Here is a 57,671-nt window from a genome sequence, read left to right as displayed (position 1 = left end):
TGTTTTTGATTTAATTTGCACCCCTGAAAAATCTCATTGACAAGCATCAGATAAAGGAAAAGATTTTTCTAAAATTTTAATTATATTATCAATAGCTAACATGGTAAATTTATTCTTCTAAAGTTAATTTATACTTTCTAGCTATTTCATTAGCGTACTCAATTGTTACATAATGATATTTATTTTTTTATTTGCTAAGTTCTATTAACTCTTTCAACATTTTTAAATAATTTAAAGATAATAATATTGTACCACGTATTAATTATTGTATATACTTTTATAAATATTGAAAAAAATAATTATGTTATTAACTATCTCTAATTAGAAAATTTATAAAAAACTACTAAGATAAATTTTAAAAATGAAAAATTAAGAAATTAATTAAACAAAAGCAAAATGAAACCACTACTAATAACATTAAGTGTTTTAACACTTGCCACAACAACAGCAAATTTAAATCATATTTTACATACAAGTTTACAAAAAAAATAATATTAAAAGTATTATTAAAACTAAAACATAACAACCTACTATTTAACTTGATAAATATGGAAAAAATAAACAACTAACTGAAAAAAATTATAAATTATCAAGTTTATAGCGGCTTGCCCCTTGCTACTTCGTAGCACACCCCTAAGTGGGGTTTACACCCCACCACGGTGCCATCAACCAAGGTTCTGGTTGGCACCCACCATTAATATACGTTTATCTATAAAACTATTCAAAAATAAAACATCGCTAAAAACAGCAAATATGAATTAATTAAAGATATATTATAAAATTATGACTATTTTTAACTATTTTGGAAAAAATAAATTTTATAAAGGCAAATTTAATTCTTTTAAAGGTATATACTCAAAAAAATAACGACAATTACTATTTATTATATAGTTTAAAGTATCTTTATATTCTGGTTTCTTAAATCACTCACTCAATAAATATCAATATTCTACTTTACAATTTAATATTGACAAAAGTTTTTGTCATTGTTTTCTTTTAAAATCACAAGTTTGCAATTTTTCATCAACACTTCCAACAACATTTTGCGTTTTAATTTCAATAATAAAAAAAGTATTATTTTTATATACAAAAATACTATCATCTGGTAACAATTTTTTTGTCAAAAAAAGATTTCAATCTAAATTATGATACTTTTTTAAATAAACATAAATTGCATGTTTTTTAAAAATATTAGCGACATGTTTTCCTTTATAAAGTACTTCAAAAGCATCATTTTTATTTTTATTATGAACTCCAAACATATTTTTAATTTCATAATTTTCTTGTTTTTTAAAAAATGAACATAATTCTTTTTCGCCTTCAAAAGCAAGACCAGTTTTCGTATTTGCTCCACCAATTCCTTTTTTAACCATTATTATCCAATCTTTTTTTTGCTAAATTAAAATATTCAATATTATTCTCTATACCTATAAAATTTCTATTATACAATTTACACACCACCCCTGTTGTTCCACTACCCATAAATGGATCTAAAACAATATCATTTTCATTAGTACAAGCAATAATAATTCTTTTTAAAAGATCTAATGGTTTTTGTGAAGGATGTTTACCATAAAGTTTCTCATTTGGTTTAGGAGTAGATATTCCCCAAACACTACGCATTTGTTTATTTTCATTTTTAAAATTATCTTCTTCTCATTTAGAATACTTCATATCCTTATAATTAAAAATATGCTTAGATTTACTATTTTTTTTTGCCCATATTAATGTTTCATGACTAGCAGTAAAATTTCTACATCCAATATTAGGTGTACAATTAGGTTTATATCAAGAGATATCATTAATTATATGAAAATTTAATTCTTGTAAAATAAAACCACAAATATAAACTGAATGATAAGTACCACTAACTATTAAAGTACCATTTGATTTTAAAACTCTTTGACATTCCTTAATTCATTTTAAATGAAAATTATAATTTTCAATAAATCCCTTACTTTTATCTCATTCACCTTTATTTACAGAAATTCTTTTACCAGAATTAACACTATATCCATTATTTGATAAAAAATAAGGCGGATCAATAAAAATAAAATCAATTGATTGATTCTCTAACTTTGACATTTCAATAAAACTATCTCCCAAAATAAGATTTAATTTATTATCAATTTTATTCAAATTTAAATTATTTATTTTAAATGAACTTTCTTTATTATCTTTAACACTTTTTATTTTTTCTTTTACAATTTCCATTTATTAACACACCTAACTATTTTTTCACAATAATTTAAATAAGCCTATAAAAATTTTATTTTAAAATTAATGACTATCAATATTTTGTAAAACTTTTTCTATTTCATTTTTTGATAAATTAGACTTAGATAAAATACTTTTAGACTTACCAACTGGATTTTCCTTTTTTAAATTAGAATTTTCTTTTTGAATTCAAATAAATTCATAATTTAATATTTTATTTCCTTTTTTTTGTTTTTTTAACTCTTGCATTAAATTAGTTTTATTATTAATTTCATTAATTGCTGGGTTTATAGTTCTTCTTTCAAAATCAGCACGATTAAAATTACCCCTATAAGTATAAGCATCAACAGAAAGTCCTAATAACTCTTTTAAATCTCTCGTTGTAATATATCTTTGATTTTGATTTTTACTCTCATTAGTCCAACTACATAATCACTTATATAAGGACAAACTATATTTTGATTTTAATTTTAAAGCACTATCTAAATTTATTTTTGTATAATTTTTAACCAACTGTTCTAAATAAGGCATAAAGTTAGGATTTAAACTAACTTCAAAATAAGGTTCTTTCGGTTTTCAATAAGAAGAATAAACCACTACCCCCATTAATTCTCCACCTTGCTCATCTTTAATTTCAAAAAAAGTTTTATTAATCAAAGCACGAACCAATCTACGATAACGATTATATCTATCTTGACTCTCTAATTCTAATTTATTAAAAAACTCTAATTTGTTTAATTTAAAAACTGTTGGATTATTTCCATAAGGATTAATTTGACCAAAAATCAAATGTAAAACTTTTTGTTCTTCTAAACTAAATTTATAATAACTTCGTGCAAGTTTATTTGCATAATATACAGTTAAATCATTATATTGATTTTTAAGATTAGTGTTCATAAATAACCTCCGTATATTCTATTAATTAAACTTTAACATAAATTTAATTAGAAGTGAAAATAATTATATTTTTTAAAATAACTCATACTTCACCATTGGTCTAACTCATGCTATAAACGAATATATAATGAATATAAATATATGTTTATAATATTAAATAATTATATTGTGAAAAACATAAAAAAATAAAAATGATTAATAAATAATTAATCACTTTCATAAACTCCATAATCGGAATTAGAAATATAAACTTTATTTTTTTGATCTATAATTATTGTATTATTACTTATGAAAAGTTGATTATTAATAATATGAATACTTTTATCATTTGATAACATTTTATAAACACTACTACTAGTATCAATAATATAAATATTATTATTCTTATCCAAAGTAAAATCAGAAATGGGGGCATTATTAATAGTTTTAATTTTATTGCAAATACCTTCTCCTGCTAAACATTTATAAACTTCACATTTATCATTTGTTTTCGTTATTCCCATATAAATATTATTATTATTACTATCTAATAGTAACTTACCAAAAAGAACATTATTAATAATTTTAATTTTATTGCAAGTATCTCCTCCTGCTAAACATTTATAAACTTCAATATCTTCTCCACGAACATAATTAACATTTATACTTAAAAGAAAAATATTATTATTTTTATCAATTACAATTGATGAAATTGGTTTTGGAACCTTTGTTATTTCATGAAAATCAGTTTCATTTGCTAAACATTTATATATTCTACCACTACTAGAACCAGTATAAATATTATTATTTTTGTCAATAAAATACTTCAAATAGTTTCAACAAAAATATTTGATTTTCCTATATTAAAATCAAATATTTCTTGAAAAGTATCTTCTCCTGCTAAACATTTATAAATTTTACTACTAACTATTACATGCAATAATATTAGTACTTGTTGTTAGAGTTAAAACTGTCATGGTAAAAATACTTAATAATTTTTTCATAATTTTAATACCCCACAATCTTTCAATTATTACTTAAAAATCATTATAAAATATTTTTAATTACTAGTTTTAAACTATTATAAATAACATTCAAATAAAATAAACCTTAATTAATTAAGATATATATTAAAACATATTTTGTTGAATTACATAAAAAAATTTACTAAAATAATAACTGAAAATGCTACACCTTAATAGATTTAATATTGAAGAAATTGTGCAAATTAGATTTTACCAAAAACAAAATGGTGAAATTATAGGTGTTAAAATACCAAAGATAATTGAAAAACTACCTAATAAATTCTCAGCAAAAATAACAAGTACAAAAGATATATTTGCTGCTACAAAATCATTTAATCAAGAATTTCCATAATGAAATGTATCTAAATAAAAGAACACTATGAATTTAGCGTTGGTTCAGGAATTGATAATTGTAATAAATTACCAAATTTTTAACTTTAAATATCAATTTTAATTCATAAAATTAATACTATTTTATGAATTAAAATAATTATTATCACTATATTTACCCTTTATAAAACTCTTTAATATGTTTAGATTTAGATGGATGTTTTAATTTCCTAATTGCTTTGGCTTCAATTTGTCTAATTCTTTCTCTTGTTACAATAAATTCTTTACCAACTTCTTCTAAAGTTTTTGGAGAGTCATATTTAGTAATATGACGATGAACAACTTTATCACATAGTAATTCTGTTTTATCTAAACTAGTGTCATAGTGTAGTTGTAAATTATTAACTACTGTTTTTAATTCATTAATTTCTTTTTCATCTTCACAAAGTTCTAATAATCTTCTTAATTTTGTTGGCAAAATGCCAAAACGCATTCTAATAACTTTCTCTTCTCGTTTTGTTAATACTTCAGCAAAGACACGATCTAATTGTTCTCTTAATCAATGTCGTTCAGCGTATTCATCAGGAGATAACATATTTTTATCTTTAATAAAATCGCCAAAATGGGTATCATCTTCTTCACCAATTGGTTTTTCTAAAGATACTGGTTCAATAGCTAGTTTTTTAATTTCACGAACACGATCAGCTGTCATATTTTGACCCATTTTATTAGCAATTTCTTCATGAGTAGGATCACGACCTAATTCTTGTGTTAGGTTTCTTTCAATTCTTGTTAATTTATTAATTCTTTCAATCATATGAACAGGAACTCGAACCATTTTACCTTGATCAGCTAAACTTCGAGTAATTGATTGTCTAATTCATCAAGTGGCATATGTTGAAAACTTAAAACCACGACGATAATCAAATTTATCAACCGCCTTAATTAAACCAATATTACCTTCTTCAATTAAATCAGCAAAGTCTAAACCACGATTTAAATGTTTTCTAGCAACAGAAACTACTAATTTTAAATTCGATTTAATTAATTGTTCACGACCATATGTTTTTTCTTCTATATCTTTTGATTCTAACATTTTAGCATATTTAATTTCTTCAACTTGACTTAAAATTTGACTTGTTCCTAAAATATTAAAATAAGATTTAATGCCATCTTTTCTTCTAGTGTCATTAGAAATACCCATTGTATTTTTAAAATTTAAATCACTGACTAAAATATCAATATCTAAATCTTCAGGTAATTGCTCATCATCAATATCAATTAAACTAGCAGCATCATCAACTTCATCCATTAAAATATCAGTGAAAATTACGCCCTCTTTTTCTAACCGATCAAAAATTTCTTCAATAGCATCATCATCTAATTTTAAATGTGCTAATTCTTTAATAACATCTTCTTGTTTTAATTCTTTTGTTTGATTTTTTTCTAATTTTGCAATTAAATTATGTTCTATTTCTTCTAAAGTTAAAATTTTTTTTACTTTATTTTTTTGTTGTACAGCAGCCATATTTTTCACCTTATCCTTAATTTTCTTTATACTTATTTTTGTTTGATCTTAGTTTTCAACATTGATATTTCTTTTAAGAAAACTATTTTTTTTTCAAGTTTTTTTTCAGATTTTAACTTATCATTTATTATTTTTATTTGATAGTCAACAAGTTGATTATTTATAATTCTTAAATAATCAGCAATAATTTGTGGTTTTAAATCAAATTTTTTATTTTTATACTTATCAATAAGCTTTTGTAAAATTTTTAATAATGAATTACCTTGCAATTCTTCTAAAATTAAAGTAAAATCAATTTTTTCAATTTCATTATCTTGATATTTTTGACTAATTAAAAAATATAAATTCATGAAATCTTGATTAGGAAAAATAAATTTTTCCTTTTCTAAAAATAAATAAACATCTTTTGACAACATTACTAAAAAAAACAATTCTTCTTGTGCCTCAAGAAAAATATTTTTTACTTCTATTTTTGTTTCACTTTTATTAGAAATTATTAAATTACTATTTTTTTCACGATTTAAAATTTCACTTAAATCATCAATAGCCAAATTAGTTATTTTTGCTAACATATTTAAATAAAATTTTTTAGTAACAACATCATTGATTTTTGTTCATATTGGAATTAAAGATTTTAAAAATTCATTAAGTTCATAACTATCTTTTTGAATATCATACTTAGTTAATGATAAATTAATTGCAAACTGAAAAGGATGAATAGTTTTTTTAAAAATGTCATGAAATTGCTGTAGAAATTTATTTATTAGTTCATCAGGATCATATTTAGTATCATTATTAATGATTTGCACCTTAAAATCATTTGCTAATAATGTATTGGCAATTTTTAAAGTTGCAATTTTTCCAGGTAAATCACCATCTAAAAAAATAACAACGTTATTAGTAACTTTTTTTAAAAGGAAAATATGCTCTTTTGTTAAATTTGTTCCCATTAAAGCAACAACATTTTTAATATTTTGATTATGTAAAGCAATAACATCCATAAACCCCTCAGTTAAGTAAATGGTATCATTTTTTTTAATATATTTTTTAACATTATTAAAATTATATAAAATTTTGCTTTTCTTAAAAAAACTTGTTTCTGGACTATTAATATATTTATAACTTTTATCTTCACTATTGTAATTTCTTGCTGAAAAACCAACGCAATCTTCTTCTTCATCCTTAATAGCAAATATAATTCGATTTGAAAAAGCAGTGTGAAGTTGATCTTTATTGTTAATTTTTGCAAGACCCAATTTCACAAGTTCAATATCATCTTTATAACCTTGCGCATGAAGATAGTCTATTAACTCATTATTACTAGGTGCATAACCAATATTAAAATCTTTAATATTTTCAGCAGTAATATTACGATTGTGCAAATATTTCTTTGCCTCTTGACCAATATCAGTTAGTAATTGATAACTAAAAAAAGTCATTGCCATATTATTTAAAATTTTTAATGGATTTTTTTTACGCTCAATATTAAGTTCAGATAAATTAATATTAAAATCTTTTAAATCTAAATTAACATTATCAGCTGCTTCTCTAAGAGCATTAATAAAGTTAATATTTTTATATTTTTGTAAAAAAATAAAAACGTTTCCTTGTTCACCACAAGAAAAACATTTATAAATCTGTTTTTCTTGTGAAATTGATAATGAAGGAGTAGAATCTTCATGAAAAGGACAAACAGCTCAAAAATTATTACCTTTACGGATTAAATTTAAATATTTACCGATAACTTCGATAATATTAATTTTTGCTTTAACTTCATTAATTTTTTTATTAAACTCGATATCCATATTTATCACACAATTCTAACAAGTAATGTCTAATTTATCATATAAATATTTTTTAAGTTGATCAATTTTAACTATAACTTGCTTGGTAGTATCACGATCTCTAATAGTAACAGTACCCTTAGTTTTTGTATCATAATCAATTGTCACACAATACATAGTTCCAATACCATCTTGATAACGATAAGACTTACCAACGCTAGATGATGCTTCATAGATTACTCTTAATTGCGTTTTATTTAACATTTCAAAAATTTCATATGCTTTATCACCTAATTTTGTCTTATTTAAAGATAAAACAGCCACTTGATAAGGACAAATGTTTTTATTTAATTTTAATACTAATCGTGCTTTACCATCTTTTAAAATTTCTTTAGTAAATGCTTCACAAATTAGCGCTAATAAAAGTCTTTCAACACCAATTGATGGTTCAATGACTGCAGGAATAACCATTCGTTTTATTGTGACATTAGGATCTTGAACTGCAAAATTTACACCAGAAGTTTCACTATGTTTTAATAAATCATAAGTACCACGATTAGATATACCACAGAGTTCACTCATACCAAAAGGAAAATTATATTCAATATCAGTAGTTGCCAGTGCATAATGTGCTAACTGGTTTTGGTCATGATTTTTAAATTTTATATTTTTTGAATTTAGTAAACCTATTAACGAAAGAAATTGCTTACATTGATCAACTCAATAATTAAATCAAGTATTATCATCTTTATCTTTTGGGACAAAGAAAAATTCTAATTCCATTTGTTCAAATTCTCTAGTACGAAAAATAAAATTACTAGGAGTTATTTCATTTCTAAAACTCTTACCAATTTGACCGATACCAAAAGGTACTTTTTTATTGCAACTATTTTTTACATTATTAAAGTTGATAAATATCCCTTGTGCAGTTTCAGGTCTTAAATAAATTTTATTTTTTTCTTCTTTTAATACCCCTTGATATGTTTCAAACATTAATTGAAATTGTCTAATTTTAGTTCAATCTTCACTATTACACTTAATACATTTAATATGATTTTCATTAATATATATTTCTAATTTTTCATTAGTTCAATTGTCACACTCAATATTTGGAAAATAATAATTAATTAAATTATCAACTCGAAACCGAGATTTACATTGTTTACAATCAATTAATGGATCACTAAAATTACTTAAATGACCTGAAGCTTCTCAAACTTTAGATTTCATAATAATTGAACTATCTAAACCAACATTATATGGATTTTTTTCAACAAAAAAAACTCATCATCTTTTTTTGATATTGTTTTTAAGTAACACACCTAGTGGTCCATAATCCCAACTATTAGCAAGTCCCGAATAAATTTCTGATCCTTGAAAAATAAAACCATTTTCTTTTAAATGAGTAATTATTTCCTTCATTGATTTATCATTAATAATTTTATTAATCATTGCCCCTCCATCAATCATAAATATTTTATACTCTTCAACGATACATAACAGAAGTTTCTAAAAGAATAATCTTGTTAATAATAAGTTGATAGATACGTTTTGTCAACCTATTATCAGTGTTATCTTTAAAAAGAAAAAAGTGAATAAATTTATAAATAATTAATTTATATTTTATATTAATCTTTTTAATTATAGCATTTTTAGATAATCAATAACACGTTATCATCAATTAAAAATTAATAATCACTCATTAACAAAATAAAATGAAACAATTATATAAATATTAATTTATTATTATATTTATAACAGTGATTTTCTAAAATATTAATAATTTTATTAATTTCTACTGGTGCAACTTCTCATTTATTAATATCTTGATAATTCAATAAATGAAGTTGATATAACTTTTTAAATAAAATAATATCAAAACTATTAATGTATAATTCTAAAGAACAATTTTTACAAACAATACCACCTAAATCATATTTAACTAAATACAAGTTAATTATTTGATTACAATTAATACAGCTAGTAAAATTAAATTGAATTCCCTGAAATATTAAACTATGAAATAAGAAAAAAACATAAATTTTTTTAAAATTAGAATTTATTATTAACTGTTCATATAAATTAAATAAAAAACTAAAAATTCTTTTATCATTATAATTATCTTTTTCTAAATAATTAATCATTATCTTATTAAAACTTCTAATTAAATAATAACTCTTTTTATTTAAAACATTAAAACTCTTTACTTTTTGATATGGAACACATCAATTTTTATTAAAAATAAAAATTCAACAGTCTAAAATATTATATTTATTTAATTTAGTTTTTATTTCTGACAAAGAAACTATTTTAATTCCATATTTTGATGTTAAGATAGTAACATTATTACTTGTTTTAATGTAGTTAATATTTAAAATTAAACCTGTGTCAATATTAAACATATTTTAACTATATCCTAATTCTTTTAATCTTCTAGGATTATTTCTCCAATCTGGTATTACTTTGACAAAAGTTTTTAAGATAATATGTGAATCAAAAATACTTTCTAAATCTGCTCTAGCCCTTATACCAATTTCTTTAATCATACTACCTCCCTTACCAATAATAATTCCTTTTTGTGATTCTCGTTCAACAACAATAACAGCATTAATATTAGTAATATTAGTATTTGGATTATAATTGATATTTTCAATTAATACTGCTACACTATAAGGAATTTCTTCTTCTGTCAAATTTAATATTTTTTCACGAATAATCTCCTTAATTAAAATATTATCTGCACCATCATCATTATTTTCTAGAAAATAATTTTTTTCACCGATTGGTAAATACTCATATAATTTCTTCAATAATATATCTAAATTGATTGCTTTGACAGCAGAAATGGGAATGATTTCTTTGAAGGGTAATAAATCTTTTCACTCATTAATTTTATCGACTAGTTTTTCTTTTGTAACTAAATCAACCTTAGTTAATAATAGTAAAATAGCTGTACCTATTCTTTCAGATAATAATTTAATAATATATTTATCACCAGTTCCAATGTATTCATTACATGGTGCTAGTAAACAAATAATATTAGTTTCTTTAGTTGCACGATTAGCATTTCGATTCATCATTCGTCCAAGTTGATTATTATGCTTATGAATGCCAGGAGTATCAAAAAAAATAATTTGCATATCATCACTATTATAAATACCTTGAATTTGATTTCTAGTTGTTTGTGGTTTATTAGAAACAATTGCTTTTTTTTCTTGAAGAATAGTATTTAATAAAGTTGATTTTCCAACATTACTTCTACCAATAAAACTAACAAAACCAGATTTAAAATTATTAATCATCATTTAATTTCCTTTCAATGAATTTGGCTTAAAAGCTAAAGGTAATAAGTTTTTTACTAATACTTTACGAATAATTTTAGGATCATTATTGTCATTTTTACTACTAATATAAACAGGACATGTTTCGGGCATAGTTTCAATCATAAATTGACGACACAGGCCACATGGACTTCCAATTGTTTTACTATCGGTAATTAAAAATAAACTAACAATATCTTCTTTGGTATAACCTTGAGCAAAAACTTGTGATAATGCTACTCTTTCAGCACAAATAGATACTGCATAAGCAGCATTTTCAATATTTACTCCCAATATTTCTTTATTATTCTTTAAAGTTACTAATGCAGCAACTCTAAATAAAGAATAAGGGGCATAAGCATTTTTTTGTAATGATTTTGCCTTTTTTAATAAATCTAATAAATCTAGGTCATTTTTCATTATATCACTCCTTATTTTCTAGTAATGCCGAGAGAATTTAAGATATCATCTTGTAAATCAAACATAACTTTTTCCTCAATACTATTTTGATGATCATATCCTAAAGTATGAAGTAAACCGTGAATAAAAAGAAATGATAATTCTCTCATTAAACTATGTTGATATGTTTGTGCTTGTGCTACTGCTTTCGGATAACAAATATAAATATCACCTAAATCTCTAATATCAATATTAATGGTTGGAAAATCATCATTATTTCCAAATGATAATACATCAGGAACATAATCTTTATGACGATACAATTTATTCAATTTAAGACTAGTTTGTTCGTCATTGAAGATAACAGCAATACATCAGTTATTGTCTTGCTTTAATTTGGTAGCTACTGCATTTAAAATTTTTTCTGATAAAATATTAAAATTTTTAATATCATAGTTATCATCATTGTAAATATTTACAATATTAATTTTTGCTAACATTGATCTCCCTAACTTCTTTTTGTTTAAATTATATCAATATTTACATTTATGTTGTAATATTATTTCAAATAAATGTTAATAAACTTTCTTTACCAATAATTATCACCACTATTTGATTCAAATATGTATTAGCATTAATATTTTGATCAATTAAAAGTTGATTATTATTTCATTTTGGAAAAAAAATCGTTAAATAACATTTATCAATAGTGAAAAAAATAGTAATTTGATTATAAGAATTAAACTTTAAAAACTCTTCTCTTTTTAAATCTAATGCATAAACAAAATATCCTTTATTTTCATATCTTGTATCACTAATAAAAATGGTTTGACCATTAACAGAATAAACACGTGGAATTTTAAATATATTTAAAGTTAATAACAATAATATAAAAAGAAAAATAGAACTAGTTCCTAATAAATAATTATTTTTTTTGAATAAACTCATTATTTATCACTACCTATTATATTTTTATAATTATCTAAATTAATGACATTTTTAAATAATTTTAATAGTGTTAAATCATGACCTGCATAAATAATAATTGCTTTTTGACAATAATCTAATAATAAAGTTATTAACCTTATTTTTAAATTATTGTTAATATTACTTAAAATTTCATCCAATAAAATTACTTTTCAATCATAAAAAAATAAACTTAAAAAAATAATTACTTGTCTTTGTCCTTGACTAAGATTACTACCATACTCTTGACAATAATAAAATGGTGTTAAATCTAAATTAATTAAAATATCATCAAATCTTAAACTTTGAAAATTTATTAATTTTTCTTCTATACTATTAAATGATAAAATATTTTCTAAAACTGTTCCTTCATGAATGATAGAATTTGAATTTATATAAACACAAATTTTTTGTCAAGAATAATATGTAATGCTATCTAAATTAATTTCATTATTAATTAAAATTTTACCTTTTAAAGGTAAATATTTTTTTGCTATTAATAATAGTAACGATGTTTTACCAATACCAGAAGTGCCAATAATAATATTATTTTCTTTAAATGTTAAGTTTAAATCATTAAAAATCACTTTATTAGTTAATTTAAAATGACAGTTTTTAATTACCATTTGATTAATTAACTTTAAAAAAGATTTTTCTTTACTCTGATATTGTAATTTAATACTAATAAAATTATTGAATTTATGAAATGATTTAATAAAAACTGGAAAAAAAATAAGAACATTACCAATGTTTTGAAAAAATGAATTAATATAAATACTAATACTAGTAATAAATATTAATTGTGATAAATTAATTTTACTATTAAAAATTAATATTAATGATAAATATATAGTAATAAAACTAATAATATTTTTAACAAAAGCTATTAATGAACTATTATTAATAATTAAATTATTTAATCGTCAATAGTTAGTAACATGAGTATTAAATTTTTTAATTAATATCTTTTTAAGGTGATCTTGTAAATTACGAAAATAAGCATCTTCGAAACTTTTTTGACTTAAAATTACCTGTTGATGTAAATCTAATTTAGAAACTAATTCTTTTTTTACTAATGGTTTTTTTCATAACATTATTATAAAATTAATTAATAATGTTATAAAGCCATTTAATAAGTTTACTAATCAAATTAGAAAATGAATTTTAATTAAAACTATACTAACAATAATAGCAGTAATAAAATTAATAATTATTTCTAAACTATTGTGGCAAAACATAGTTGAGATATTACTAATATCTTGATATATTTGTAAAAAAACACTGTCGTTATATTTTTGTAATTGCATTGGTCTACTGGTAAATCATTTTTTGTGAAATAAATCCACTAAAAAATTATTAAAATTAAAGTAAAATTTTTGACATATTTTATTTAAAATAAATTCTATTAAAATTTTTATTAAATTAATAAAAAAGAAACTTAATAATAAAATGATTGCTAATTGTAAACTATTATTTAAAATAACTTGCTTAATAAAATGTTTATAAAATACTTGAGCCATAAAAAAAGTAGTAACCAACAATAAATTATTAATTATAATAACTAATGAATAATATATATAATTTGGAACTAAAAATGGTGAAAAACTCTTAATTCGATTGGCAGTTTTTTTATTATTAATAATATTAATATTATTTATTATATTAGTTGAAATAACAATATTTGTAAAAACAGTTGTAAAATCTTCAATATTGCTTCAACTCACTTCAATATTTTCGGGGTTTGCAACTAGTCATTTATTTTTTTTCTTCTTGTAAATAATTACAAAATGAAATCCTACATTAGAATTATATATTTGAATAATTAATGGTTTAGTAATTACTAATGATTTTAATCACTTAAAATTAATATTATAACTTTCTAATAATAAATTATACTTAATAGCTAATTGTTTTAACTCTAAAACACTAATTCCCAATCTCGTTAAGATTACTTCTTTTTTTAATTCATTAATTAATAATTTTTTCTTAAAATAAAATCTATATATCATAGCAAGACATGCCAAACCACAATCATTTTCTGTTTCTTGCTGTACAAAAGGATATTTCATAAAAAATCACCGCCAATAATAATTAACGATGATTACCATTTTTTCCTCTTTATTACTTGCGATGTTTTTTCTTTTTGGCAGCGGCACTTTGTTTTTCGCGTTTTTCATCACGTGCAGAAAGAAAATGTTTATGTCTCTTTTCTGCTCTTTTAGTTTCTTGAGCTTTTTTACTAAAACCTTTTAAAAGACGTTGAAACTCCTGTTCATTACTTGCTCGTTCTTCGCTTTCCTTGTTGTCTGATGATAGTGACTTTTTCACTGAATGCATTCATGTCAGCTCCTATTTTTATTTTACTTTAACAATTATATTAGCAAATTAAAAAATTATCAATATTTTTTGTATAATATTAAATTTTTATTTTAAAAAAACTAAAAATAAAGTTATCTTTACAAAAAATTAAACTTACTAAGCTCAATTTAGTATTGTGAAATAATTTTATCATATTTTAATAATTGCTGCTTTTTAATAAAGAAAATATTTTGTTTGCTTTATTAGATAAAAAACAAATCAATAATTTATTAGTAAACATTAAATAGTTTAATTTCCCAAAATAATTTATTTTGGGAAATTTTCACTCGATAACTAATAAAAGTAACTACTATTGATTTATATTTTACAAATAAAAAGATTAATCGATAATTATATAATTTAAACTAAAATATTCTCATCTAATCTTATAGTTTTAAGGAATTTAATAAAAAGTAAAATATTCATACTTTCAAAAGATTAACACAGGGGTATATTAGGTGCTGATACTGATTTATTTTGTGATATTAGACTTGGTGAACTATTGTTATCAAGATTATTAACTGAAGAAAATAAAAACTTATCATTATGATTTGTTTTATACTCATTAATTTTACATGATAAATCAGTAATATTATTATATATATTTATTAAATCCTTTCTTTTTTCAGTAATTAATTTTTTGTGAAATTTTCCAGAAATATAGTCTTCATTAATTTTTCTAATTTCTTTGCTTTCTCACATTCCACATGTAAAAAATTTAAGCGGTCAATGTCATCATTTTCTTGCATTTTTAATTAATTCTGATAAATTAACTTTAACAATTAAATCAATACGAATATCTTTTGTGAAAATTTCTATTTTTTTGTTTCTAATTTCATTTAGTTTCTTTTGAAATTCTACTTCTTTCTTAGTAATTTTTGCTAATTGTGATGCTTTTTTTTCTTGTTCTAACATTTGAATTTTTTCATTAAAAATATTTTTTAATTTTATTGCTATTTCTTTTATTTTTTCTTCAAATATTGGTTCTAATATTGTAATATCTTTTTCATTATTTATTAAAGAAATTAATGAATTATTATCTGAATCTGATTCAATTTTATCTGATTCAACTTTTAAAGAAGTTACAGAGATAGAATTTGAATTTAAAGTAATTAAATTAGATTTTGAACCTGAAAACGATAATTCATCTTCTTTAGTTAGTTTAACTTTACTTAAATCATAATCAGCAATAGTTTTTAAATTTGCTTTAAATCTTCAATCATCTTTCTGATGGTTTAAAAAATTAAGGGCTGTTGTAAATAAAGAAAGTATCGGGTTAATTTCTTTATTGTTATATTTATTATTAAGTCGACATGCTTTATCATATTTTTCAAGATCCTTTTTAAGATTAGCAATATCACTAAATGCTTTTACTGCTTTTATTTTTTCAATAATTATTTTAAAATAAGGAATTCCTTGCTTACCATTTTCATCCATATATCTTTTTCTCGCAGTTTCAAGTTTTTCAAATAATTCTGATGCAAATGTTATTTGATATTTTTTTTCCATTTTTAATTTCTCCTTTGTTAAAAATAAAAAAAACCATTTATTTTATAATTAAAATAAAGGTTTAAAAACTTATATTAAGTTTGTAGATTTATTATACTCTCTTTTAAAACTTTTATTTAATATATTTTTTAAAATCTTTATCAAGATAATAATAATAATTTATATACTAAATATAATAACCAGTAGCAAATTTTTAACTTTTATTAACTTAATATTTTTTAAATTTATTTCGATAAAAAAATTAAGCAATGACCTTTTTTAATGGTTAATTTAGCTATTTCTTGTTGATTAAATTCATTACTAATTGCTTGTGTACTATTACTAGTAACAATAATATCTTGATTTGGATAAAATTTACAACCACTAAAATTATAAATTACTTCTTCACCATCTAAACTAAAAAAAGAAATATACTTATATGTTAGTTGTCAATCCGAAAAAATATATTCTGTTTTTGCTTGTAATAAAAAACAATAATTATTATTACCTAATAAAATTGGATTAAAAGATTGATACTTTTTTAATAAATTAATACTTGTCAATAACATATCTCAACGTCAACCATCTGCTACTATTACAATTTGTTGAAAATCAATATTTTTATTAATAGCAATAATTATTGCTAGTTCACTATCAATAAAATCTTTTTCTTTAGTAAAAGTAATAATATCAAAATCATTATGTTGACTTTGTTTATTAATAAATTTTAACTGTTGTTTAGTAATGGTATCATGATCACCACAAACAAAATTAATTGGTTTTTTATGTGCTAATAATGATAAAATACCAGATTCAACACCAACAAAAATTGGATTAATAAATTGATTTCAATTAATATCATAATCACGACAAACAATTACTAGTTGTTTAATATTACTATTTTTCATAATTTGTTAACATCGCAACTTGATTTTTTATTGAATTACCACTATTTAATAAATAACTGCCTGCCACTAAATAATTAGCACCAGCACTTATACAATCACTTGCTGTTAAATTATTAATACCACCATCAATCGCAATTGTTAGATGAGGAAAACTATTATCAATATGTTTTACTAAATTCTTAATTTTTTCAATAGTAGAGTTTAAAAAAATTTGTCCTCCAGCGCCTGGTGGCACACTCATAATCAAAATTGTATCAAGATGTTCTAACAAATGATAAATTTTTGTAATTGGTGTATTAGGATTAATGGCAATTCCTTTTTTAAAACCAGGATTTTTTCATTCTAAAAATTGTTTTAAATGTTCTGGTGTTAATGCTTCATAATGCAAAGTAATGGTTTTAACTTGTGGTAAAATGATAAATGGTTTTAAATAGTCATATACTTTTTTGGTTGTAATTTTTACCATCATATGACAATCAACATTGATATTAGCATTAAATCGACATACATCACTTAATATTTTAGCGCCAAAACTTAAATTATCAACAAAATGATGATCCATAACATCAAAATGAATTCAATTAATTCCTGCTTTTTGTAAATTTAATAAATCATCTTTTAAAGACAAAAAGTTAGCAGTTAAAATACTAGCAGCAATTGTTACTTCTTTTTTCATTAATTACCATCCTTTATTTTAAATTATTAATTTTATTGAACTCTATTAAAATTTTACAATAATCTTCATAAAAAAAACGAGAAATTATTTTATTTTCAACAGCCTTTTTAACTGCACACTCTGGTTCTTGTTGATGTAAACATGTCCGAAATTTACATTTTTGTCAAAAATTAGTAAAACTAGGAAAATTAGTAGCAATGTCAACACTTTTTAATCCTTGTAATTGAAATACTGAAAATCCTGGTGTATCAGCAATAATACCACCATGTAAAAAATAAAGACGAGTTTTAGTAGTAGTATGCTTACCACGATTTAAACTTGTTGAAATATTTTGTGTTGTTAATTGTAAATTATTATCTAAACTATTTAATGTTGAACTCTTTCCCACTCCTGAAGTTCCAGTTAATAATGATAATTTATTTGCAAAAAATTTTTTTAATTCAGTAATACCATCTTTTTTAAGATTTGAAATAAAAATTATTGGTAACTTTAAATCTTGATATGCTTTAACTTTCATTCAAACTTCATTATTCTTAGTTACCAAATCAATTTTTGTAAATACTAAAATTATTTTTAAATGATAAAAATTAAAAATAGTTAATAATTTATTTAGTAGAAAACTACTAAGAAAAGGTTTAACAAGAGAACTAACAATTAATACTTGATCAACATTGGCAATGCTTGGTCGATATAATTCATTAATTCGTGGTAAGATTGATTCAACTAAGGGATTTTTATTATCTGCACAATTAACTTTGACATAATCACCAACTAAAATTTTCGTTGTTTGAAATTTTAAGGAACCCTTGATTAAACAAGAATAAACTTGGTCTTCAATTCTTACTTCAACAAAGTTATTGGCAACACCAATAACTATTCCTTGCTTAAAATTCATATTTTCCTCCAATTATTATAAAATTAATATGCTAATAATACAAATAATACAAATAACAATTACTATAACTAAAATTAAAAAAAATAAAAATCATTTTTTTAAATAAAATGGTTTTTTTAACTTTTGTGAATTTAAATAATTTTTTCTCAAAAAAAGACTATTATGATTTTTATCTTCTTTTTCTAAACAATAATTTAAATCATTACTTAACTCATTAATTGTCTGATAACGATCTTTAATATCTTTAGCAGTGGCTTTTAAAATAATATTTTCTAAGCTTTGTGGAATATTATTATTAATTTCATGAATTAATGGCATTGGTTCTTTAATATGTTTTGCCGCTAATATTTGTGGATTTTTATGAAAAAAAGGTGGTTTACCTACTAATAATTCATATAAAATAATACCTAAAGCGTAAATATCACTTTGAATTGTCGGCTTTTGAAATTTAACTACTTCTGGAGCAATATACTTCATTGTTCCAACAACTTGATTGGCATGTTTTTTAACTTCATAATCATCAATAACAGCAATTCCAAAATCTAAAACTTTAATGGCACCACTACTAGTTAAAATAATATTTTCTGGTTTTAAATCACGATGAATAATATTTGCAGCATGACAAGCACTAACACCTTTTAAAATTTCTTTCATAATAACTATTACTTCATTGACTGATAATACTGAATAATTACTTAAGTATTCTTTTAATGTTTTACCCTCTAGTAATTCGAATACTAAACATCAATCTTTTTTATCAATAAAAATATCATATACTAAAATAACATTAGGATGCCTAATTCTAGATACTGCCCTAATTTCTTGCAAAAATCGTTCTTTTATTAAATCATCTAATGGCGAAATTGGATTAATTACTTTTAATGCAACTTGTCGATTTAAATATTTATCTTCTGCTTCATAAACTTTAGCCATTCCTCCTGAACCAATAACTTTTAAAATATGATAACGATTATTCAATAGTTTATTTATTTCCATTATTTTCACCATTACTTTTTTTAAACTATATTAATTTACTTCTAATTTATATTGTACACAAAAATAAAAAAAGACTAAAATTTTATTTCTATCAATAGTGCAGTAACATTATCAGTTGAAATATTAAGTAATGCCTGTTTAATTAATAGTTTAACTTTACTATTAATATTTCCATTTTTTTCTAAAATACTTACTATTTCTTCTTCCTCTAAAAAATCATGAACACCATCACTAGTTAATAGAAAATACGATGGAACTACTAATGGTAAATGAAAAATATCAGTTTTTAATGGCTTACTTGGACCAAGAGCACTAGTTAATGCTTTTCAATAAGTATGATTTAAATCAACAGTTACTTGTTTAGTTACATTTTTTTGTAAATATAAATTTAAAATATTATGATCAACTGTTAACTGTTTTAATCGTTGTTTGCTATATTGATAAATACGTGAATCACCGATATTAACTAAATAAACTTTATTATTAGCAATTAAAGTTATTACCATCGTTGTTCCCATATCAATTGCTTGCTCATTAGTTAAACTAAAATTATTCATTTCACTTTGAATAGCATCTATTTTTTCCTGTAATCAAGCATGAATTTGTTTATCGTGTTTTAATTTAGTAAAATCTGTCACTTGAAAAAAATTTTTTAACATCATAATAGCCATATTACTAGCAACTTCACCACATTTATGTCCACCCAAACCATCACAAACAGCACCAATAACTTGTCCTGTATTATTTGTTAAATATAAAACTGCATCTTGGTTATTAGTACGATAATTACCAACATCTGTTTTATAACTAGCATTTATTTTCATAAACTGAACCTCCTTATATTCCTTTTTTTAATTTACAAATATAAAACCCATCAGTATTTTTATGAACACCAAAAAATTGTTTTTCGGTAATAATTGTCATATCTAAATGATCTTTAATAAACTTTTCAATTTGATTTTGATTTTCTTTGATATTGAAAGTACAAGTAACATAAACAAGTACTGCTTCAGGTTTTAATAGTTGATAAGCTCTATTTAATAATTTTGCCTGAGTGGTAATCAAATGATTAATTTCTTCCTTACTTCAGTTGATAAGCTTAACTTCTGGTTTTCTTTTAATTAAACCTCAAGCAGTACTAGGTGCATCAATTAAAATTTTATCAAATTTATTAGGAAATTCTAATGTTGTTGCATCACCATACCGAAGTTCGGTATTAGTTACTCCTAATTTTCTTAAATAAGCATTACCAATTTTTAATCGCTCTTCATTAATATCACAGGCAACTATTTTACCATGATTAGCCATTAAGACTGCCATGTGAGCGGTTTTACTAGCAATTCCAGCACACATATCTAAAACTTCATCATATGGTTGTGGATCTAAAATATGACCAACTAACATACTTGCTTGATCTTGTTTAATAATTTCACCATTTTCATATAACTTTGTATTAAAAATTGATTTTGAACTAATAATACCATCTGGTACTATTTCACTTAAAGAAAAATTAAAAGACTTATAATTTTCATTATTTAATACTTTACTAACAGATGTTTTTAATGTATTAACACGAAAAGTAATTAATGGTGATCTTAAGTTATCTTTAACTAATTCATTAGCAATATTAGCACTAAATTGTGATTTTATTAAATCATATAGTCAAAATGGATAACTATATTTAATTAATTTAATATTTTTTTTACTTTCTTTTTGTAAATTAAACTCTGATCTAAATTGAATAAAACTTAAATCTAATAATTTAGAAATAATAAATGTCAATTTTTTATCAAAAATACTAACCTTTTTTAAGGTATTTTCAATAAAAACTTCTTTATTAGTAATCTCTAAAAAATAAATCTGATATAAAACTATTCATAAAATAATCGTTATTTTAAAAGGAATAGTAACTACTGGTTTTAAAATATTTCACATTTGATTTAAAATATAATCTAAATAAATTTGATTTTTTAAAGTTCCTACTACTATTTTTTCTATTGTTTCTTTTTCTGAAGAAGATAAATTTTTATCTTGCATCATTTCTGCTAATAAAACATTACAATGGCCTTTTTCTAGGATTACTTTTACTAACATCTTATAAACATTATTTTGAATTATCATTATTTAACCCCACAAAAATTTTAAATATACATATATTATAGCTTAAATTATTTTTTTGATTTTGATAAGTATTTTATAATAAATTAATTAAAAAATGCATCACATTGGATGCAGTTTTTATTAAAAAATTTTTAGTAAACTAACTTATATTTTATTAATATTTTTATTTATATTAACTTTACCTTTTCATTTTTTACAATCTTCGCCATATTTATACATATTATTAATTTTAATACTAAGAATAATTCCTGATCATATTGCACAAGGAGTATTAGCACAAATAATAACTAGATCTTTCATTAAAATTGTTGATTCAGAAGCACCATTATATGATAAATGAATAACACCTCATAATAATCATAAACTGTTAGCAGTTGTATAAAGAATAAACGTAAGTAAAGAAATACCATTTGTTTTTTTAGTTTTTATTGTTTTTAGTGATTGTGGCAAAAATGCTATAACAGCAAAAAGTGCAGCAATAACACCAATTATCGTAATAATTCATCATTGAGTATTTGCCATATTATTCCTCCAAAGTTTTAGCATTTTCTTTTAAATTTTTCATATTTTTTACCTTAACATAAATAATACAATTAGTTGCAGTAATTGTTACTGTATATGGAACTATTAAAGTAGTTGCTCAAATTGTGATTCCTGTAGTATCAGCACCTACTGGTCACGTAATTGAAAGTATACCAAATAGTAAAAAAAGAATATTAGCGATATTATAAATAATATAAGTCGATAAAATTATGTGTTTAGTTTCCCTGGTTTTTATTGTTTTTACTGCTTGTGGAATAAACGTTATAATAGATAATATTCCAGCTAAATAACCGATAATTCCAATAAAAATCTGCATATTTATCCTCCATTAATTTTTTAAAATATTTTAGTAATTTTTTTAAATCTAAAAACTATTAAAATATTTATTTTTTGTCTTATTAAGAATAATATTATTTTACTTTTAATAATTAAAAATAGATAGTATTTATTTAAAAAATATTAAAGAAATTTGTAATATAAAAAGAAAAAAAATTGATAAAGTAAAATATTAGTTTTAAATTATACTAAAGATAAAAATATTAAATAAACTCAGCTTTTTATAAAAAACTGAATTTTTTATTGTATATTCATTTTTTCAATTATAGACTTAAATTAAGATTTACTTAGAATACAAAAATAAATAATAAATAATAATTTCTTAATTAAACTATATTCTTATAAAAATTAATTTGTTATAAAATTATGATATTAATAATATTTTTAATAATATCATAATATTTTATAATTATTTTTTTTTATAAATTAACGTACTAATTTAATATTCTTACACCATTTCATATTTTTTTAAAATCCTAAATATTATAAGTATAATACTATGTTCTAAGTAAATCTTAAATTATAGGAATATGTAAAAAAGTATTGGAGTTAAAAATGAAAAAAAATAATTTTATTTATGCTAGATACGATAAAGAAGATAACTGTTTAGGTGTTTATGACACTATGGAAGAAGCAATATGAAAAGTTTACCACATTGATAAAACAAATAAAAAACGCTATTATCAAGCCTATAATAATATTTGCCGTTCTTATCAAAAATATAAAAATAATTTTGGAAATGTTGTTTGTTATGAAGGTTTTTGATTTAAAATAGCATTAAATGAAAATGGCTACTAAAATTAAAAAATAAAATAGTTATGGTATGAAATGGATAAAGAAACTTAATAAAAATATTTTTTAATTTTATAGTTAAATCTGAATAAATTAAAAAATTAACAATTTGACTTATAAATATTTATTTTATTAAATTTATCAGTTATTTTATTATAATTATTAATAAAAATTTAAATCATAATATTTAATATTTTATTGTTTATAAGTTGAAAAAATTTTAAATGTTAGTAAAAAATTAAGTTTTACTAACATTCTTTACATTTTCATTAAAATCAAAATAGCTAATAATTTTAATACTTTTTTCTCAAAATTAATAAAGCTGTTAATACTTCTATTATACTTCATTAAATCATTGATTAGGTACTACTGAAAAACCAATAGTATTATTACCAGTATGTGTTTTTAAAATATTACACAATGGTTCAACTTTATATTTAGTAAATCCTCTATTTTTTACTTTTTTAATAGCCTCATCAATAATATCTTTTCGACATCAGCCATCAATGATATATATTGTTTCTTTAGTAATATCTTTAATTTTAGTAATTAAATCTAACATCTCCTCCATGGCCTTACTTAATGTTCTAACTCTGCCAATATTATCAATTTTTTCTTTACATTTTAAAATTGCTTTAAAACGTAAAAAATTACCAATTCTTGCTTTACTCATTGGTAGTCTACCACCACGAGCTAAAAATTTTAGATCATTTATAGCAAGATAAGACTCATAATTTTTACGAAACTTATTTAAAACTTCTAAAATTTCAGCAATTTTTTTTCCTTGTTTAGCAAGAGTAAAAGCAATTAAAACCAGAAATTTTAAAGGAATTGAAGCAGCACCAGTTTCTAAAATATGAACCCTATTTTTATATTTTTCTTCTTTTTGCAAAACTTGTGAACTTCGATATTGGCCTGATGCACTTTTAGCAATTGGCAAAAATAAAATCTGTTCATATTTACTTAAAGCATTATCTCAATATTGTGCAAGTTTACCACGACTAGTTTGACTGGTTTTTAGAATACAATGTTCGTCAATCATTTTGCTACGAATTGTTTCACTATCAATATCAATGTTATTATCATCATAAGTGGTATCTCCATCAATAATACTAAGGGGAATAATTATTATTTCAGGATATTTTTTCATATCTTCAAGAGTAAAACCAGTTGCTGAATCACTTACAATTCCAATTTTCATTTTGTTTGCTCCTAACCTTTTATACTAATAAATTATAGTAAAATTATAACAAATTTATTTAGTAAATACATGGTTTTATTTTCAAAAATATAAAGTGGTATCAACTTATTAGTATTAATAATAAAAAATGGTCTTAATAATTAAATGTTTAAGACTATTTTTATAATCTTAAGACAAATAAACAATACGATCAGCAATAATCTCAGTATAGTAAAAATCATTAGCTTTATTAGCAAAGGTTTGAATTCTACCTTTAATCCCAATAATAGCATTCTTTTTTAATAATGTTTTTAATTCTTCAGTATTAGCTATTCAAGTTTTAATAGTTACAAAGTCAATTTCAAATTGATTTTGACGATTTTTAAAAGGTCTTTCAATTGCCATTATAAACTTAGTCCATTTTGTAGGAACCTGTTCTCTTGTTGGTATTATTTCTGGTTCATTCATTAATTTACCTACTAATACAACATTATTTATCATTTTAACACCTCCTTTTATTTGATAATTATAAATTTAGTTAATAAATTAAATATAAAATTATTTAATTTACGAATAAAAGATGTTTAATTTTTTTTAAAATTCAATAAATAAAAGTGAAGCAATATCATCATTCTCTTTTACAATAATATAAAAATTCATTAAAATTAATTATTTTAATTAATTATTTATTTTTCTAAATTATTTAGAAAAATAAACAAACAAAACTTATCTTAAATCATACTTATTGTCTTCCATTCTATTTATCAATATTAGGTTTTAACTCTAATATAAATTTAAAAATTTCCCTTATTATACGTTGGTAACTAATATTTATTAATAGTATTATTTTTTTATGGTATATTATTTTTTTTAGATATAAACTTTAATTAAGATTTACCTAAAATAACTTTTACAAAAAACATTAAAACTTATCATTATTAATTTTAAAAAAATTATTTCATTTAAATTAAATATTAGTTTACATCTATTTACTAATTTAAATTTATAACAACTTTAGTAACACACTATAACGTTTTAATTAAAGAACAGCAATTATATACTAAATAAATTTTTTCTTTACTAATTTATTTACAAAATAAAAAACTATTTTTTTATATAAACTAAATTAATTAACAATATTTTACATTTTTTTCTAACCCTACGATATTAATGAATAAAAATGATATTTTGGATAAATCTTAATACTAAAAACAGATTAAATTAAGGAAAGAGATGATTATTAAAAAATGATAAATAACAACAATAAAACGATAGAAGAAAAAACTAATAACAAAAAAAATACTAATAATAAATACAAAATTAAAATTAGACAATTAAATAAGAAAATGAAAGAAACAGCTGATAACTTAAAAGAAATAAGTCAACTTTATGCAAAAGCAGAAAGAGAATCCCTAGAAAGAAGAAGAAGAATTACCAATCTAATAAATAAAGTTGAAGAACTAGAAAAACAAGTAGCAGATCAACAACAAATAGAAAATGAAAATATTAATAAAAAAATTATAATTTCTAAACTAAATTTAGCAATACCTGGCGAAATATATTCTTTAGCAACAGATAAAAAAGGTAATCTTTATCTTGGAACGCGAGATAGTTCTTGACATGGGGCAATTTATAAATGTTTAGCAGGAGAAACAAATTTTAAACTGATATCAGGAACATATGGTGAAATTTGAACAATAACTATCACTAAAAATAATAATATTTATATTGGAACCAGAGAAAGTAGTTCTAAAGGTGCTGTTTATAAATACCTAGAAACGAAAAATACTTTTGAAAAAATAGAAGGAATAACTAAATCTGTCTCTTCTTTAACTTTTGATAACAATAATAATATTTATGCAGGCGTTTGAACTGGTTCATGACAATGACCTAGTGATGGTGAAGTTTATAAATGTTTAGCAGACGAAATAAATTTTAAACCGATGTCAGGAATAAAAGGTGATGTGCTATCATTAGTTTTTAATGAAAGTACAAATTTTTTATATGCTACAACATGAAATGGAAATGGAAAAACTAAAACAAATGATGGTTCACTTTATAAATGTTTAGCAACAAATAATGTCTTTACTTTAGTACAAAAAAATTTACCAGTTATATGACATTTAAAAACTAAAGATAGTGAACCATTTATTGAAGTTGAATATTAATGAAACAAAATAGCAAATGATACAATAAAATAATATATCAAATTTACATTAAAATGTGATTCATATTGAACTAAAATAATTATACCCTAACAAAAAATAATTAAAATGTTTTTTCATTAGGGTTTTAATATTATTATTCTTAAATTTTAAATAATAATCAATAAATAAAAATCTTAAAAAATATTTATTTTTTAAGATTTAAACCTAATATTGCTAATTGTTCAGTTGAAATTTTACTAGGACTATTTGTTAACAAACAAATACCACGATTATTTTTTGGAAAGGCAATAGTATCACGAATTGATTGACTTTTAATTAAAATCATTAATAAACGATCAAGACCAAAAGCAATACCACCATGCGGTGGAACACCATAATTAAAAGCTGATAAGAAAAAATCAAATTTATTGTCAATTTCTGTTGTACTTAAACCTAATAACTTAAAAATTGCTTCTTGTAACTGATAATCATTAATTCTAATGCTACCACCAGCGATTTCAAAACCATTTAATACCAAATCATAAGCATCGGCAATTAGTATTCCTAAATTTTTATTGTTAATTGTCAATATTTGTTCAGGATTTTTTGGACTGGTAAAAGGGTGATGACAAGCTTGTCATTTGTTTTCTTCTCATTCAAACATTGGTCAATCAACAATTCAAAGAAATTCAAATTTTTCAATATTATTCATAAAATCTTTATGATTAGCTTGTTTTGACAAATCATTAATATAAAAATTTCTAATCGCTCCCATAACTTTATTAGCAACCATTTGCTGTTCATAAACAAAAATTAAAAAATTATTATTGTTGTATTTTATTTGTGACATCTTTTCAATTAAAATTAATTCATTAACTTTTGTTTTTGAAACATTATAAATAACTTTTTTCTTAATTAAATCATAAATTATTAATGTTTTTCCTCCATGTTGATTACTAATTTCTACTAGTTTTTTTATTGTTGTTTCATTAATTTTATCATTAACAATAAAACCTTTATAAACAAAAGTATCCTCACTAGCTTTAATATCAATATTTATTAACTTACATGTACAACGTAAATCAGGCTTATCACTGCCATAGCAATCCATTGCTTGATGATAAGTAATTATTGGAAATACTTTTGGAACATCACCAATTTTTAAAGTTTTAAAAAGATTTATTATCATTTTTTCTACTATTTGTTTAATTTCTTTACTAGTAGTAAATGCTAATTCTAAGTCTAATTGTTGAAATTCAGGTTGTCGATCAGCACGAAAATCTTCATCACGAAAACATTTAGCAATTTGATAATATTTATCAATCCCTGATATCATTAGCAGTTGTTTATAAATTTGGGGTGATTGCGGTAAAGCATAAAAATATTTTTTTTGAATACGAGCAGGAACTAAGAAATCACGAGCACCTTCTGGTGTTGATTTTGTTAAGCATGGTGTATCAATTTCTAAAAAATTATTTTCATTTAAAAATGTTCGTAAACAATTAATAACGCGATGTTTAAATTTAATATTATCATTCATGATTGGTCTTCTTAAATCTAAATAACGATATTGTAAGCGTAATTCTTCACTAGCAAGCGTATTATCATTTTTAATGGTAAAAGGTAAATTAATAGCTCTACTTAATATTTCAATTTTTGTTGCTACTATTTCAATCATATCATTAGCATTTTTTGCATCTTTATTTTTTCTTAACACAACTATTCCTATTACTTTTAAAACAGATTCAACTTTAATATTTTTTACTTCTTGATAATGGATATTATCTGGTTTAATAATAACTTGTGTTGTGCCATACATATCGCGTAAATCAATAAAAATACCAAATTTATTAATGCGAATATCTTTAACTCATCCACTAATAACAACTTCTTTGGCAATATCATCTTGCGTTAAGTTACCACATGTATGAGTCCTAAAGAGTTTTTCCATAACTTTCATTCTCCTCTAATAATATATTTTTAAGTTTATTAAATAATTGTTGTTCATTATCAAAAGCTAATTTTGACATTTCTTTTTTCATAAAAGAATAAATACTAGCTTGTTTTTTTTCTTTTAAAAACAAAATATTTTTGGCTAAAGTACGATTAATAATTTGTGATTTATTTTTATCTTGATATAAATTATATTCACCAGCAACATGATAATTTTCTTTACGTAATTGTGTTAATAAATCCGAAGCCATTATTAATCCTAGTTCACTTAAAGCAATAACTTGTAAATCAGCAATTACTGGTTTATTAATATCTTTATTTTCCACTAATAATAACATTAATCTTTCAATACCAATAGCAAAACCAATAGCAGGGATTGCTAAAGGTGAACCTAATTCATTAAATAAATTATCATATCTGCCACCACCAAGTAGTGTATTTTGATTTGCACCAAGTCGTGAATCAATAGTAGTTATTTCAAAAATAATACCATTATAATAATCTAAACCACGAACTAAATGTTCATTAATAATAAAATTAATCTTGTTATTTTTTAAAGCACTGATAATCATTGTAAAGTAAGTTTTCTCATCATTAGTTAAAAAATCACTTATATATGGTATTTTTAATTTTAATTTACTACAATTCTTACAATCAAGGACTCTTAATGGTGAGGTATTAACTCTAATCTGACAATTTTGACATAATTGTTTGCTTTGATTTACTAATTGTTGTTTAAGTGCCATTTGATATTTATTTTTTGTTTCACTAGAACCAAAATAATTTATATTTAAAGTTAAATTTGGTATTGAAAAATTTTTCATCATTTCTAATGCCATCATCATTACTTCAACATCAATTAAAGGATGCTTAATACCAACAGTTTCAATACCAAATTGATTAAATTCACGTTGACGACCTTTTTGTGGTCGTTCATAACGAAACATTGAACCATAATAAAAATATTTTAATGTTTTTTTAGTTTTATATAATTTATTTTCAATTATCGCACGAACAATTCCTGCTGTTCCTTCAGGACGAAGTGCTAATAATCTATTATTTTTATCATGAAATTGATAAATTTCTTTTTGAACAATATCTGTTGTATCTCCTACTGCTCGTAAAAATAATTGAGCATTTTCAAAAATAGGAGTAATAAATTCTTGATAATTATATTTAATTGCACAATTTGTTAAAGATTTAATAATATTGCGATAAATAATGACATCTTCATCATACATATCACGTGTTCCTCTTGCTTTTTGAAATTCCATATTTTTACTCCTTTTTTAAAAAAAACATTCCTATATTTTAGGAACGTTTTTTAACGCGGTACCATCCTAATTCACTTACAAAGTAAATGCACTCAATTATTTTTTACAATTTTAGTTAATTATTAATAATACGAGTCATTTAACGTCATAAAATTAGTTAACCAGTGTTTACACCACCCACACTGTCTCTTAATGCTAGCCTAATTTATTTTTAAATGCTGAAAATATTATACTAAAATATTACATAATTATCCTATTTATTGCAATAATATCAGGAATCTTTTTAATTGATGAAATAATTTGCTGTAAACGTTCAATGTTAGAAACTTTAATTAAAATTTTTAAATTTCCACGATTTTCTTTTAGTTTATTATTAGCATCAATACTTTGAATTTGGGCTTTTAAATAACCTAAAATATTTAAAACATCAGTCATTAATGCTGGTCGATCTAAATATTGAATTTGAATCTTTGAATTATAAAAATGATTATTAGTTGCTATTAAATTTCATTTTGTTTTAATAATACGATCTTTACGTTCTGGTAAAGTGACATTAGGACAAATTAAACGGTGGACTTTAATACCTTGACCTTTAGTAATATAACCTGCAATTGGTTCATCTGGAATAGGTAAGCAACAATGAGCTAATGATGTTTTAGTATTAGGAGCATTTTCAATAATAATTTCATTATTACTATTCAAATTCATTATTGTTTGTTTTTTAGTTTTTAATTCTTGAAAAGTTGCTGAATCACTACATAAAATAGTAGTAACTGCTTGTTCAATGGTATATGTTCCATTAGCAACATCTAAACAAAAATCTTCATAAGTTTTATATTTTAATGATCTAATTCTCGACATAATAATATTACGTTTTGCAATTTTTCAGCGAATGTGATTTTCATTAATATATTCTTCAATTTGTTCTTTAGTTTTTTTTATTTTTTCCTTATTTTCTGAATCTTTAATTTTATTTTCTTGATTAAATTTTTCTTGTTGATTATTTAAATATTTCTTTATCTTATGTTGAGCAAAATTAGTTTTAACAATATTTAATCAATCACGAGAAGGGCGTGCAGTTTTAGCAGTTTTAATTTCAACAATATCGCCTGATTTTAAAACAGTATTAATAGGTGAATAAATACCATTGATTCTTGCCCCTACTGTTGTTTCACCAATTTCAGTATGAACTTTAAAAGCAAAATCTAAAACAGTTGAACCAAATGGTAGAGTTATAACATTACCATTTGGAGTTAATACATAAATTAAATCACTAAAAATATCTTGTTTAATTTCTTTTTCTAAATTATTATTTTTAGCAATATTATCTGCTAATATGTTTTCATCAGCATTTGGGTTTAAATCATTTAAATTTAATATTTCTTGAAAAATATTTAATTTTTCATCAATTTCTGCTTGACGTTTCTTCGGATTTTTATTTTCACCTTCTTTATATCTTCAATGTGAAGCAGCTCCCGCTTCAGCAAAATCTTCCATTTCTTCAGTTCTAATTTGTAATTCATAGATTTCATTATCAAAAACAACAGATGTATGTAAAGATTGATACATATTATTTTTTGGTGTGGCAATATAATCTTTAAATCTACCTGGAACAGGTGTAAAACTTTGATGAATATAACCTAAAATAGCATAGCAACTATCAATAGAATTAGTAACAACTCTAATTGCTAAAATATCATGGATATCGTCAAAATCTTTACCAAAATAATACATTTTACGATAAACAGAATATAAATGTTTACTGCGACCATAAATTCTAAAAATCAAATTTTTATGTTGTGATAATGTTTTACTTAATTCCTTAATAATTTGACTAACTAATTTTTCACGTTTTTCACGATCTAAATTAATAAGATTATCAATTTTTTTATACTCTTTAGGATGTAATACCGCAAAGGAACGATCTTCTAACTCAGATTGTAATTGACGCATACCTAAACGATGAGCAATAGAAGCATAAACTTCTAAAGTTTCTTTAGCAATAATTATTTGTTTTTCAGGAGTTAAAAAGTTAATAGTTCTAATATTATGCAAACGATCTGCCATTTTGATAATAATGACACGAATATCATGAGCTAAACTTAAATACAATTTACGTAAGTAGTTAGCTTTAATTTCGTTTCTTTTCTCTTTAGCAAAATGACTAACTTTTGTTACAGCTAAAACTAAATTTGCAACCTCTAAACCAAACTCTGCTACCAATTCATCAAAAGTTGTTGGTGTATCTTCTAAAATGTCATGCAAAAAACCTGCTTGAATAGAAGCTACATCTAAATGTCATAATACTAAATTATATGCTGTTGATAAGACATGATAAACATAAGGATCACCATTTTTTCGATATTGATCTTTATGTTTTAATAATGCATATTGATAAGCCACTTTAATTTTTAAAATTTGTTTAGAATCTTTGATAAATGTTTTTGCTTCCGCTAATAATTGATTAAAATCTTTACAAGTTAAATTATTCATTAATGATACTTCTTTAATTAAAATTGAATAATTTCTAATAGCGGAATATTACCAAAATGATGTTTATCAGCAAATTCAGAAAGAGAAATTAAAGTAGCAATTGCTACTGTTTGTGCATTACTTTGCTTTATTAAATTAAGACAAGCATTAATCGTACCAGAAGTGGCAATTAAATCATCAATAACTATCACTGTATCTTTTTTGGAAAGTACATTTTGTTGTATTTCTAATGTTGTAGCACCATACTCTAAATCATAACTTACGTTATAAGTTTTACCTGGTAATTTTCCTTTTTTACGTGCTAAAATCAACTTAATTCCTAATTTATATGCTATAGCAGCACCAAAAACAAAACCTCTTGCTTCGGGAACTAAAATTGCTGTTGCTTTATATTTTTTGATAAAATCAGCAAAAATATTAATAACACTTTGAAATGCTTCTGGATTATTTAATATTGGATTAATATCCTTAAATTGAATACCCTTGATTGGAAAGTCAGGAATATTAATAATAATTTTTTTTAATGATTCTTTTGTCATGGCAACCACCTATTCATTAATACCTTTAATAACATACTCATCTGCTCCAATAAAATGAGTTTTAATTTTATTAATACGTTTTTTATGTCTAATAACTCTTCATTTTTCAAAATAAACTCATATAAAAGGAGCAATAAAATAAGATGATATTAAACTTACTATACAACCTATTAATAATGATAAACTAACTATCCAAAAACTTGGAATAATAAACATAACAATTACTGATGTTATTAACATTGCACCATTAATAACTAATGTTCTTGGTAAAGCTTTTGATATGCTTTTATTTGAAATTTCAATTATTTCTTCGGTAGTAATATCTTGCTTTTGATTATTTTTCATTTCACGAATATTATCAAAAATTGCCATAATACTAATTATTGTTAAAATCATTACTCCTAATAAGATACCGACAATTGAAGTTGAAATTGTAATCTGACAAATACTAATTATAGCAAGTGTCATTAATAAGCTAAAAATAATTGCTAAAATTAAAGGAATAACATATGTTAATTGAAATCTAATAATAATATAAATTAAAATAATAATAAAAGATAAAGCAATTGAAATAATCATATTAATTAATAAATCTAAGCCTGACTTGGCAATAACAGAATCAATTTCACCTCATTGTAAAGTAGAATCTTGTTTTCAATTCTTAGTAATATCACTTAAAAAATTATTAAAACTTTGCTGCATATTTTGAGAATTCATCGTTGTTCCAATGATAATCTTAAATTGATATCGACTACCACCTTGACCACCAACAATTAAAGCAAAATTAATATCTTTAAAATACTTACTAAATTGGTTGCTATTTTCAATTTCATTATTAAGAACATCTTTTGCTGCTTGTGCTGTTTTAACAATCTTATAATCAGCATCACTTGGATCTCCACTAACAATCCCCATTCCAATAAAATCAGTTCGTTGATCAAAACCAGAACCAAAATTTGAACCAATAGCACCATAAACAATACCTGAAGCAAGAATAATAACAGTAGCAGCTGCCATTATTCATTTTGTTAACTTATGAAAATTATTTCATTTTACTTTTTTAGTTATTTTGTTTTTTTTATCATTACTAATATTTTTGTCAGTGATACTACTAATTATCTTTTGTGATGATTGATCATTTGTTTGCTTAGATGAATTAGAAGCATTAATATTTAAAACTGTAGCTTTTTTTCTACTAATATTAGTACCTAAAAGTTGCGGCTTATTCTCTAATCAATTATTGCGCAATACTGTTGCTAATATTAATCTTAATAAAATAATTCCAAAAATAATTACACCAAAAGTAGCAATTGAAGTCATAATAATAAAACCTTTAATAGTACGCGTTCCAAATCAAAAAATAGTTAAATTAACAATTAAAATAATAGCGCTGCAATCTAAAGAAGAAGATAGCGTATTTTTATTTGCTGATTTAAAAGCACTAACTAAAGTTTTAGCCTGTATGTGTTCGCTTTTAAAACGTTCTAATAAGTTAATAATTGTATCTAATAATAGCGCAAAACCAATAATTAATGCAATTACACTTTCAGGAGCAATGATACCATTAATAAAAACAAAACTAATAATAGTAAATATTAAAAATAATGATATTATTGCTAATATAATAATTCCTAAGATCCGATAATAAAAGAGAACAATAGCAGCAAGGACAATTGTCACTAATACAATAACAATAATAACAACTTTTAAAGATCTAGCAGCTAGTGTTGGACTAACGTTAGCATAAGATAACACAGTAAAATTATTTTTTGATAATCCCGATGTTAAAATACTTTTCATTTGTTCAACTGTTTCAAGATTAAAAGTATCTGAATTAATTGCAATAGTATTACCAGTTACCTTGACTTCACCAACTCAATATGGAATATAACGATAATCAATAATATCCTCATGTAAAATATCCGAAACATATGGTAAACGTAGTAAATCTTTGATATATGGTAATCATGCATTCATTGGTGATCCAACAATAGTTGTTGTAGTAGGATCAAAACGATTAGTAGGATCATACGTATTTTTTTCATCACTAGTATCAACAGAAAGACTATGAGCTGCATTTAAATTATCAGAATAAATTCAATTAATACCAAATTGACCATTTTGATTAGGATTTAATAATCGTTCTAAAGTAGCATCTCGCGCTTTAGCTCTAGCTAAAATATCACTACCACTAGGTCCAAGACCTGGCGTATTATTATCTAATAATGAAGTTAATGATGTTTTAATCTTACCAGCAGTATCATTTTTAAGATTATCAATAATTAAAGCAAGTGAGCGAATACCATCCATGCTACTGCGAATATAATCTAATAATTGACCAATATCAGAATAAATATAAAATGTATTATCTTTAGCAGCAGTAAGAGCTTTTAAAACTGATTCATCTTTCACATCAAAAACAAGTTCCGGGCGATGAGTAAGGGTATTATTAATAGCCTTAATGTTAGAAAAAACAGCACTAGTTAATAATCTTTTTTCCCTTTTTGTTCAAGTTGTTGCTTTATCATCTTTTTTTTCTGTTGCTAATAAGTCATTACCATCTTTATCAACAATATAAGCATAACCACGTCGTGATACACTATGAACAAAAGTAGACATATCAACTCCTGCATCTTTACTTAACGCTAAATTATACTTATTATGATTACCACTAGTAACACTTTCGATATCAACATTACTAGTACCTAATGGATCAACTCTATTTTTTAGTAAATTAATAACATCTTTTTCCTTAGCATTACCATCATATTGAACTTGGGTTTGATAGCCACCAGCAAATTCAATACTTAATTTACCATTATCTTCAACATATTTAACACCAAATATTACTGAAATTATTATTGTAGAAACAATAATTATTAAACTAAAAATTCTTAAAAAAAATCCAAAATTTTTATTTTTTCTTGCTCTAACAGAAGTGTTCATATTTCTTCACTCCTAAATTAATTTGTTTGTATAAACTTGTTTATATATTATTTAAGCACTATATAAGAATACCAATATTCGTTATAAATAACAATTGTTTTACAGGAATATCAAAAATAATTATTTTCTGAATAAAATTATATTATTATTAATATCCTCTTTACCAATAATTATTATGTTACGACCTTTAGCTATTTTACTAATTAATCCACAATGCGTTGTTTTATCAATGTCAGGAGCACCAATTAGTAAAATGTGACTTAAAGCAATATTTTGTTACCTTTAATTAAAATTAAAATTCGTTTAATAATATTATCTTGACCAATAAAGTTTTTAAAATTACTAATAACCATATTTTATTTCCTTAATGGCGCAGGCAATAATTTCTTCAATTTCTAAGTTTCAATTAACATTTTTTAGTAAAAAATCATTAATTACTGCTCGATTAAATCCTAATTTTAATAATGTGTTAAACACTAAATCTGATTTAGTGTTATCATTACTTACTAGATTATTTATTACTTTAATTTCACTACTAAAATAATTAATAATATTAGTAGCCATTTTTTGGGTTATACCTTTACATTCTTGTAATACTTTATGGTTTTGTTCACTGATAGCTAATTTAATACTAGCAAGTGAGAAATGATTTAATAATTTTAAAGCAGATTTTGGTCCAACATTACTAACATTAAGTAAATGAATAAAAAAGGTTTTTATTGGTTTTGATACAAATCCAAAAAATTGATTATAAGTTGGTTTTTGATGAACATAAATATAAATTTTAATTTTAATATTTAAAGGCAATGTTCCTAAATTAACACCTTCAATAATATATCCTCGATCATTGCATTCAAAAAGAATTTTATTTTCATAAAATTCTTTAATAACACCTAAAAAATATTCATCCATAACTTAATCCTCCTTTGCTATCCCAACTATTAATTAGTCAAAAAGAAAAAGAAACCTTTTTTATTTTTTAAAATTATGTTCTAATGAAAGCACATCATCATCATTTTCAATTGTTTCTAATAATGTATCAATTAATTTAATTTGTTGTTGATCACTAATAGTAATTAATTGATGAGGAATATTAATAATGTCATTAGTAATAAAATCTTTAATATTATTTTTTGCTAATAAATTAGTTACCACAGTTAATTGTTTCGGATTAACTTCAATATAAATAACATCTTCATGTTTTTCAATATTAAAGATCTCAAAATCAATAATTAATTCTAATATTTCTTCAACTGATAATAAAGTTGAAAATTCAATTATTCCTACTGTTTGAAATAAATATTGAACAGAATTAGTAGTTACTAAATGACCACCCAATTTATTAAAATAACTTCGAATATTACTTGCAGTTCGCTTTTTATTATCAGTTAAACAATGAATAATTATTGCCACATTACTTGGTCCATAACCTTCATAAACTATTGCTTCATAGTTAGTTGTTTCATTTTTATTGCTAGCTTTATTAATAGCACGCGGTTAATATTATCTTTCGGCATATTAATACGTCGTGCTTTTACTAACATTAATTTTAATCGTGGATTACTTTCAACATTAGCACCTCCTAATTTAACAGCAACATAAATTTCTCTTGATAATTTTTGAAAAATTTTACCACGTTTGTTATCTTGAGCATCTTTACGATGTTTAATATTTGCATATTGTGAATGTCCCGCCATATTTTCATTCCTTTATTTTCTCCTTATTCATTTTGGAGCTTGTGGTATAAGTATTCTTTTATGTTCACTATTTTTATGCATCGATTCAATCTTATTAATTACTGATGTTGGAATTATTGATTTATTTCCTAGCAAATATTGATCTAATTGTTGATATTTAAATTGGATTTCCATTTCATCAGTTTGTCCATCTCATAAACTAGCAGTAGGTTTTCTAATAATAATTTCTTCATTAACTTTTAGTAACTTTGCTGCAGCAAAAACATCTTCTTTTAACAAATGAATAATTGGTAATAAATCAACACCACCATCACCATATTTTGTAAAATAACCAATATGTCATTCATCACTATTATCTGTTCCAACAACTAAATAATTATAATTTTGGGCATATGCATAAAGAGTATTCATTCTTAATCTAGCTTTTAAATTTCCTAAAATTAACTTTGATTTTTCTTTATTAATATCATTTCCTAATATTTTTTTAAAATTTAAAAAAATATCGTTTAAATTAACTGTTTTAGCTTTCAATTGATGACTATTAACTAAATTATTAGCATATTCTAAATCAATACTAGGTGAAAAACAAGGCATCATTAATGCTAAGTGATTATTAGGAAAAGCTTTTTTAATTAATAAGGCAACTACTGCTGAATCAACACCACCACTTAATCCAACAATTAAGCCTTTGGCATTTGCTTTTTTTACTTCATTTTGTAAAAAATTAATAATTTCAACTAAATATTGTTCTAAATTCATGACTACTCACTTTCTTTTATTTCTTCTGACATTTCAAAAATATTATTATAATGTCCAGCAATTTTATTATGGGTTTTATCTAAATTTTCAATTACTTTATTAGTTGTATCAAACCCTGTCTTAACCTTTTCTCATCTTTCAACTCAGCGTTCAAAATCATCTTTGAATAAACGTAATTTCTTTGCCATTTTTTCTAAATTTTTATTAAAATCAATGTCTTTACGATTTTTATCAACAGTAAATAAAACAGCCGATAAAGTGGTAGGCGAAGTCATTCAAACGCGCTTTTTAAAAGCATATTCAACAATATCATCACCAAATTGTGCATAAATAAAAGCAAATATTTCTTCAGAAGGAATAAACATTACTGCACTAGAAATCTTATTTTTAATATTAATATATTTAGCAACCTCATCAATGCGTTTACGAATATCATTACGAAAATCTTTTAAATAATTTTCTTTAACTTTGCTATCTTCACTTACTAAATACTTTTGATAGTTATCAAGTGAAAACTTTGAATCAATAGCAATACCTTCTTTTTCAGCATCTGTTTTAACATACGCATCAATAATTTTACCATCAATTGTTTTATATTGACGTTCTCATAATTTTTGATTTGAACCTAACATATTAGTTAAGATTTTTTCTAAAACAAATTCACCAGCACTACCACGTTTTTTAGTATTGATAAAAACTTCTTGTAAACTTTGCACATTATCATTAATTTTGCCCAAAACTGTTGATGATTGTTGTAACTTTGCTAAATCTTTAATAACTTCACTAACTTGCGTTCTAATAACATCGGCAGTTCTTTTATTATCAATATCTGTTACTACTAAAGATTTTTGAAAATTTTCAATATTAGTCATTAAATGAGCTAATTTTACAGTTTTATCACGATCAGAGCCATTTCAATCAGTTTTAAATTCATTTAACTGTTTTTCTAAATTTTCTACTTGTATTTTTAAAATTTCTTTTGATTGAAAAACTTCATCTTGCAAAGATTGAACTTCAATTGGATTATTAGTAACTTGCTGATTTTTTTTAATTTGCATATAAATTAATAAACCACCAATACTACTAATCACTAAAATAACTATTAATAAACTAATTACTATCATTTCCATTACTTTTTACCTTTACCTTTATTTTTTATTCTTCTTCTCAAATCATATCATAATCAAAAATCTTAATATGATCACCTTTTTTTATCCCTTGTTTTCTTAATTGATCATAAACGCCTAAATCTTGCAATTTAATTTTAAATAATAAAATATTATGATAATTATTTAAAGGATTTTTTTGATATATAACTTCAATAGTTTTACCAGTAACAGTTCATTGAATATTGGTAATTTTAGTAATAATAATTTGTAGAATTTCTTCCTTTTTAAGATATTCATAAACAATATGTTGTTCATTTTCATCATCATTAACTCGCTGTAATTGTTCTTTTTTAATAGCATTAGCAATTTCTTTAATTAATACTTGCAAATTTAAACGTTTTTTGGCAGAAATTGCAATTATTGGCAATTTAATCTGTGCTGTTATTTTTTTTAAATTTGCTGCAGCATCTGGCAAATCAATTTTATTAGCAACAATTAAATGTGGTTTTTTTGCTAAATCTTTATTATAGTTTTCTAATTCATTCATAATTAATTGATAATTTAAAAAATGATCTTGAGTCTTATCACTAATATCTATCATATGTATTAAAACTCGACAACGTTCAATATGACGTAAAAATTGCAAACCTAATCCTTTACCCAAACTAGCTCCTGCAATTAACCCTGGTAAATCAGCCATTACAAAATTATGATTTTTATCAACTCTAACAACTCCTAAATGTGGATTAAGAGTCGTAAAGGGATAATCAGCAACTGTTGGTGTTGAAGCAGAAATAGCTCCTAACAATGTTGATTTACCAGCATTAGGTAAACCAACTAATCCCGCATTAGCTAATAATTTTAATTCACAAATTATTTCAAAATGTTGTCCTGGCATTCCCTTTTCACATATTTTAGGTACGCGATTTGTTGCTGAGGCAAAACGAGCATTTCCCCGTCCACCAATGCCCCCAGCAGCAATAATTATTGCTTGTTTATCTTTAACAATATCGCCAAGAATGTTTTGTGTTTTATTATCTCTAATAATAGTTCCTAATGGCACTCTGACATAAGTATTAACTCCTTTACGGCCGTGCATATTTTTAGTACCACCATTTTTACCATTTTCCGCTATTATTTCCTTACTTTTACGTAAATCTAATAATGTATTGATACCTGAATCACCAATAAAAATAATATTACCACCTCTACCACCATCACCTCCAGATGGCCCACCTTTTGCTGCATAAAGCTCACGACGAAAAGCAACAACTCCATCACCACCTTTACCAGCAGTAATTTTTAATTTTGTTATATCTATAAAACGCATTTGCGACTCCTTTTTAAAGTTAATAAGTCTTATTATATATTGTTAAACTTTTTGTGTAAAATATTATTTCATTTTTATCTACTTTAATAGACAGAAGATATTAACTTGCAAAAATAAATATTAATTGTCTTGCTAATATAATGATGGAAAGGCAACAGTTTTTCAGACTATTTTTTAAATTTAAATTCAGCAAAAACTGCTTTATGGAAAAAATTATTGTATATTAACTTTTTGAGATTATAAACTTTAAGTGAAATTTATTTAACATAACTTTTAATTATTTTAACTTACTAAAAAGTTTAATAGAAAAAATATTTTTGATAAATATCACTATTGAAAAATAATTATTTAAATTAACTAAAAAAAATAGTTCACCAAAAAGACAAAATAAAAGAACAGAAAAAAGAAAATTGAGTTAAATAATCATGACTACTGATAATAAATGTCAAGAAAAAAATGAAAAAGTAACTAAAAAACAAGAAAAAAACAATGCGTGATTTAGAAAAACAAAAAACAATATTACTTAAATAATATGTTTGCTAATGAAAAAAATCAAAATTTAGAAAACTCTATTCCAAGTAATAATACTAGTAATGAAAATGATAAAAAAAGATGCGAATGAAGTTATAAAAGCAGTAAAGAAAATAGCACAAGAACATAAAGAAAAAATAAAAGAATTAGAAAAACAATTAACAGAATATTAATAATAATTATAATAAAAATTAAGAAAATTTAACATATTAGAACAAAATTAGAAACAAAATTAAAAGAATTGGATATTAAAAGTAAATTTTTGCAATATTTATTTAACTAACTTTAATTTACAAAATTACTAGTTTAGACAAATTTTCTTTCAAATTTATTATAAAATAATTTAAAAACAGTAAGAAGATTGGCGAAAAATTTTTAGAAAAAACTCGCAAAGTGTTTTTATGTAATCTTAATTTTTTAAATATTTTTACTAATAATATCAACTATTTGTTTAGCTACTTCCACTTTTGAACCAACTAAATGATAACTATTATCTTTAAAATAAAAAGTAATTTCTGTTTCATCCCTAGTCATAACATTAATATTATTAATACAAAAACCATCACAATTTTTACTTTTCAGCTTTTCAATGCCAAATTTTTTATCATCATTATCTTGAGCAGCAAAACCAATTAAAATCTGTTGTTTTTTCTCTTTACCTAAGTATGCCAATACATCAATATTAGTAATTAATGATAAAGATAAACTTTCATTTTCAACTTTAACTATTTTTTTAGGAATATATTCATCTATTTGATAATCATTTAAAGCAGCAGTACATAATACGATATCAGCATCATTAAAATTTTCGTTCATGGCTAATAACATCTTTTGATTAGTATTAGCTTTAATAATAGTTAAATTATTTTGTGACTTAAATTCAAAATCACAATCACCGACAACTAATGTTACTTTAGCATTAGTTTTAAGAAAAGCATTTACTAATGCTTGCCCCATTTTTCCTGAAGAATTACTAGTAATATAACGAATTGGATCAATATAAGTTCTAGTACGACCAGCATCATTAAAATTTTCGTTCATGGCTAATAACATCTTTTGATTAGTATTAGCTTTAATAATAGTTAAATTATTTTGTGACTTAAATTCAAAATCACAATCACCGACAACTAATGTTACTTTAGCATTAGTTTTAAGAAAAGCATTTACTAATGCTTGCCCCATTTTTCCTGAAGAATTACTAGTAATATAACGAATTGGATCAATATAAGTTCTAGTACGACCAGCATTAATTAAAATTTTTTTGTTAGATAAATCAATATTTTTCTTAAAAAAATCTTTAATTATTGCTAATGCGGTGTCTGGACTTTTAACTCGACCATCACCAATCATTTTACAAGCTAAAATTCCCGAGTCTGGAGCAATGATAGTAACATTTTCAAGATTAGATAATTCTACTAAATTTTTTTGAAAACTTTGATTATGATACATATTATGATTCATTGCTGGAAATAATATCTTTTCTGAATTAGAAACTAAAAATACTGATAATGCTAAACTATCAGCGATTGCTAAATTTGCCTTACTAATAAAACTCATAGTTGCTGGATAAACAACAATTAAATTTGTTTTAAGTGCTAAATCAGTATGAACAATTAAGTCTTCTTTACTATAGAATTCTTGTTCAAACATCTTAGAATAGTAAAAAAATTTTTTATTTTCTAAAAAATAGCGAGCACTATTGGTACAAATAACATCAACTTCAAATTCTTTTCTTAATTGTGTTAATAACATTAATGCTTTATTTGCAGCAATGCTACCAGTAATCATTAAAGTAATATGTTTCATTATTTTCTCCTAATATCTTTGATTAAACATAAATAAATAAACCTATTTTCAAAGCGTTATAGCATTGAAAATAGGTTTTTAACAATTAAAATTAATACTTATTTTTTATCAAGTATAACTGAAACACGTGTTTTATTTTTCTTGAAAATAGTATACTTAACAATTCCTGATTTTAAAGCAAACAAAGTATCATCGCCACCACGTCCTACATTTTCTCCAGGGTGAATTTTAGTCCCACGTTGGCGATAAATGATTGTTCCTTCTTTTAAACTTTGACCATCAGCAATCTTGGCCCCTAAGCGTTTAGAATGTGAATCACGACCATTACGTGTTGAGCCCACTCCCTTTTTTGAAGCAAATAATTGTAAATCTAATTTATAATACATACTTACACCTCCTTTATGTTAATGTATTTTGGATATTGTTTCTTAATAGTTTTTAATTGTCAAAGCATTGTTTTTAAAATAATTTGACTATTATTAGTAATATTAATAACTTTTAATTTAACTAACCCAGTAGTACTATTAATTACTTGAATTTGATTAGTTTCAAGTTCATGCAAGGCATTTAGTGCCCCAATAACAATGGCTGAAATTCCTGCACAAACAATATCATTTCCAATTTCTGAAAAATTAGCATGACCAATAATTGTAACTTCTTTAATAGCAGTATTTTGGTAATTATAAGTAACTTTAACCATAATTTAGTTATTACCTTAAATTATTTTTTGTTATTTTTTTCATCATTTTCTTTAATAACTTTAACAGTCATATTTTTATGATCAAAAATAGTCTTGACATTATTTTCGCTAACAACCGTTTTCGAATTATCTGAGTCTGTAGTATTCTCGGTAACATTTGATTTAGATTTAACAGTTTTTGCTTTTGTCTCTGCTTTTTTTGTTTTATTGACTACTGATTTTACTTTATTAATAACAGGAGTTACTACTTCAGCAGTTACTTCTTTTTTTAATTCATCTTTAAACTCTGCTTTTGGTTGTTTAGTTTTATCAACAAGACTTTTACCAGCAAGTAAAATATCAGTAATTAATATTTTTGTATATGGTTGACGGTGTCCATACATTGTTTTTGAATTTTTTTTAGGTTTATATTTAAATACTCTGATTTTTTTTGCTTTGTCTTGCTTAATAATTTCGCCATGAACTTCAGCACCTTTTAAAAAAGGTTTACCAAATTGTTGATCAATCATTAATATTTTATCAAAAATAACTTTATCTTTAGCTTTGCCAACAAGTTTTTCAACAAAAATCTCTTGACCATAGGAAACATTAATTTGTTTTCCTCCTGTTTGAATAACGACAAACATTTTTTCTTATACCTCCAGTTTAGACTCGCCTTATAGGTGGATAAATCACTTGTTAACCTAAAGTAGCGCGGTTGAAACTGCATAAACAGTCTTAAATATTATAAATTATTTTTTATTAAAAACAATACAAAATTAGTAATTAATAAAGTTTTTTACTTGATAATTATGATAAAATTTGTTTTATTTCATCAATTAAAATTAATCTAATATTACATTTTAGATAATTATAATTTTTTCATTAGTTAATGCCATTAAAATTATGATATGATATTGCTTAAACTTAAGGTAAGTTTTTTATTTGTTAAGAAGATAAAAGATATGTCATGCCTAACAATAAAAAATATTCCTAAACAAACATTAATAAGTTAATAATTTGTGTTACCCTAGGAGGTGCTTTTGGAACAATTGAAGATAGTTCATCAGGAGCTCTGCTCTCTGTTAAAGAACTAGTTATTGGAACAATTGCTGGTTGGTGCAATTGGTTATCAAGGTAAAAAACTTTAAAAAATAAAAAAATTGGTATATCAGCAGCTTCTGGTATTAGTAGTATGGCGCTAAATTTAGCATTTAATCCAAACCCAATAGCAATAACTACATTTAAAGTAGGTGGTAATGGCATTATTATTGGTAAAACTAGTAAATTTGTTACTGCTAAAGGTAGTAACTACATCGAAAAAACACCCCACAATATCAAGTATTAAAACATGACTATAATCTTAAAAAGAAAATAAAAATGTTTTAGATGCAACTACCTGAAATGGAAGAGGCAAAAAATAAGATAAATTAAATTTATCATTAATCTTATTTCCAAATTAATATTTTTGCTTATCTTATTACCTAACAACACTGATTATATTTTAATATATGATTTCTTTTGTTTTCTTCTTATCACCAATAATAAAATAATACTTGTTAAAAAAATACCAATTACAGCACCAACAATGGCAATAATAAAACGAATTAGAATTTGTTGTGGACTTAAAAAATATCCCGATAAATAAAAAGCAGATAAAACAAAGGCAAAAGGAATACTATATGTAAATTGATCCAACTGATGTCATTTTAATTTATATGTAAAAAAAGTTATAATAAAAGTCAGTACTATTAAACTTAAACTACAAAGTAACATTAATCAAAAATCTAATTTAAAAGTAAAAGTAAAATCAGTACTTGTTGTAAAAAAAAGAATAATTGTTGGAATTAATACTTGTAATATTAAATAACCAACACTTACTAAGAATTTAGTTCGTGGAAAAATATTCTCCCTTTCACTTTCAAATTTAATTTCTTGATTTTTATTTTTATTATCCATAACTATCCTTTAAGTAATTTATTTTTTTATAATCTTAACATGTTTTTACTAACAATTAAATCAAATTTTATATTTAGTAATGCATCCTCGACAACAAATCTTTAATAAAGACAATAATAAAAAATAATCAAAAAATATTAAAGAAAATTAATAGTTGGCATACAGTACAGTTAAATTTAATATATGACTTATCAATTGGAATTTTACAAATTAATTTTTATTTTATATAGTTTATATTAGTCTTTAACTCATTATTTATTGAAAAATAAAATAATTTTTATTTTTTAATTTTTATTTTTCTTGATATTGTTATCATAATTGGAACAGTAATAATAATTAATAAAATAGTACTGCCAATTATGATAATATTTCAATTATTAATTAAAGTAGTTACTGTTAATTTTACTTCTGGTAAAGCAAAAGGATTATCATTATTTTTAAGATGATATTGAAGACCATTACTTTTAATATTAGCATAGAAATGATTAATTAAATCATGTTCATAAAATAATAATCAGTAACGTAATTGACCAAAATCTAAACTATTAATTGGACAATTAATATTGGTTGTTTCTTGCAAATACTGATTAAAGTCAACGCCTAATTTACTATTAGCAAAACTAGTTAACCCAAAAAAATTGATGTTCAAAGGATTAATATGATAAATATTTAAATATTGAGCTGCACTATTGTCAATTTTATTATTTATTTTCCTTTGCAGTAAATAAACAGTATGGTCTTGAAATTGATATGGCGTTAATGGTTGCTCATTAATAACTTTTGGTAACTCAAGTGGTACAAGATTATCATCAACACGTTGGTATGTCCACTTATCTTTACTAATATTAGGAGTAATAACAGCTTCTGCTTTAATTTGGTTAAAAGCAGTAATTCGTAAATTATTATCATTAATAAAATATTGATGACTTAATGAAGATTTATCATTTTTTTCGGCTTGATTAGCAATTTTAATATTTGGAGTAGAACTATTAATAGTAGCAATTTCCTTTTTTAAAATAGTAGTGTTATCATTGCTATATCATTTAATATTATATGTGGTTGGTGTATTATTACTATAATCTTGATTTAAAATTGCATAATCAAAAGTTTTATCACTATTAGTTTTAACTAAATATTTGCTTTCATTTTTTTCCTGATTAACACTAATTGTTAATCCTGATTTGGCAAAAGGGGGGATGAACATAAAAAACAAACATTTCATTACTAAAACTATCTTTAGTATCATCAAAGTGACCAATTGGAAATGTCTTAGCACGAGTTATAAATTCAGCTTTTTGAAAACTAGTAGTTGGTTGCAAATTATAGGGTACTGTCATTAATGTATCAACATTACTTGCTTCATATCTTGTTGCAAAAAGTCCTTCGTCAATACTTTTTACAATTGAATGATGATATTGTAAAATTAAATTACTACTTTTTTCATTAAAAGTATGGCCATAAGCACTACCAGCAAGAAAACCAGCAGCATTTTTAAAATTACTTTTATTATCTTTAATAAATTTTGCTAACTGCTTATAGCCTTTATCATTAATAATATTTTCATTTTTATTTTCACTTTTGATTCAATCATTATTAATAATTTGATCATATCGTTCAAAATTTATATTTAATGGTACACTATTAGTATTAACAGTATCATATAAATAATGCGAATCATGATTTCACGATTTAATGCTATTAACTAAATTACGATTCGATGATTTAACTGTAATATGAAAACCGGCAACTGGACGATCATTAACTTCAAAATAATTATTATTAATAGTAATAGTAATAGTTACTAATGAAGTTGCAAATCAACTATTAGTACTAAGTAATAAAATTAACTTTTGTTTAATTTGTTTCATAATATTTCCTTTGCTTTATAGACAAAAATTACTAAATTACTATTTTTTATTTAAACTAGCAATCATGTAATTAGTATATCAATTTTTCTAAAATATGATATATATCATATCTATAATTTAAGTTCAAAAATAACAATAATTTCTATATATTTTAACACTGGCAATGACAAATATTATCTTATTTTAAATTAATTAAATATAAAATTAGCAGTTAATAATTGCAATTGCTAATTTTTTTTGTTACTATATGCAATGATTAGCAATTAATCAATTACAGTGCTAAATAAAGGAGGAACATTATGCAATTAAATGAAATCCCTAATTATAGTAATGATCCTAAAATTCTTGATAAATTTGCTCGTAATTTAATAATACAAGCTAAAACAGGAAAAATGGATCCCATTATTGGCCGTGATGAAGATATTCGTAAAGTAGAAGAAATCATCTCGCGAAAAACTAAAAATAACCCTGTCTTAATTGGTTTACCAGGTGTTGGTAAAACTGCGATTATCGAAGGTTTAGCGCAACGTATTGTTCGAGGTGATGTTCCTAGTAATTTAAAAGATAAAATTATTTATGAATTAGATATGGGAGCACTAATTGCCGGGACAAAATTCCAAGGCGAATTTGAAGAACGACTAAAAGCAATTATTAATCAAGTTAAAAATTCAGAAGGAAAAATTATTTTATTTATTGATGAATTACATTTAATTGTTGGAGCTGGTAGAACCCAAGGTGCAATGGATGCCTCAAACTTATTAAAACCAATGCTAGCTCGTGGTGAATTACACTGTATTGGCGCAACGACACTTGATGAATATCGTCAATACATTGAAAAAGATGCAGCCCTTGAACGAAGATTTCGTAGAATGACTATTAAAGAACCAACAATAGAAGATACAATTGCTATCTTACGAGGACTAAAAGAACGTTATGAAGCTTATCATGGTGTCAAAATTCATGATAGTGCGCTACGTGAAGCAGTTTATTTATCTAATAAGTATATTAATGATCGTTATTTACCTGATAAAGCAATTGATTTAATTGATGAAGCTTGTGCTAGTATTAAAACTGAAATTGCATCAGTACCTAGTGATCTTGATGATATCAGAAGAAAAGTTTTACAATTAAAAATTGAAAAAGCAGCATTAAGTAAAGAAAAAGATGAAAATTCACAAACACGACTAATTGAAGTCGATAAAGAATTAAAAAACAAAAAAAATATTTTACAACAATTAGAAGACAAATGAACTAAAGAAAAAGCGGCATTGGATCATATTACTAGTTTAAAAAATAAATTAGAAAATGCTAAATCAGAATTAGAATTGTATCAATTATCAGGTAATTTTACCAAAGCTGGTGAACTACAGTATAGTATTATTCCCAACTTGGAAAAAGAATTAAAAGATAATGAAAATATTAAAAAAGATAATCCATTATTACGCGAAGATGTTACTAGTGAAGATATTGCAAAAGTTGTTGCTAAATGAACTGGTATCCCTGTTACTCGTTTATTAGCAACAGAAAAAGAAAAATTACTACAATTACCATTAACATTAAATAATCGAATCAAAGGACAAAGTACTGCTTTACAACTAGTAACTGATGCCTTAATTAGAGCTCGTGCTGGTATTAAAGATCCCAATCGACCAATCGGTTCATTTATTTTCTTAGGCCCAACCGGGGTGGGAAAAACTGAAGTTGCTAGAACTTTAGCTGATATTTTATTTGATAGTGAAAAAAATATGGTTCGCATTGATATGTCAGAATTTATGGAAAAACATGCTGTTAGTAAATTACTTGGTTCACCTCCTGGTTATGTTGGTTATGAAAATGGTGGACAATTAACTGAAAAAGTAAGAAGAAACCCTTATAGCATTGTTCTTTTTGATGAAATTGAAAAAGCCCATCCTGAAGTACTAAATATTTTATTACAAGTTCTTGATGAAGGTAGAATCACTGATAGTCATGGTGTGTTAATTGATTTTAAAAATACAATTATTATCATGACCTCAAATCTTGGTTCGCAAGAACTATTAAGTGGCAAAGAAAATAGTAAAGAACAAGCACTAAATATCTTAAAAAAAGCATTTCGACCCGAATTCATTAATCGAATTGATGAAATTGTTATTTTTAATCCATTAAGTAAAAAAGTAATAACAGAGATTATTATTAAAGAATTAGACACTTTATTATTACGTTTAAAACAAGAAAAAAATTTACAATTATCTTATGAAGCAGAAGTAGTTACTAAAATTTTAAAAGATGCTTATGATGAAGAATATGGAGCACGACCAATTAAACGTTACATTCAACATTATATTGAAACTATTATTGCACAAGCTATTATCAAAGAAGAATTAATAGCAAATAAACGAATGATAATTACTATTGATAAAAATAATAAATTTATTCTTAGTAAAAAAATAAAATTCAATTAAGTATTGATATTATTAGACTCTTAGTTATAATTATATAAGTATTGGCATTCAAGGTTAAGGAATGCTAAAAGGTGGTGAAAAATGTTAATAAGTAAAAGACAATCACAGATTTTAAAAATTATTGTTGAAAAATATATTAAATCAGGATTACCAATTGGTAGCAAGACTATTTTAGAAAATGATAATAATATTAATCTTTCTAGTGCTACTATCCGTAATGAATGTGTGGAATTAGAAACATTGGGTTTACTAGAAAAAGCACATAGTTCTAGTGGGCGTATTCCTTCAACAAAAGGTTATCGCTACTATGTCGATAACTTAATGAATATGGGTGAACATCAAGAATTAGAAACTTTAAAAAAGAAAATTGCAGCAGTATTTAATAATCGTAACTTAGTAATTACTGAAGTATTAGAAAAAACTAGTAATATCTTAAGTGAAATGACTAACTTAATTAGTATTGTTACTGCTAGTAGTGCTCATGAAGATACCTTAAAAAAAATTGAATTAATACCAATTACTAATGATAATGCCTTAACAATTTGTATTACTAGTAATGGGCAAGTCCAAAACAAAATGTTTAATATTCGAGAAACCTCATTAACTGATCTAACAATTGCCATTGATATTTTTAACACCAGATTAATTGGTACTAAGATCAGCGAAATTAGTGAAAAAGTAAATTTATTAAAACCAATTCTTGAGCAACAAGTTCAAAAATCAGAATATATCATTCAAGGATTTATTAATACACTAATTAATTTCTCACGACCACTATCAACAACCCATGGTGTCCAATATATGTTAGAAAATCCTGAGTTTAATGATATTAATAAAGTTAAAACAATTATTAAATTTATTGAATCACAATCACCATGAATGTACTTTGATGAATTGAATAATAATCCTTTACAAATTAAAATTGGCGAAGAACTAGGCAACGAAAATAATGATATGGCAATGATTACTACTACTTTTAAAGTTCACGATGGTGAGCAAGGACAAATTGCCGTGGTTGGACCTAAACGTTTAGAATATGAAAAACTAGCTGAAATTTTAAACTGAATTAATCAAACCTTGATCAAAAACTTTAAATAGAAATGAGATGATAAAATGACAAAATCTAAAAAAGACAAAAAAGATAAATTATCAGCAGCAGAAAATAAAGATACAACAACTCCTGTTACTGAAACACCAGTAAGTGTTGAAGAAAAGAAAATGCCATCCAGTAAAGAAATTGAGTTAGAAACAAAAATTAAAGCATTACAGGCAGAAATTGATAAAATTAATTCACAACAAAAACAACTAATGTTAGCAACTAGATTAAATACTATTAAAGAACTAGAAATTCAAAATAAAGAGCATATTAAATATGCTAATCAAAAAATTATTAAAGATTTAGTTCATACTTTATTAAACTTCCAACGAGCATTAAACTTTAAAACTGATAATTCTGCTGTCGAAAATTTCCTAGTGGGATTTAAATTCATTTATGAAGAATTAATTAAAGCTCTTGGTAAAGAAGGGTTAAAAGAAATTAGTGCTAAAATTGGAGATGAATTTAATTCGCATCGCCATGAAGCAGTAGAAATCATTAATGATAATATCAATAATGATTATCAAAATGTAAAAAATAATACTATTGTTGAAGTCATAGCTAATGGTTATGAATTACACAATCGTGTTATTAGTACCATTAAAGTTAAAGTTTTCCAAACTAAAACTGAAAAAACTGAAACAAACAAAAATTAAGGAGTGAAATTATTATGGCTACAAATAAAACAACAAATAAAGAAATTATCTTAGGAATTGATCTAGGAACCACTAATTCATGTGTTGCAGTAATGGAAGGTGATAAACCAAAAGTTATTGAAAATGCCGAAGGTGGTCGCACTACACCATCAGTTGTTGCCTACAAAGATGGTCAAATTATGGTTGGTGAAGTTGCTAAACGACAAGCAATTACTGATCCAGATAACACTGTTAGTTCAATTAAAAGAATTATGGGAACTAAAAACACAGTTACCGCTGGTGGTAAAACACGTAAACCAGAAGAAGTTTCTGCAGAAATCTTACGTACGATTAAAACTTTTGCTGAAGCAAAATTAGGTAAAAAAATCTCAAAAGCAGTTATTACTGTTCCTGCTTACTTTAATAACGAACAACGTGAAGCTACTAAAAATGCTGGAATTATTGCTGGATTAAAAGTAGAAAGAATTATTAATGAACCAACTGCCGCTGCTATTGCTTATGGTTTAGATAAACAAGACAAAGATCACAAAATTTTAGTATTTGATTTAGGTGGTGGAACATTTGACGTTTCAGTATTAGAATTAGCTGGTGGTACATTTGAAGTATTAGCAACCAGTGGTGATAACAAACTTGGTGGTGATGATTTCGATGATCTAATTGTTAAATATTTAGTTACTGAATTTAAAAAAAGCAATGGTGTTGATTTATCAAAAGATAAAATGGCAATGCAACGATTAAAAGATGCTGCTGAAAAAGCAAAAAAAGACTTATCAGGAGTAGTGCAAGCAGATATTTCATTACCATTTATTTCAATGAATGCATCAGGACCATTACATTTAAATGAAAAATTAACACGTGCTAAATTTAATGAATTAACAAAATCACTAGTTGCAAGAACTATTGTTCCTGTTCGCGATGCTTTAAAAGAAGCCAAATTAAGTAAAAACGAAATTGATGAAGTTATTTTAGTTGGTGGTTCAACACGAATTCCAGCAGTGCAAGAAGTTATTAAAAACGAAATTGGTAAAGAACCACACCGTGGTGTTAATCCCGATGAAGTAGTAGCTTTAGGTGCTGCTATTCAAGGAGGAGTATTATCAGGTGATGTTACTGATGTCTTACTATTAGATGTAACTCCTTTATCATTAGGGATTGAAACTTTAGGAGGAGTAATGACACCACTAATTACTCGTAATACTACTGTTCCTACTAAAAAATCACAAGTATTCTCAACTGCCGAAGATAATCAACCTGCCGTTGATATTAGTGTCTTACAAGGAGAGCGTCCACTAGCTAAAGATAACCATTCATTAGGTCGTTTCCAATTAACTGGTATTGAACCAGCACCAAGAGGAGTTCCACAAATTGAAGTTACTTTCGATATCGATGTTAATGGTATTGTATCTGTTAGTGCAAAAGATTTAAAAACTAATAAAGAACAAAAGATTACTATTAGCAACAGTGGTAACTTAAGTAAAGAAGAAATTGAAAAAATGGTACAAGATGCTGAGAAAAATCGTGAAAACGATGAAAAGCATAAAGAAGAAATTGAATTATCTAATCAAGCACAAGCCTATATTTATGATATTGATAAAATGACTGCTGAAGCTGCTAAATCAACAAAAGAAGGCGAAGCAGAAAATCCACAAATCACTGAAATGAAAAAACTACGTGATGACCTACAAAAATCACTAGATGAAAAAAAATATGATGATTTAAAAGAAAAACTAGAACAATTAAAACAAGCATTTGCTGCTGCCCAACAATTTATGAATCAACAAAAGCAAGAAGCAAGTGATCACACTAACGATGATACTAAAAAAGATGATGTTATTGATGTTGATGCAACAACAAAATAAAATAACTAGAGGTGAACAAAATGGCAAGTAAAAAACGTGATTATTATGATATTTTAGGAGTTTCACGTAATGCTACTCCTGATGAAATTAAGAAAGCGTTTCGTGCGCTTGCAAAAAAATATCATCCTGATTCACCAACTGGTGGTAATGAAGCAAAGTTTAAAGAGATAAGTGAAGCATATCAAGTGCTATCTGATAGTAATGAACGAGCAAAATATGACCAATTTGGTCATGATATGCCAGGAACAACTGGTGGTTCTTCTGGATTTAGTGGCTTTGGTGACTTTACTTCAACATTCGGTGATTTATTTGGTGATTTATTTGGTAGCAATAATAGAAGACAACAACAACACTATAACGGCAAAACACCAGGTGATAATATCCTAACAAAAGTTGAAATTAGTTATCGTGATGTCTTCAATGGTAAAAAAATGACAATCAGTATTAATGTTGACGTTGCATGTAAGGAATGTAAAGAAACAGGAGCAAGAACTCCTAATGATATTAGCACTTGTGATAAATGTAAAGGTAAAGGTATTGTTGAATATGTTCAACAATCACCTTTAGGTATGTTTAAACATCAAAGCATTTGTAATCAATGCCAAGGACTTGGCAAAATTATTCGTCAAAAATGTTTAAAATGTAAAGGTCATCGTTATTATATTGAAAATCAAAAATTAGAATTTAATATTCCTCGTAGTATTTTTGATGGTCAACAAATTAGAATCAAGGGCAAAGGTAAAATTGGCCATAATGGTGGTAATCAAGGTGATTTATTCATTGCTATTAATATTAAACGACATCCATTCTTAGATCGTCAAGGTAGTGATATGTATATTAAATTACCAGTATCATATTTAGATATTATTTTAGGTAATATTATTATGATACCTACCTTTGAAGGAATACTTAAACATAAATTACCATTAGGATTACAATATGGTGATAAAATTACTTTAAAAAATCAAGGTTTCTATTATCCTGATAGTAATAAACGTGGTGATTTACATATTATTCTTGACGTCCAATTACCTAATAAAGTTACTAAAACAGAACAAGAAAAATTATGAAATATTAATAATGAAACTAAATTTGATCCAAACGAAGATTTTGTTAATAGTGCAATAAAAAGAATTTAAAAATAAGAACATATGTTCTTATTTTTTTATATGGTTGCTATTTTTTACTTTTTTAATTGGACCTTTTTTACCAATATAACACATCACACAACTAGTTTGCTTTAAATACTGCTGATAGGCTTCATTATGATGTAACTTCTGTCATTGTCTTACTTCTAATATTGGAATATCAGTAATATTAATCGTTATAATATTAAAAGATAAGGGACTTAATAATCATAATAAATGAAATAAATAATTTATATTATTACTAATATTTTTTAAAAATAAATCACAAAGAAATAATCCAACCATCATATATCAAAACCCAATTTCTGCTAAGTAATTAGGATGACGACAATCTTTTCATAAACCATAGTTAATAAAAAGTAAATCATGTTTTTTTCTTAAAGAAAATTTAAGCTTTTGTCAATCAGCAATTGTTTCAATAATTAAAAACAAAATAGCAAGGATAATAAAAATCAGTAAATAATTACTAAAAATATTATTAAAATAATTAACATCGATACTCAAGGCAAAAATTGTTGGAATAGCAATTATAAAAACTAAAATTCCTTGGTAAATTGAAAACATGCTAAATTTTCAAAAAGATTTAGCAATTTTATCAAAACGATAATCGGCTTTTTTATTAAAAAAACTTATTAATAAAAAGGTAGTTAACCTTAAGACTCAAATATTATAAATACTAAATAAAGCAATTTAGATCGGACTAAAATTTTGTTTTCAAATAATAATAGTAGTACTTAAACAAATAAAAGTTAAACAATAAATAATGTCAGTTAATATTGTAGTCTTAAAAATAAAAATAACAATAAAAAAAATAAAATTAATACTTACTGACATTAAAAATATTCAAAGTATAATATAAAAATCCATGTGATAATACCCCTAACATTATTTAAATATATGTTAATTATAACAACTAATGAAATAAGTTTGCTAACTTAGATTAGATTTCTTATAAAACTATGATTACTATCATAATTTACAAAAAGTTTATTATATATCGTTAACGTTTCTGTTATAAATAAAGTAATTAACAATAAATGAAATGAATAATTTCGAAAAAACAAAATTTAACTAAAAACAACTATTTATAAAATTTTTTAACTTGCTTTTAAATTAAAGAACCCAATAGGTTCTTTTTTTCAGTTGATAAAACTAGTCAAATCGCGAATAATTTATGTAAATACTTTTCAATATCACGATAAAAAATATTTAAAAATGCTAATTATAACAACTAATGAAATAAGTTTACTAACTTAGATTTATATGTTAATGTTTTGGTAAAAGATTTTTGAATTCTTTTAATTATTAACAATTATTAATTGCATTTAATTTTAAAAATACTAAAATGTAATCACTTCTTAAACTCAAGAAGCTATTGGAAAAATAAAGGAGATTTTTTATTATGAAATCATTACTAACAATACTAAGTGTTTTAACACTTACAACAATAACAGGAAATTTAAATAATACCTGACACACAACTTTACAAAAAAATAATATTAGTAGTAATTCTATTGCAGCTAAAACGCAACAAAATACTATTTATATTGATGAAAATGGCAAGCAGCAAACAACTAGTGAGCATGATTTATCAAAGATAAAAAGTAGTAAAATTATTCAAATTGGATTTTATAAAAATGAAAATAATGAAGTTCAAGCAGTCAGAATGCCAATAACAGTTAAAACAGTACCTGATCAATTACCACCAGCAATTACATCATTAAAAAATATGTTTACCGGTGCTATATTTTTCAATCAAGACCTTTCACAATGAGACACATCTAATATTAAAAATATGAGCTTTATGTTTAATGGTGCCACCTCATTTAATGGAAACATTACTAATTGAAATGTATCATATGTCACAAATATGTTCGTAATGTTTGCTTATGCAACATCTTTTAATCAAGATCTTTCACAATGAAATGTATCAAATGTAAAAAATTTTAGTCTTATGTTTTATTTTGCTAAAGCATTTAACCAAAATATTGCAATTTGAAATACAACTAATGCTACAAATATGAATTTCATGTTTTATTTTGCTAAAGCATTTAACCAAGATCTTTCACATTGAAATGTAAAAAAAGTAAAAGAATATGATAATTTTAGTACCAACTCAGGAATTGATAATCCCAATAAATTGCCAAAATTTAAAGCTAAGCTAAAATAAAAAATAGTTACCAATTATTTAATTACTATTATCAGATTGAATAATAATAATAATAAAAGTGTTAAAATAAAGATGGATAGAAAATATTTCCTCGTTTTGGATTAATATTATTCATTCATAAAAGTCTTAATAGTATTAATCTAAAATATCCTTTTAAATTATGAATTATATAAGGAAGGTGTTTAAAATGAAAAGTTTAATTACTACATTAAATGTTTTAACACTTGCCACCACTGTTGGAAATTTGGGTAGTAACTTACATACTCATTAAAAAACAGAAGCTATTAATACTATGCTAAAAGAAGACATCAAAAAAGTAAATAATATTAACTTATCTACTATATTTTCTGAAAATAATATTTCAAATTTACCAACACAAAAAAATGTAGCCACATATGCCGGTGGTGAAAACTATTATAACTATTATTTTGCTTATCACACTATCGGTTTAAATCATGATACATTACGCCTTG

At 23.9% G+C, this 57,671-nt stretch carries 57 protein-coding genes, 1 pseudogene and 1 other annotated feature (2 of these 59 cut by a window edge); of the genes and pseudogenes, 10 read left to right on the top strand and 48 right to left on the bottom strand.

Annotation, left to right across the window (positions count from 1 at the left end; genetic code table 4):
* The 6 genes from ACQH25_RS02265 to ACQH25_RS02240 all read right to left on the bottom strand — a co-directional run.
* A protein-coding gene (locus ACQH25_RS02265) for a Nif3-like dinuclear metal center hexameric protein (protein ID WP_425381619.1) crosses the window boundary here: on the bottom strand, positions 1 to 102 show its 5' end (the start). The gene continues 672 nt to the left of window position 1, outside the view; only the first 102 of its 774 coding nucleotides appear in the window; the start codon lies at positions 100 to 102; its stop codon lies beyond the left edge, outside the window.
* Positions 103 to 818: 716 nt separating this feature from the next.
* On the bottom strand, positions 819 to 1,373 hold the full coding sequence (locus tag ACQH25_RS02260; RefSeq protein ID WP_425381618.1) for a hypothetical protein: 555 nt from the start codon (positions 1,371 to 1,373) through the stop codon (positions 819 to 821).
* Entirely contained in the window at positions 1,366 to 2,085 is a 720-nt protein-coding gene (locus ACQH25_RS02255) for a DNA-methyltransferase (protein WP_425381840.1), read from the bottom strand. Before ACQH25_RS02255 ends, ACQH25_RS02260 begins: the two co-directional genes overlap by 8 nt.
* A 195-nt stretch (positions 2,086 to 2,280) precedes the next feature.
* The gene (locus ACQH25_RS02250; protein ID WP_425381617.1) at positions 2,281 to 3,114 is read right to left on the bottom strand and encodes a replication initiation protein; all 834 of its coding nucleotides are present in this window, start codon (positions 3,112 to 3,114) and stop codon (positions 2,281 to 2,283) included.
* A 206-nt stretch (positions 3,115 to 3,320) separates the two neighbouring features.
* Positions 3,321 to 3,923 carry a hypothetical protein gene (locus tag ACQH25_RS02245; RefSeq protein ID WP_425381616.1) on the bottom strand — a complete coding sequence of 201 codons (603 nt, stop codon included), beginning with the start codon at positions 3,921 to 3,923 and terminating at the stop codon, positions 3,321 to 3,323.
* A gap of 93 nt (positions 3,924 to 4,016) precedes the next feature.
* A complete protein-coding gene (locus tag ACQH25_RS02240) occupies positions 4,017 to 4,097 on the bottom strand; it encodes a lipoprotein (protein WP_425381839.1) in 81 nt (26 codons plus the stop codon).
* 181 nt (positions 4,098 to 4,278) lie between these two features.
* Between ACQH25_RS02240 and ACQH25_RS02235 the strand changes: the two genes are divergently transcribed.
* The gene (locus ACQH25_RS02235) at positions 4,279 to 4,470 is read left to right on the top strand and encodes a hypothetical protein (RefSeq protein WP_425381615.1); all 192 of its coding nucleotides are present in this window, start codon (positions 4,279 to 4,281) and stop codon (positions 4,468 to 4,470) included.
* Positions 4,471 to 4,623: 153 nt separating this feature from the next.
* On the opposite strand, the gene ACQH25_RS02230 is transcribed toward ACQH25_RS02235, so the two are convergent.
* The 19 genes from ACQH25_RS02230 to ACQH25_RS02140 form a co-directional block, all read right to left on the bottom strand.
* Positions 4,624 to 5,976: a sigma-70 family RNA polymerase sigma factor gene (locus ACQH25_RS02230; RefSeq protein WP_425381614.1), complete on the bottom strand. Its 1,353-nt coding sequence runs from the start codon at positions 5,974 to 5,976 to the stop codon at positions 4,624 to 4,626.
* A gap of 32 nt (positions 5,977 to 6,008) precedes the next feature.
* Positions 6,009 to 7,781: a DNA primase gene (gene dnaG / locus ACQH25_RS02225; protein WP_425381613.1), complete on the bottom strand. Its 1,773-nt coding sequence runs from the start codon at positions 7,779 to 7,781 to the stop codon at positions 6,009 to 6,011.
* 15 nt (positions 7,782 to 7,796) lie between these two features.
* On the bottom strand, positions 7,797 to 9,212 hold the full coding sequence (locus ACQH25_RS02220; protein ID WP_425381612.1) for a glycine--tRNA ligase: 1,416 nt from the start codon (positions 9,210 to 9,212) through the stop codon (positions 7,797 to 7,799).
* A 272-nt stretch (positions 9,213 to 9,484) separates the two neighbouring features.
* Positions 9,485 to 10,162: a DNA repair protein RecO C-terminal domain-containing protein gene (locus tag ACQH25_RS02215; RefSeq protein ID WP_425381611.1), complete on the bottom strand. Its 678-nt coding sequence runs from the start codon at positions 10,160 to 10,162 to the stop codon at positions 9,485 to 9,487.
* A gap of 3 nt (positions 10,163 to 10,165) precedes the next feature.
* The gene (era, locus tag ACQH25_RS02210) at positions 10,166 to 11,065 is read right to left on the bottom strand and encodes a GTPase Era (RefSeq protein ID WP_425381610.1); all 900 of its coding nucleotides are present in this window, start codon (positions 11,063 to 11,065) and stop codon (positions 10,166 to 10,168) included.
* A complete protein-coding gene (gene cdd, locus ACQH25_RS02205) occupies positions 11,066 to 11,500 on the bottom strand; it encodes a cytidine deaminase (protein WP_425381609.1) in 435 nt (144 codons plus the stop codon). It lies immediately after the preceding gene.
* Positions 11,501 to 11,511: 11 nt separating this feature from the next.
* Positions 11,512 to 11,979 (bottom strand): rRNA maturation RNase YbeY, encoded by a 468-nt coding sequence (gene ybeY / locus ACQH25_RS02200; protein WP_425381608.1) that lies wholly within the window; start codon positions 11,977 to 11,979, stop codon positions 11,512 to 11,514.
* Between the two features lie 46 nt (positions 11,980 to 12,025).
* A complete protein-coding gene (locus ACQH25_RS02195; RefSeq protein ID WP_425381607.1) occupies positions 12,026 to 12,427 on the bottom strand; it encodes a hypothetical protein in 402 nt (133 codons plus the stop codon).
* A complete protein-coding gene (locus ACQH25_RS02190; RefSeq protein WP_425381606.1) occupies positions 12,427 to 14,514 on the bottom strand; it encodes a cysteine peptidase family C39 domain-containing protein in 2,088 nt (695 codons plus the stop codon). The genes ACQH25_RS02195 and ACQH25_RS02190 overlap by 1 nt, the downstream gene beginning before the upstream one ends.
* A 52-nt stretch (positions 14,515 to 14,566) precedes the next feature.
* The gene (locus ACQH25_RS02185) at positions 14,567 to 14,782 is read right to left on the bottom strand and encodes a hypothetical protein (RefSeq protein ID WP_425381605.1); all 216 of its coding nucleotides are present in this window, start codon (positions 14,780 to 14,782) and stop codon (positions 14,567 to 14,569) included.
* A 459-nt stretch (positions 14,783 to 15,241) separates the two neighbouring features.
* Positions 15,242 to 16,312: a hypothetical protein gene (locus tag ACQH25_RS02180; protein ID WP_425381604.1), complete on the bottom strand. Its 1,071-nt coding sequence runs from the start codon at positions 16,310 to 16,312 to the stop codon at positions 15,242 to 15,244.
* A gap of 224 nt (positions 16,313 to 16,536) precedes the next feature.
* Positions 16,537 to 17,199: a thiamine diphosphokinase gene (locus tag ACQH25_RS02175; RefSeq protein WP_425381603.1), complete on the bottom strand. Its 663-nt coding sequence runs from the start codon at positions 17,197 to 17,199 to the stop codon at positions 16,537 to 16,539.
* Entirely contained in the window at positions 17,189 to 17,875 is a 687-nt protein-coding gene (locus tag ACQH25_RS02170; protein WP_425381602.1) for a ribulose-phosphate 3-epimerase, read from the bottom strand. Before ACQH25_RS02170 ends, ACQH25_RS02175 begins: the two co-directional genes overlap by 11 nt.
* A gap of 13 nt (positions 17,876 to 17,888) precedes the next feature.
* On the bottom strand, positions 17,889 to 18,770 hold the full coding sequence (rsgA, locus tag ACQH25_RS02165; protein WP_425381601.1) for a ribosome small subunit-dependent GTPase A: 882 nt from the start codon (positions 18,768 to 18,770) through the stop codon (positions 17,889 to 17,891).
* A gap of 15 nt (positions 18,771 to 18,785) precedes the next feature.
* Positions 18,786 to 19,766, bottom strand: a complete 981-nt coding sequence (locus tag ACQH25_RS02160; protein ID WP_425381600.1) for a serine/threonine-protein kinase — start codon at positions 19,764 to 19,766, stop codon at positions 18,786 to 18,788.
* 74 nt (positions 19,767 to 19,840) lie between these two features.
* Positions 19,841 to 20,590 carry a protein phosphatase 2C domain-containing protein gene (locus tag ACQH25_RS02155; protein ID WP_425381599.1) on the bottom strand — a complete coding sequence of 250 codons (750 nt, stop codon included), beginning with the start codon at positions 20,588 to 20,590 and terminating at the stop codon, positions 19,841 to 19,843.
* 13 nt (positions 20,591 to 20,603) lie between these two features.
* Positions 20,604 to 21,887: a methyltransferase domain-containing protein gene (locus ACQH25_RS02150; protein ID WP_425381598.1), complete on the bottom strand. Its 1,284-nt coding sequence runs from the start codon at positions 21,885 to 21,887 to the stop codon at positions 20,604 to 20,606.
* A 144-nt stretch (positions 21,888 to 22,031) separates the two neighbouring features.
* Entirely contained in the window at positions 22,032 to 22,409 is a 378-nt protein-coding gene (locus tag ACQH25_RS02145) for a SemiSWEET family sugar transporter (protein WP_425381597.1), read from the bottom strand.
* Position 22,410: 1 nt separating this feature from the next.
* On the bottom strand, positions 22,411 to 22,746 hold the full coding sequence (locus ACQH25_RS02140) for a SemiSWEET family sugar transporter (protein ID WP_425381596.1): 336 nt from the start codon (positions 22,744 to 22,746) through the stop codon (positions 22,411 to 22,413).
* A gap of 575 nt (positions 22,747 to 23,321) precedes the next feature.
* On the opposite strand from ACQH25_RS02140, the gene ACQH25_RS02135 reads away from it, so the two are divergent.
* The gene (locus ACQH25_RS02135; protein WP_425381595.1) at positions 23,322 to 23,564 is read left to right on the top strand and encodes a hypothetical protein; all 243 of its coding nucleotides are present in this window, start codon (positions 23,322 to 23,324) and stop codon (positions 23,562 to 23,564) included.
* Between the two features lie 331 nt (positions 23,565 to 23,895).
* On the opposite strand, the gene ACQH25_RS02130 is transcribed toward ACQH25_RS02135, so the two are convergent.
* The gene (locus ACQH25_RS02130) at positions 23,896 to 24,759 is read right to left on the bottom strand and encodes a DegV family protein (protein WP_425381594.1); all 864 of its coding nucleotides are present in this window, start codon (positions 24,757 to 24,759) and stop codon (positions 23,896 to 23,898) included.
* A 168-nt stretch (positions 24,760 to 24,927) separates the two neighbouring features.
* Positions 24,928 to 25,239: a single-stranded DNA-binding protein gene (locus ACQH25_RS02125; protein WP_425381593.1), complete on the bottom strand. Its 312-nt coding sequence runs from the start codon at positions 25,237 to 25,239 to the stop codon at positions 24,928 to 24,930.
* 746 nt (positions 25,240 to 25,985) lie between these two features.
* Between ACQH25_RS02125 and ACQH25_RS02120 the strand changes: the two genes are divergently transcribed.
* Positions 25,986 to 26,906, top strand: a complete 921-nt coding sequence (locus tag ACQH25_RS02120) for a two-component regulator propeller domain-containing protein (protein ID WP_425381592.1) — start codon at positions 25,986 to 25,988, stop codon at positions 26,904 to 26,906.
* Between the two features lie 184 nt (positions 26,907 to 27,090).
* Here ACQH25_RS02120 and aspS read toward each other — a convergent pair whose 3' ends face one another.
* The 19 genes and pseudogenes from aspS to ACQH25_RS02025 all read right to left on the bottom strand — a co-directional run bounded on the left by aspS (position 27,091) and on the right by ACQH25_RS02025 (position 47,828).
* On the bottom strand, positions 27,091 to 28,836 hold the full coding sequence (gene aspS / locus ACQH25_RS02115) for an aspartate--tRNA ligase (protein ID WP_425381591.1): 1,746 nt from the start codon (positions 28,834 to 28,836) through the stop codon (positions 27,091 to 27,093).
* The gene (gene hisS, locus ACQH25_RS02110) at positions 28,820 to 30,112 is read right to left on the bottom strand and encodes a histidine--tRNA ligase (protein ID WP_425381590.1); all 1,293 of its coding nucleotides are present in this window, start codon (positions 30,110 to 30,112) and stop codon (positions 28,820 to 28,822) included. Before hisS ends, aspS begins: the two co-directional genes overlap by 17 nt.
* A gap of 240 nt (positions 30,113 to 30,352) precedes the next feature.
* Entirely contained in the window at positions 30,353 to 32,605 is a 2,253-nt protein-coding gene (locus ACQH25_RS02105; protein ID WP_425381589.1) for a RelA/SpoT family protein, read from the bottom strand.
* A gap of 17 nt (positions 32,606 to 32,622) precedes the next feature.
* Positions 32,623 to 33,144 (bottom strand): adenine phosphoribosyltransferase, encoded by a 522-nt coding sequence (locus ACQH25_RS02100; RefSeq protein ID WP_425381588.1) that lies wholly within the window; start codon positions 33,142 to 33,144, stop codon positions 32,623 to 32,625.
* Positions 33,145 to 33,153: 9 nt separating this feature from the next.
* Positions 33,154 to 36,090 carry a protein translocase subunit SecDF gene (secDF, locus tag ACQH25_RS02095; protein ID WP_425381587.1) on the bottom strand — a complete coding sequence of 979 codons (2,937 nt, stop codon included), beginning with the start codon at positions 36,088 to 36,090 and terminating at the stop codon, positions 33,154 to 33,156.
* Positions 36,091 to 36,432: 342 nt separating this feature from the next.
* Complete coding sequence (gene ruvA / locus ACQH25_RS02090; RefSeq protein WP_425381586.1) at positions 36,433 to 37,002, bottom strand: Holliday junction branch migration protein RuvA; 570 nt, start codon at positions 37,000 to 37,002, stop codon at positions 36,433 to 36,435.
* Positions 37,003 to 37,062: 60 nt separating this feature from the next.
* Positions 37,063 to 37,503, bottom strand: a complete 441-nt coding sequence (locus ACQH25_RS02085; protein ID WP_425381585.1) for a YebC/PmpR family DNA-binding transcriptional regulator — start codon at positions 37,501 to 37,503, stop codon at positions 37,063 to 37,065.
* 26 nt (positions 37,504 to 37,529) lie between these two features.
* A complete protein-coding gene (locus tag ACQH25_RS02080) occupies positions 37,530 to 37,787 on the bottom strand; it encodes a hypothetical protein (RefSeq protein ID WP_425381584.1) in 258 nt (85 codons plus the stop codon).
* Positions 37,788 to 37,799: 12 nt separating this feature from the next.
* On the bottom strand, positions 37,800 to 38,546 hold the full coding sequence (nadE, locus tag ACQH25_RS02075; RefSeq protein ID WP_425381583.1) for an NAD(+) synthase: 747 nt from the start codon (positions 38,544 to 38,546) through the stop codon (positions 37,800 to 37,802).
* Between the two features lie 2 nt (positions 38,547 to 38,548).
* Complete coding sequence (locus ACQH25_RS02070; RefSeq protein ID WP_425381582.1) at positions 38,549 to 39,676, bottom strand: DNA recombination protein RmuC; 1,128 nt, start codon at positions 39,674 to 39,676, stop codon at positions 38,549 to 38,551.
* A 25-nt stretch (positions 39,677 to 39,701) separates the two neighbouring features.
* A complete protein-coding gene (gene obgE, locus ACQH25_RS02065) occupies positions 39,702 to 40,985 on the bottom strand; it encodes a GTPase ObgE (protein WP_425381581.1) in 1,284 nt (427 codons plus the stop codon).
* 948 nt (positions 40,986 to 41,933) lie between these two features.
* Positions 41,934 to 43,322 carry a phosphopantothenoylcysteine decarboxylase gene (locus tag ACQH25_RS02060; RefSeq protein WP_425381580.1) on the bottom strand — a complete coding sequence of 463 codons (1,389 nt, stop codon included), beginning with the start codon at positions 43,320 to 43,322 and terminating at the stop codon, positions 41,934 to 41,936.
* 98 nt (positions 43,323 to 43,420) lie between these two features.
* Positions 43,421 to 43,708 (bottom strand): 50S ribosomal protein L27, encoded by a 288-nt coding sequence (gene rpmA, locus ACQH25_RS02055; protein WP_425381579.1) that lies wholly within the window; start codon positions 43,706 to 43,708, stop codon positions 43,421 to 43,423.
* A gap of 2 nt (positions 43,709 to 43,710) precedes the next feature.
* Positions 43,711 to 44,022, bottom strand: a complete 312-nt coding sequence (locus ACQH25_RS02050; RefSeq protein WP_425381578.1) for a ribosomal-processing cysteine protease Prp — start codon at positions 44,020 to 44,022, stop codon at positions 43,711 to 43,713.
* A gap of 335 nt (positions 44,023 to 44,357) precedes the next feature.
* Positions 44,358 to 44,648: pseudogene (gene rplU / locus ACQH25_RS02045) on the bottom strand (50S ribosomal protein L21); the annotation flags it as partial.
* Between the two features lie 11 nt (positions 44,649 to 44,659).
* Positions 44,660 to 44,731: a sequence feature (ribosomal protein L21 leader region), on the bottom strand.
* Between the two features lie 263 nt (positions 44,732 to 44,994).
* Complete coding sequence (locus ACQH25_RS02040; protein WP_425381577.1) at positions 44,995 to 45,267, bottom strand: hypothetical protein; 273 nt, start codon at positions 45,265 to 45,267, stop codon at positions 44,995 to 44,997.
* A 231-nt stretch (positions 45,268 to 45,498) separates the two neighbouring features.
* Positions 45,499 to 45,960, bottom strand: a complete 462-nt coding sequence (locus ACQH25_RS02035) for a DxFTY motif-containing membrane protein (RefSeq protein ID WP_425381576.1) — start codon at positions 45,958 to 45,960, stop codon at positions 45,499 to 45,501.
* Positions 45,961 to 46,237: 277 nt separating this feature from the next.
* Positions 46,238 to 47,164, bottom strand: a complete 927-nt coding sequence (locus tag ACQH25_RS02030) for a hypothetical protein (RefSeq protein WP_425381575.1) — start codon at positions 47,162 to 47,164, stop codon at positions 46,238 to 46,240.
* Positions 47,124 to 47,828, bottom strand: a complete 705-nt coding sequence (locus tag ACQH25_RS02025) for a hypothetical protein (RefSeq protein ID WP_425381574.1) — start codon at positions 47,826 to 47,828, stop codon at positions 47,124 to 47,126. The genes ACQH25_RS02030 and ACQH25_RS02025 overlap by 41 nt, the downstream gene beginning before the upstream one ends.
* Positions 47,829 to 48,127: 299 nt before the next feature.
* Here ACQH25_RS02025 and ACQH25_RS02020 point away from each other — a divergent pair, with 299 nt between their 5' ends.
* The 5 genes from ACQH25_RS02020 (at position 48,128) to dnaJ (ending at position 55,019) form a co-directional block, all read left to right on the top strand.
* Positions 48,128 to 50,269 (top strand): ATP-dependent Clp protease ATP-binding subunit, encoded by a 2,142-nt coding sequence (locus tag ACQH25_RS02020; protein WP_425381573.1) that lies wholly within the window; start codon positions 48,128 to 48,130, stop codon positions 50,267 to 50,269.
* Between the two features lie 81 nt (positions 50,270 to 50,350).
* Positions 50,351 to 51,367 (top strand): heat-inducible transcriptional repressor HrcA, encoded by a 1,017-nt coding sequence (hrcA, locus tag ACQH25_RS02015; RefSeq protein WP_425381572.1) that lies wholly within the window; start codon positions 50,351 to 50,353, stop codon positions 51,365 to 51,367.
* Positions 51,368 to 51,382: 15 nt separating this feature from the next.
* Positions 51,383 to 52,021, top strand: a complete 639-nt coding sequence (locus ACQH25_RS02010; protein ID WP_425381571.1) for a nucleotide exchange factor GrpE — start codon at positions 51,383 to 51,385, stop codon at positions 52,019 to 52,021.
* A 14-nt stretch (positions 52,022 to 52,035) separates the two neighbouring features.
* Positions 52,036 to 53,880 (top strand): molecular chaperone DnaK, encoded by a 1,845-nt coding sequence (gene dnaK / locus ACQH25_RS02005; protein WP_425381570.1) that lies wholly within the window; start codon positions 52,036 to 52,038, stop codon positions 53,878 to 53,880.
* A 20-nt stretch (positions 53,881 to 53,900) separates the two neighbouring features.
* Positions 53,901 to 55,019 carry a molecular chaperone DnaJ gene (gene dnaJ, locus ACQH25_RS02000; RefSeq protein ID WP_425381569.1) on the top strand — a complete coding sequence of 373 codons (1,119 nt, stop codon included), beginning with the start codon at positions 53,901 to 53,903 and terminating at the stop codon, positions 55,017 to 55,019.
* An 18-nt stretch (positions 55,020 to 55,037) separates the two neighbouring features.
* On the opposite strand, the gene ACQH25_RS01995 is transcribed toward dnaJ, so the two are convergent.
* The gene (locus ACQH25_RS01995; protein WP_425381838.1) at positions 55,038 to 55,679 is read right to left on the bottom strand and encodes a DUF1295 domain-containing protein; all 642 of its coding nucleotides are present in this window, start codon (positions 55,677 to 55,679) and stop codon (positions 55,038 to 55,040) included.
* A 39-nt stretch (positions 55,680 to 55,718) separates the two neighbouring features.
* Entirely contained in the window at positions 55,719 to 55,895 is a 177-nt protein-coding gene (locus tag ACQH25_RS01990) for a hypothetical protein (RefSeq protein ID WP_425381568.1), read from the bottom strand.
* Positions 55,896 to 56,430: 535 nt separating this feature from the next.
* On the opposite strand from ACQH25_RS01990, the gene ACQH25_RS01985 reads away from it, so the two are divergent.
* Positions 56,431 to 57,198, top strand: coding sequence for a BspA family leucine-rich repeat surface protein (locus ACQH25_RS01985; protein ID WP_425381567.1), 768 nt, complete (start codon positions 56,431 to 56,433; stop codon positions 57,196 to 57,198).
* Positions 57,199 to 57,490: 292 nt separating this feature from the next.
* Positions 57,491 to 57,671: the 5' portion of a hypothetical protein gene (locus ACQH25_RS01980; RefSeq protein WP_425381566.1), read on the top strand. The gene runs 212 nt beyond the window's last position; only the first 181 of its 393 coding nucleotides appear in the window; its start codon is at positions 57,491 to 57,493; its stop codon lies off the right edge, out of view.

This window comes from Spiroplasma endosymbiont of Polydrusus pterygomalis, assembly GCF_964030825.1.
In the GTDB taxonomy this organism is placed as follows: Bacteria; Bacillota_I; Bacilli_A; order Mycoplasmatales; family VBWQ01; genus Spiroplasma_E.
Note: the sequence above shows the minus strand (reverse complement) of the source record. Positions and strands in the feature narration are given on the sequence as shown.